Annotated in this window: 51 protein-coding genes and 1 tRNA gene (1 of these 52 running past the window's edge); 38 read left to right on the forward strand and 14 right to left on the reverse strand. The window is 55.5% G+C overall.

Features of this window, described 5'->3' with window-relative positions; all coding sequences use genetic code 11:
• Both U8U68_RS09245 and U8U68_RS09250 read right to left on the reverse strand, forming a co-directional pair.
• Positions 1–1,260, reverse strand: partial view of a serine hydrolase domain-containing protein gene (locus tag U8U68_RS09245; protein WP_322200526.1) — the 5' portion only. 273 nt of this gene lie to the left of the window's left edge; only the first 1,260 of its 1,533 coding nucleotides appear in the window; its start codon is at positions 1,258–1,260; its stop codon lies beyond the left edge, outside the window.
• A gap of 133 nt (positions 1,261–1,393) precedes the next feature.
• Positions 1,394–1,942 (reverse strand): GNAT family N-acetyltransferase, encoded by a 549-nt coding sequence (locus tag U8U68_RS09250; protein ID WP_322200527.1) that lies wholly within the window; start codon positions 1,940–1,942, stop codon positions 1,394–1,396.
• A gap of 116 nt (positions 1,943–2,058) precedes the next feature.
• Here U8U68_RS09250 and eno point away from each other — a divergent pair, with 116 nt between their 5' ends.
• On the forward strand, positions 2,059–3,285 hold the full coding sequence (gene eno, locus U8U68_RS09255; protein WP_322200528.1) for a phosphopyruvate hydratase: 1,227 nt from the start codon (positions 2,059–2,061) through the stop codon (positions 3,283–3,285).
• A 248-nt stretch (positions 3,286–3,533) separates the two neighbouring features.
• Here eno and U8U68_RS09260 read toward each other — a convergent pair whose 3' ends face one another.
• From U8U68_RS09260 to U8U68_RS09270, 3 genes are all read right to left on the reverse strand, one after another.
• Positions 3,534–4,106, reverse strand: coding sequence for a hypothetical protein (locus U8U68_RS09260; protein WP_322200529.1), 573 nt, complete (start codon positions 4,104–4,106; stop codon positions 3,534–3,536).
• Complete coding sequence (locus tag U8U68_RS09265) at positions 4,073–4,771, reverse strand: hypothetical protein (RefSeq protein WP_322200530.1); 699 nt, start codon at positions 4,769–4,771, stop codon at positions 4,073–4,075. The genes U8U68_RS09260 and U8U68_RS09265 overlap by 34 nt, the downstream gene beginning before the upstream one ends.
• A 187-nt stretch (positions 4,772–4,958) precedes the next feature.
• Positions 4,959–5,234 carry a hypothetical protein gene (locus tag U8U68_RS09270; RefSeq protein WP_322200531.1) on the reverse strand — a complete coding sequence of 92 codons (276 nt, stop codon included), beginning with the start codon at positions 5,232–5,234 and terminating at the stop codon, positions 4,959–4,961.
• A 396-nt stretch (positions 5,235–5,630) separates the two neighbouring features.
• On the opposite strand from U8U68_RS09270, the gene U8U68_RS09275 reads away from it, so the two are divergent.
• A complete protein-coding gene (locus tag U8U68_RS09275; RefSeq protein WP_322200532.1) occupies positions 5,631–6,926 on the forward strand; it encodes a LysM peptidoglycan-binding domain-containing protein in 1,296 nt (431 codons plus the stop codon).
• A gap of 38 nt (positions 6,927–6,964) precedes the next feature.
• On the opposite strand, the gene U8U68_RS09280 is transcribed toward U8U68_RS09275, so the two are convergent.
• The 3 genes from U8U68_RS09280 to U8U68_RS09290 are packed head-to-tail and all read right to left on the reverse strand — an operon-like array spanning position 6,965 to position 9,125.
• Positions 6,965–7,690 (reverse strand): DUF8091 domain-containing protein, encoded by a 726-nt coding sequence (locus tag U8U68_RS09280; RefSeq protein WP_322200533.1) that lies wholly within the window; start codon positions 7,688–7,690, stop codon positions 6,965–6,967.
• Positions 7,690–8,505: an amidohydrolase family protein gene (locus U8U68_RS09285; protein WP_322200534.1), complete on the reverse strand. Its 816-nt coding sequence runs from the start codon at positions 8,503–8,505 to the stop codon at positions 7,690–7,692. Before U8U68_RS09285 ends, U8U68_RS09280 begins: the two co-directional genes overlap by 1 nt.
• 5 nt (positions 8,506–8,510) lie before the next feature.
• Positions 8,511–9,125: an epoxyqueuosine reductase QueH gene (locus U8U68_RS09290; RefSeq protein ID WP_322200535.1), complete on the reverse strand. Its 615-nt coding sequence runs from the start codon at positions 9,123–9,125 to the stop codon at positions 8,511–8,513.
• A gap of 554 nt (positions 9,126–9,679) precedes the next feature.
• On the opposite strand from U8U68_RS09290, the gene U8U68_RS09295 reads away from it, so the two are divergent.
• Positions 9,680–10,168, forward strand: coding sequence for a divergent PAP2 family protein (locus tag U8U68_RS09295; RefSeq protein ID WP_322200536.1), 489 nt, complete (start codon positions 9,680–9,682; stop codon positions 10,166–10,168).
• On the opposite strand, the gene U8U68_RS09300 is transcribed toward U8U68_RS09295, so the two are convergent.
• A complete protein-coding gene (locus U8U68_RS09300; RefSeq protein ID WP_322200537.1) occupies positions 10,165–10,743 on the reverse strand; it encodes a uracil-DNA glycosylase in 579 nt (192 codons plus the stop codon). The genes U8U68_RS09295 and U8U68_RS09300 overlap by 4 nt on opposite strands.
• A 313-nt stretch (positions 10,744–11,056) precedes the next feature.
• Here U8U68_RS09300 and pduL point away from each other — a divergent pair, with 313 nt between their 5' ends.
• Both pduL and U8U68_RS09310 read left to right on the forward strand, forming a co-directional pair.
• Entirely contained in the window at positions 11,057–11,623 is a 567-nt protein-coding gene (pduL, locus tag U8U68_RS09305) for a phosphate propanoyltransferase (RefSeq protein WP_322200538.1), read from the forward strand.
• A gap of 3 nt (positions 11,624–11,626) precedes the next feature.
• Positions 11,627–12,406, forward strand: coding sequence for an endonuclease/exonuclease/phosphatase family protein (locus U8U68_RS09310; RefSeq protein ID WP_322200539.1), 780 nt, complete (start codon positions 11,627–11,629; stop codon positions 12,404–12,406).
• Between the two features lie 99 nt (positions 12,407–12,505).
• On the opposite strand, the gene U8U68_RS09315 is transcribed toward U8U68_RS09310, so the two are convergent.
• On the reverse strand, positions 12,506–13,384 hold the full coding sequence (locus U8U68_RS09315; protein WP_322200540.1) for a serine hydrolase domain-containing protein: 879 nt from the start codon (positions 13,382–13,384) through the stop codon (positions 12,506–12,508).
• 132 nt (positions 13,385–13,516) lie between these two features.
• Positions 13,517–15,121 (reverse strand): peptide chain release factor 3, encoded by a 1,605-nt coding sequence (locus U8U68_RS09320; protein ID WP_322200541.1) that lies wholly within the window; start codon positions 15,119–15,121, stop codon positions 13,517–13,519.
• A 491-nt stretch (positions 15,122–15,612) separates the two neighbouring features.
• On the opposite strand from U8U68_RS09320, the gene bsh reads away from it, so the two are divergent.
• The 6 genes from bsh to sigE all read left to right on the forward strand — a co-directional run bounded on the left by bsh (position 15,613) and on the right by sigE (position 21,702).
• Positions 15,613–16,587: a choloylglycine hydrolase gene (gene bsh / locus U8U68_RS09325; RefSeq protein ID WP_322200542.1), complete on the forward strand. Its 975-nt coding sequence runs from the start codon at positions 15,613–15,615 to the stop codon at positions 16,585–16,587.
• Positions 16,588–16,882: 295 nt separating this feature from the next.
• The gene (locus U8U68_RS09330) at positions 16,883–18,415 is read left to right on the forward strand and encodes an ATP-binding cassette domain-containing protein (protein WP_322200543.1); all 1,533 of its coding nucleotides are present in this window, start codon (positions 16,883–16,885) and stop codon (positions 18,413–18,415) included.
• 82 nt (positions 18,416–18,497) lie between these two features.
• A complete protein-coding gene (locus tag U8U68_RS09335) occupies positions 18,498–18,698 on the forward strand; it encodes a hypothetical protein (RefSeq protein WP_322200544.1) in 201 nt (66 codons plus the stop codon).
• Between the two features lie 39 nt (positions 18,699–18,737).
• Positions 18,738–19,835, forward strand: a complete 1,098-nt coding sequence (locus U8U68_RS09340; RefSeq protein ID WP_322200545.1) for an FIST signal transduction protein — start codon at positions 18,738–18,740, stop codon at positions 19,833–19,835.
• A 243-nt stretch (positions 19,836–20,078) separates the two neighbouring features.
• Positions 20,079–20,921 (forward strand): sigma-E processing peptidase SpoIIGA, encoded by an 843-nt coding sequence (locus U8U68_RS09345; protein WP_322200546.1) that lies wholly within the window; start codon positions 20,079–20,081, stop codon positions 20,919–20,921.
• Positions 20,922–20,973: 52 nt separating this feature from the next.
• Positions 20,974–21,702 carry an RNA polymerase sporulation sigma factor SigE gene (gene sigE, locus U8U68_RS09350; RefSeq protein WP_322200547.1) on the forward strand — a complete coding sequence of 243 codons (729 nt, stop codon included), beginning with the start codon at positions 20,974–20,976 and terminating at the stop codon, positions 21,700–21,702.
• Between the two features lie 285 nt (positions 21,703–21,987).
• Here sigE and U8U68_RS09355 read toward each other — a convergent pair whose 3' ends face one another.
• The 3 genes from U8U68_RS09355 to U8U68_RS09365 all read right to left on the reverse strand — a co-directional run bounded on the left by U8U68_RS09355 (position 21,988) and on the right by U8U68_RS09365 (position 24,483).
• Positions 21,988–22,404 (reverse strand): bis(5'-nucleosyl)-tetraphosphatase, encoded by a 417-nt coding sequence (locus U8U68_RS09355; protein WP_322200548.1) that lies wholly within the window; start codon positions 22,402–22,404, stop codon positions 21,988–21,990.
• Between the two features lie 69 nt (positions 22,405–22,473).
• Entirely contained in the window at positions 22,474–23,526 is a 1,053-nt protein-coding gene (locus U8U68_RS09360; protein WP_322200549.1) for an aldose epimerase family protein, read from the reverse strand.
• A 3-nt stretch (positions 23,527–23,529) separates the two neighbouring features.
• Positions 23,530–24,483, reverse strand: a complete 954-nt coding sequence (locus U8U68_RS09365) for an ROK family protein (RefSeq protein WP_322200550.1) — start codon at positions 24,481–24,483, stop codon at positions 23,530–23,532.
• Between the two features lie 260 nt (positions 24,484–24,743).
• Here U8U68_RS09365 and U8U68_RS09370 point away from each other — a divergent pair.
• The 27 genes from U8U68_RS09370 (at position 24,744) to U8U68_RS09500 (ending at position 52,332) form a co-directional block, all read left to right on the forward strand.
• Positions 24,744–24,830: transfer RNA gene (locus tag U8U68_RS09370), tRNA-Leu, on the forward strand.
• 359 nt (positions 24,831–25,189) lie between these two features.
• On the forward strand, positions 25,190–26,809 hold the full coding sequence (locus tag U8U68_RS09375; RefSeq protein ID WP_322200551.1) for a restriction endonuclease subunit S: 1,620 nt from the start codon (positions 25,190–25,192) through the stop codon (positions 26,807–26,809).
• Between the two features lie 38 nt (positions 26,810–26,847).
• The gene (locus tag U8U68_RS09380) at positions 26,848–27,252 is read left to right on the forward strand and encodes a type II toxin-antitoxin system PemK/MazF family toxin (RefSeq protein WP_496196376.1); all 405 of its coding nucleotides are present in this window, start codon (positions 26,848–26,850) and stop codon (positions 27,250–27,252) included.
• Position 27,253: 1 nt separating this feature from the next.
• On the forward strand, positions 27,254–29,674 hold the full coding sequence (locus tag U8U68_RS09385) for an N-6 DNA methylase (RefSeq protein WP_322200552.1): 2,421 nt from the start codon (positions 27,254–27,256) through the stop codon (positions 29,672–29,674).
• Positions 29,664–31,157, forward strand: coding sequence for a type I restriction-modification system subunit M (locus tag U8U68_RS09390; RefSeq protein ID WP_322200553.1), 1,494 nt, complete (start codon positions 29,664–29,666; stop codon positions 31,155–31,157). Before U8U68_RS09385 ends, U8U68_RS09390 begins: the two co-directional genes overlap by 11 nt.
• Positions 31,150–32,292, forward strand: coding sequence for a restriction endonuclease subunit S (locus tag U8U68_RS09395; RefSeq protein WP_322200554.1), 1,143 nt, complete (start codon positions 31,150–31,152; stop codon positions 32,290–32,292). The genes U8U68_RS09390 and U8U68_RS09395 overlap by 8 nt, the downstream gene beginning before the upstream one ends.
• Positions 32,293–32,325: 33 nt before the next feature.
• A complete protein-coding gene (locus tag U8U68_RS09400; protein ID WP_322200555.1) occupies positions 32,326–35,247 on the forward strand; it encodes a type I restriction endonuclease subunit R in 2,922 nt (973 codons plus the stop codon).
• A 23-nt stretch (positions 35,248–35,270) separates the two neighbouring features.
• A complete protein-coding gene (locus U8U68_RS09405; RefSeq protein WP_322200556.1) occupies positions 35,271–37,214 on the forward strand; it encodes a hypothetical protein in 1,944 nt (647 codons plus the stop codon).
• Between the two features lie 395 nt (positions 37,215–37,609).
• Positions 37,610–38,008, forward strand: coding sequence for a hypothetical protein (locus U8U68_RS09410; protein ID WP_322200557.1), 399 nt, complete (start codon positions 37,610–37,612; stop codon positions 38,006–38,008).
• A gap of 74 nt (positions 38,009–38,082) precedes the next feature.
• Positions 38,083–38,283 (forward strand): hypothetical protein, encoded by a 201-nt coding sequence (locus tag U8U68_RS09415; RefSeq protein ID WP_322200558.1) that lies wholly within the window; start codon positions 38,083–38,085, stop codon positions 38,281–38,283.
• Positions 38,276–38,620 (forward strand): rRNA biogenesis protein rrp5, encoded by a 345-nt coding sequence (locus tag U8U68_RS09420; protein WP_322200559.1) that lies wholly within the window; start codon positions 38,276–38,278, stop codon positions 38,618–38,620. The genes U8U68_RS09415 and U8U68_RS09420 overlap by 8 nt, the downstream gene beginning before the upstream one ends.
• The gene (locus tag U8U68_RS09425; RefSeq protein ID WP_322200560.1) at positions 38,610–39,752 is read left to right on the forward strand and encodes a DUF2800 domain-containing protein; all 1,143 of its coding nucleotides are present in this window, start codon (positions 38,610–38,612) and stop codon (positions 39,750–39,752) included. The genes U8U68_RS09420 and U8U68_RS09425 overlap by 11 nt, the downstream gene beginning before the upstream one ends.
• A gap of 3 nt (positions 39,753–39,755) precedes the next feature.
• Positions 39,756–40,304 (forward strand): DUF2815 family protein, encoded by a 549-nt coding sequence (locus U8U68_RS09430; RefSeq protein WP_322200561.1) that lies wholly within the window; start codon positions 39,756–39,758, stop codon positions 40,302–40,304.
• Between the two features lie 13 nt (positions 40,305–40,317).
• Positions 40,318–40,500 (forward strand): hypothetical protein, encoded by a 183-nt coding sequence (locus U8U68_RS09435; protein ID WP_322200562.1) that lies wholly within the window; start codon positions 40,318–40,320, stop codon positions 40,498–40,500.
• 66 nt (positions 40,501–40,566) lie between these two features.
• On the forward strand, positions 40,567–42,501 hold the full coding sequence (locus tag U8U68_RS09440) for a DNA polymerase (RefSeq protein ID WP_322200563.1): 1,935 nt from the start codon (positions 40,567–40,569) through the stop codon (positions 42,499–42,501).
• Between the two features lie 13 nt (positions 42,502–42,514).
• A complete protein-coding gene (locus U8U68_RS09445; RefSeq protein WP_322200564.1) occupies positions 42,515–42,718 on the forward strand; it encodes a hypothetical protein in 204 nt (67 codons plus the stop codon).
• The gene (locus U8U68_RS09450; protein WP_322200565.1) at positions 42,708–43,127 is read left to right on the forward strand and encodes a DUF7768 domain-containing protein; all 420 of its coding nucleotides are present in this window, start codon (positions 42,708–42,710) and stop codon (positions 43,125–43,127) included. Before U8U68_RS09445 ends, U8U68_RS09450 begins: the two co-directional genes overlap by 11 nt.
• Positions 43,124–45,412, forward strand: a complete 2,289-nt coding sequence (locus U8U68_RS09455; protein ID WP_322200566.1) for a phage/plasmid primase, P4 family — start codon at positions 43,124–43,126, stop codon at positions 45,410–45,412. The genes U8U68_RS09450 and U8U68_RS09455 overlap by 4 nt, the downstream gene beginning before the upstream one ends.
• Positions 45,413–45,553: 141 nt before the next feature.
• A complete protein-coding gene (locus U8U68_RS09460; RefSeq protein WP_322200577.1) occupies positions 45,554–45,835 on the forward strand; it encodes a VRR-NUC domain-containing protein in 282 nt (93 codons plus the stop codon).
• On the forward strand, positions 45,816–47,183 hold the full coding sequence (locus U8U68_RS09465; protein WP_322200567.1) for an SNF2-related protein: 1,368 nt from the start codon (positions 45,816–45,818) through the stop codon (positions 47,181–47,183). The genes U8U68_RS09460 and U8U68_RS09465 overlap by 20 nt, the downstream gene beginning before the upstream one ends.
• Positions 47,180–47,398 (forward strand): hypothetical protein, encoded by a 219-nt coding sequence (locus U8U68_RS09470; protein WP_322200568.1) that lies wholly within the window; start codon positions 47,180–47,182, stop codon positions 47,396–47,398. Before U8U68_RS09465 ends, U8U68_RS09470 begins: the two co-directional genes overlap by 4 nt.
• Entirely contained in the window at positions 47,395–47,811 is a 417-nt protein-coding gene (locus U8U68_RS09475) for an ArpU family phage packaging/lysis transcriptional regulator (RefSeq protein WP_322200569.1), read from the forward strand. The genes U8U68_RS09470 and U8U68_RS09475 overlap by 4 nt, the downstream gene beginning before the upstream one ends.
• Before the next feature lie 540 nt (positions 47,812–48,351).
• On the forward strand, positions 48,352–48,726 hold the full coding sequence (locus U8U68_RS09480) for an HNH endonuclease (RefSeq protein WP_322200570.1): 375 nt from the start codon (positions 48,352–48,354) through the stop codon (positions 48,724–48,726).
• Positions 48,727–48,845: 119 nt separating this feature from the next.
• Positions 48,846–49,400, forward strand: coding sequence for a P27 family phage terminase small subunit (locus tag U8U68_RS09485; protein ID WP_322200571.1), 555 nt, complete (start codon positions 48,846–48,848; stop codon positions 49,398–49,400).
• 14 nt (positions 49,401–49,414) lie between these two features.
• Entirely contained in the window at positions 49,415–50,659 is a 1,245-nt protein-coding gene (locus U8U68_RS09490; protein ID WP_322200572.1) for a site-specific DNA-methyltransferase, read from the forward strand.
• A gap of 12 nt (positions 50,660–50,671) precedes the next feature.
• Positions 50,672–51,757, forward strand: a complete 1,086-nt coding sequence (locus U8U68_RS09495; RefSeq protein ID WP_322200573.1) for a hypothetical protein — start codon at positions 50,672–50,674, stop codon at positions 51,755–51,757.
• Between the two features lie 125 nt (positions 51,758–51,882).
• A complete protein-coding gene (locus tag U8U68_RS09500; protein WP_322200574.1) occupies positions 51,883–52,332 on the forward strand; it encodes a hypothetical protein in 450 nt (149 codons plus the stop codon).
• The last annotated feature ends 64 nt before the right edge of the window (positions 52,333–52,396 follow it).

Consider the following 52,396-nt stretch of genomic DNA (forward strand, 5'->3'; position numbering starts at 1 on the left):
AAAATGGCCGTTCATGCCCAGGTTCAGGGTGGCTGTACCAGTATTTTGGGTCACAATCAGCTGGGCCTTGCCGTCCTCAAACCGGAAGCCAAGAGATTCCAGCTGGCCGCCAGCAGGGGCAAAGCTCCCTACCCCGCCCACCAGGTCCGCAAACCCCGGCAAGGGGCTGTTGGGTATGTAGACCGCACCGTTTAGCGAGCCCTCGGCCCCGGGGTTGCGCATGCCGAACAGCGGGTTCAGTTCCAGGCGCTCCAGGCGCTTTTGCAGCACATGCTGGGCATGGGGGTCCTCCGGCAGGGGGCCATCAGCCATTTTGGGCAGCAGCTGATGGTAGACCGCGTCCAGGGCAGGCTGAAGGGTCTGAGAGGCCGAATGGATCACCAGCACGGCGTCCTGCTGGGTCATCACTACGCCAAACTGGCCATAGGCCCCGTCCCCCCGGAACACCCCGGGCTGGCTGCACCGCCAGAACTGGAAGCCGTAGCCAGACTGCCAGTCCGGGTCGCCGCCCCAGCCGGCTCCGGCGTTCTCGATCTGCTTGGAGGTGGCCAGGTCAAACCACTCTGGGTTCAGCAGCTGCTTGCCCTGCCAGCTGCCCTTGTTGGCCACAAACTGCACAAACCGTGCCATGTCCTCAATGGAGATGGACATGCCCGCGCCGCCCATCTGGGTGCCGTCGGCCATGGGCTGGCAGAAGATGTCCGCCATGCCAAGAGGCTGGAACAGCCGGGGCCCAAGGAACTGGGTCAGGGACAGGCCGGTCTTTTTGGTGATTATGGCGCTAAGCAGGTTGGTGCCAGCGGTGTTATACATAAAATGGGTGCCTGGCTCGTACACAAAGGGATGATGCATAAAGTCATGAATCCAGTCCACGCTGCCGCCTCCGGCCCACTCAATCTCATCCTGGTGGCCACAGCCCATCATCAGCACGTGGCGCAGCTGGCATTTTTGCAGATTCTCGCTGGGGTTCTCGGGGACATGCTCGGGAAACAGGTCCACCAGCCGGTCGTCCAGGCTGAGGATGCCCTCCTGCACCGCGAATCCTATGGCGGTGGAGGTCAGGCTTTTACTAAAGGAGAACATAATGTGGGGCACCCCGGGCTGATATGGGGCCCAGGTTCCCTTGGCGCAGAGCTTGCCGTGGCGCAGCAGCATAAAGGCGTGCATCTCGATACCGACGCTATAGAGCTCGTCCAGCATTGCGCCGATGGCGGCGGAGGGGATCCCTACGCTTTCGGGGGTGACGGTTTGAAAATCCACGGTGATTACCTCGCTTATATAAAAAATTTAGGGATAGCAAAAAAGCGGAAGCCTTGCGCGGCCAAAAAGCGTGGGTCTTTAGAGGCGGGAAAACGCCGGCGCAACGCCACAGAGAGCGGGAGGCTAGGGGGCGCTAGGCTTCTTGACCCTCATTCTTACTAGCGCTCTTTGGCGGGCAGAGCGTGGCGTAAACATAAGTGTCCTTCCAAACAGGGCGTCCGTCCGCATCCCGCCAAAAGAAAACGTTCTGCCGCAGATGGCCTTCCCGCTGAAACCCCAGGGCCGCTAACAGCCGCCAGGAGTTCTCGTTTTGAGGGTCGCATTCAGCAAAAATCCGGTGGGCTCCGTCCGCAAAGGCCTGGCGCAGTACGGCCCGGCAGCTTTCAGACGCCAACCCCTTGCCCCAGTATCTCCGGTTAAACACAAAGCCTAGCTCTAAAGACTGGAACTCCCGCTGGCCCAGGTATACGTTACCAATGACCCTGCCGGTCTCCTTTAACTCTACCGCCATCATCTCATCCCAGCAGATGCGCCTGTCCAGCTCGGCTCTGGCCTCCTCCAGGCTCATCGCCTGGTAGGGCTCGAACCGTACTACCTCTGGGTCTGAAAGGTACTGGAAAAGGTCCTCCAGGTCCTTTCCCTGAAAAGGACGTAAGCGCAGGCGCTTTGTTTCTATCGTCATTGTTTTTTGTCCATCTCCTTCTATTTTTCCTGTTCTTAGTTTAACACGGTTTAATTCAACTTGCAATGTGCCATACTGGTAAAAGTGGAAATTTTTTTCGAAAGGCGGTTACTCTCATGGTAAAAATTCAAAAGGTGTTTGGCTGCGAAATTCTGGACTCCCGGGGAAATCCCACGGTCAGCGCCACGGTGCAGCTCACCGACGGCACAGTGGGCACGGCGGCGGCCCCTTCCGGCGCCTCTACCGGCAAGTTCGAGGCTGTGGAACTGCGGGACGGCGACGACCGCCGCTACGGCGGCAAGGGCGTACTAAAGGCAGTACGCAACGTGAACGAGATCATCTCTCCCGCGCTGGAGAAAATCCACTGCCTCACCGTGCGGGAGGTGGACCATGTGCTGAAAAAGCTGGACGGTACCCCCAACAAGGCCCACCTGGGGGCCAATGCCACCCTGGCGGTGTCGCTGGCCTGCGCCCGGGCCATTGCCGCCCACTACCGGATGCCCCTCTACCGCTTTCTGGGTGGCGCGGCGGCCTATAAGCTGCCGGTTCCCATGATGAACATTCTCAACGGCGGGGCCCATGCCAGCAACAATATTGACATTCAGGAGTTTATGATTGTGCCCTCTGGCGCGGAGACCTTTAAGGAGGGGCTGCGCTGGTGCAGCGAAATTTACCACGCCCTGGGGGCCCAGCTGAAAGCCAAAGGCCTTTCCACCGGCGTGGGAGACGAGGGCGGCTTTGCCCCGGACCTCTCCAGCGACGAAGAGGCCATAGAGGAAATCTTAGCGGCCATTGAAAAGGCGGGCTACAGCGGCCGGGTGCAGCTGGCCCTGGACGCCGCAGGCAGCGAATGGGCGGTAGAAGGGGGCTATCACCTACCCAAGCGGAATAAGAACCTGGACCCCGACGACTTAATCGAGTACTGGGAGGGACTCATTGGCCGGTACCCCATCATCTCCATTGAGGATCCCCTAGGGGAAGAGGACTTTAAAAATTGGGCCGAGCTAACCGCCCGTATTGGCCACCGGGTACAACTGGTGGGGGACGACTTGTTCGTTACCAACATGGAGCGATTACAGCAGGGCATTGACCAAGGAGCAGGAAACGCTATTTTGATTAAGCCCAACCAAATTGGCACCTTGACCGAGACATTCCAGGCCATTGACCTGGCCCGGCGCAGTGGGTATAATACCATTATCTCCCACCGGTCAGGGGAGACGGAGGATACCTTTATCGCGGACCTGGCCGTGGCGGTAAACGCGGGGCAGATCAAGACCGGGGCCCCCTGCCGCACCGAGCGGGTGGCCAAGTATAACCGGCTGCTGCGCATTGAGGAAGCGTAAGCGGACGGCGATGCCGCCTGGTCCAAAAGAGAAAGAACACCTCTTTGGAACTAGGTTAAGGCAATACCGCACAATTCTAAGTACCGTATTGCGCGGTGTTGCCTTAACTATACAAGAAAGGCCGGAACCCAGCCAGGGCTCCGGCCTTTCTCTTATTTATGCCGCTTTCGTACCATGGCCAAAATTCCCGCTGCCAGTACCGTGGTTCCCACATAGATCCCAATCCCCACCAAAACCCACATCTGCCTCTATCCCCCCACAGTGGTCCAATCTCCGTCCTCCGTCTGGGTCTGGGCAACAATAAACAGCTGCTGTTCGCCCATCAGCTGTAGCAGCTCTACTGCCTCTGGGTCCAGCTTCTTGTTAACCCGCACGGCCGTATACGCGGCCGGCGTCTGCTGTCCAGGCAGAAGCAGCCCGCCGGTCTCTTGGTTCTGGTAGTATAGATATTCGCCCTGGGCTTGCCAGTATTCCCCGGCCGGGGTGTTTTCGCATCCTGCCGGACGGAACCCGGCGTTGGTCAGGTCGCCTGCCTCCAGCACCGCCTGTCCGTCCAGCTGGGGCGGACACAGCTTTACCCGCAGCCGGCAGGGAACGTTCCCCTGGTTGCGAAAGGCCACCCCCCCAGGGGCAGACTCTCCCGGTTCCAGCACAGGGCCGGGGCCGCCGCCGCCCAGGGAGATAACCTCCACCTTGGTCTCCGGCTGGTGGGGGGCCAGCCGGTAACACAGGCCCCACAGCACGGCTACCAGTACCAGCAGCGAGGCCGCGGCCATCTGCCGCCGCCTCATGGGGCCGCACCCAGCTGGTAGCTCTCCCAAACCGCGCCGCCAGGGTCCTGCTCAATGGTAAAAGCGGCCTCAGCCGTGCCCCGGCGGGTACTCACCGTGTCATTTTCCCTGCACACGCCCACCAGGCATTCTCTCTCCCGGGGGTACAGGCCCGGGTCCTCCGCGGTAACCTGATAGGCGCCAAAGGGCAGACCGGTAAACTCCACTTCCAGAGTGATATTACCGGCGGGCTGCTGGATGGGCTGGGCGCAGCGGTACAGGGTGAGGCCCCGGCCCTCCAGCTTGAAAAGGGCGGAAGCCTGGGGGCTGGTTTCCCCGCTGGCGGCCACAATACGGATCGTCCCAGGCTCCACCCGTACCCGGTAGATAAAGTTCATCAGGACATCGGGGCCGTCCTCCTGGTGGAATACCGCTGTAAGGCTATAGTCTGTCTCTCGGGTGGGGCGCTCTTTGCCCAGCTTGTCCAAAGAAGCGGGTCCCTGGGGGCTCACCCACCAGCACTCCATCTGATCCTCTTCCTCTAAATGTCCTGCCAGAATGTCCTCCAGCCGTTTCCCGCCCAGATGCAAAGGCACGGCCTCCCCCAAGAACACGGTAGTTTCCAGCAGGGTGGGTTCCGGGGTGGCCCTGGCTGGAAGGGTCGGCCAGGCCACCCCCACCGCCAGAGGGAGCAGGGCGGTTATCAGCAAAAACAAGGTCCGAAGGGGCCTTTTTCCGCCGCTATGTACCCTCGGGGCGCTTCTGGATTTTTCTTTCACTTTCCATGATTTTTTACACTTCATGCCTCTAAAAACTCCTTTCAGTGCGCTGGTTTTCTTCAGTGTATAATAGAATGGCTAAAAAACCTGTCGCACTGCGTAGAGAGGCGCTTAGAAGCTTTATTTATGTCAGGTCGGCCCCGGGCGCGGCGTTTTTCCAGGCGTTTTCCAGCCAAGCGCGCACCTGACCAATCCCCTGGTCGCTAAGGGGGGCTGAAAACTCCTGTTTTTCTGCGGCCAGCTCAAAACACTTATCCTCCTGCCAGTGCCAGGCCAGCAAAAGCTGGTTTTCCTGGTCCGGAGCCACCCGGTAGCGCAGCAAACGGCCGGCGCCGTCAGACTGGCTGCCGGTGTAGCTGTTTCCTTCGGTAAAATACGTGATATTTTGCAGTTCAAACATAAGACAGACCTCTTTTCCTTTTTGAGTATATGAGAGAATGCGGTACAGGCTGGGGCGCATATATTGGGGATAGCGGGATCTAAAGGAGAGGGAATATTCGGTGGTGACGGCGGCGTTTCGGCCCCTTCCGGGGCCAAGGACAAAATGCTCTCTCTAAAGGCAAGCGCGCTCCTTTTGTCCTTAGGAGGCGTGAAAAAGATCTCCAAGGCCAGCCCACAAAGGAAGAATCCCTTGCCAAAAGCCCGCGCTGCCCAAAACCAAGGCCCAGGCAGCGTCATGCCGCCTTTCCCTGTGGGCCCGCAGTCTTATCCTTCCAGCAAAGGTCAGAAGGGACCCGCTCCTGCCGCCGGAGACTGTGTCCCGCCCACAAAACTTTCAAGAAAGAGGCGATCCCCTTTGGTACTATACACCGTTCAGCCCGGCGACACCCTTTATACCATTACACGCCGCTTTGGCGTTTCCCTTCAGCGAGTGATTATGGACAACGGTCTGGCGGACCCAAACCGCCTGGCAGTGGGCCAGTGTCTTTTACTATTGTCTCCGGCCCTGACCTACACGGTTCAACCCGGGGACAGTTTGTCTTCCATTGCCGCCCACTTTGGCGTCACCCCCATGACCCTGCTTCAGAACAACCCCCGGCTGGCCCTTTCGCCCCGCCCCACTGTCGGTCAGGAATTGGTCATCCACTTTACCGCCGGAAAGCGCCGGCAGGTGGCAGTAAACGGGTACGCGTATGATTCCATTAACCAGCAAGTGCTCAGGCGGGCGCTGCCCTTTCTCACCTACCTGACCATTTTTGACTATGGCTTCACCCTGGAAGGAGGACTGGCGGCCCCTAACGACCTGCCGCTGATCGCCCTAGCCAAGGAGTACCAGGCTCTGCCGGTGATGCTCCTCTCGTCCCTCACGGAAGAGGGCAGCTTCAGCGCCCAAAAGGCCAGCCAGCTGTTCCGGGACCAGGCCCTGCAAAGCCGGGTGCTGAACAATGTGCTTAGCACAATGATTGAGAAGGGGTATGTGGGCCTAGACATTGACATGGAGTTTATCCAGGCCCAGGACGCGGAGACTTATCTGGCGTTTTTAGAGCGCGCCGCTCAGCTGCTGCATCAGCACGGGTACTTCCTACATGTGGATCTGCCCCCCAAGGCCTCGGCTTTACAGGGCGGACCTCTGTACGAGGCCTACGACTACCAGGCCATTGGCCAGGTGGCGGACTCCGTACTGCTGATGACCTATGAGTGGGGCTATACCTATGGCCCGCCCATGGCTATAGCGCCTATTGACCAAGTGCGGCCTGTGGTAGAGTACGGGACAAAAACCATGGACCGGAGAAAGATCCTTATGGGTCTGCCCAACTACGCCTATGACTGGATTCTTCCCTTTGAGCGGGGCGCCACCCGGGCCACGGCCATTGGCAACGAGTACGCGGTAGAAATTGCCCAGCGGCAGGGGGCGGAGATCCAGTATGACGAAACAGCCCAGTCCCCTTGGTTTATGTACACTCGGGACGGGCTGAAACATGTGGTATGGTTTGAGGATGTACGAAGCATAGAAAAGAAGTACGGCCTGATGGACGAATTTGCCCTGCGGGGCGGGAGCTACTGGAACTTGATGCGGCCTTTTCAGCAAAACTGGTCCTTTTTGGCAGCCCGATACGCCATTGAGAAGAAAAAAGCACCGGCAGGCTCTTAAAAGAGGCGCGGCATAAAACCTGTGCCAGCAGACTCTATCTATTTAGCCGTCCGGTATACATAGGCCCGGCCCTTCACACCAGTTTGCTCTACCGCGCCCAGCTCCCGGGCCGCACTAAGGGCCAGTGAACCCGCCATGCTGGAAAATCTTCCCCACCGGCAGAAATCCTTGGCGGTAAACTCTTCCGGCAGTCCGGGCGGCAGCAGCCGGGTGCTCTCCCCAGGCTCCAGGGCCCACACCTCGTCCAGCAGGCGCACGGGCATACGCTCATACCGGGTATAGCCCCTGCGGCCCCGGCCGTCCTTTAGGCGGTACTCCTCCACCTCCAGCACCGGCACACAAAAGCCCAACCCCGGCCGCCCCAGCAGGGGCCGGATGCGGTACAGCTCCGGCAGAATCTCCCAGGGTCCCCCAGGCTTTGGGCTTTTTCTTTTCTGGGACATGGTCCCCTCCTGGCTCACGCTAATCAGCCACTTGACCCCTGCAACTGGGTACACCAGGGTCACTGGGTATGCTTTCAAAAAAAAGTCCAGCTTTTCCCGCAGCCGGCCAAATCCCCCGGTCTGTATCTCCATAATGCCCTGAGGATTGACAATATCCGCCACAAAGCGGCCCACCCCCACCTCCCGGCACAGGGGATCTGGCTCCAGGTATAACTTTAGCGCGGCGTGCAGGGTTTTTTCCTTTAAGGTGCCAATGCCCCCGGCCCCAGGCCGGGCCTCCATCACCTGGGCACAGGCCCATAAAAACCGTTCCTGATCCATCAGCCTAGTTTAAACAGCCGGGCAAAGTTTCCGTATAGCACGGCCCGGTTTTCCTCTTCGGTAAGACCCAGGGCAAAAAACCGCTTCAGCTCGTCCTCCACAGGCCACATGGGAAAGTCTGTGCCAAACAGGGTGTGCTCCACCCCAAAGCACGCCAGGCTCTCCAGGGCCTCTTCCCGGCTAAGAAACCCCAGAGAGCTGGAGGTGTCCACATACACATGGGCCCCTTTCAGGCAGCGGCGGGCCTCCTCCCACTCTGTATACCCCCCCAGATGAGCGGCAATGCAAGTGAGCTCCGGCAGCCTGTCCAGCACCCTGGCAAGCCGGATGGGGGAAGAAAAATCCTTACGCCCGTCCCCAGTGTGGAATAAAATAGGCAGCCCCCGGCCCTGGACCGCTCGATAAAAAGGCAGCATGGCCGGGTCATCAATCTGAAATTCCTGAAAGTCCGGGTGCAGCTTTATGCCCCGCAGCCCCAGGGCCTGGACGGCGTCCAGGCCCTCTTCGATCTTCTTAATATCCTGGTGCCAGGCCCCCAGCCCCACAAACTGGGGATATTGGAGGCAGGCCCCGGCAATATAGCGGTTAATGGAATCCACCTGCTCGGCTTTTGTAGCCACAGAACACACTAAAAATTGGTCTATGCCAGCCTTGCCGCCGGTTTCGGCCAACACGGCGGGCAGGCCTACATAGCACATAGACAGGTCGTAGAAGCTCCCCACCGAAGCGGTGGCCTTTTCCGCAATTTTTTCCGGGTAAATATGGGCGTGGGCATCGGCGGCAGGGTAAGCCACGCCGTTCCATGTTACTGGCAATAGGGTCAGTCCTTTCTTTTAGAGTACACGCAGCCACAGTAATTCTGTCTATAAAGGCCGTATTCCCGGGAAAGCTCCACCGAGCGCTTGTAGCCCTCCCGCTTTTTAAAGTCCGCAGGCAGGTGCTTCACCCCATACTGGGCGGCCAGCTCCTCGCCAATGCGGTTCAGCTCCCGGGCATTTTTCAGGGGGCTGATGGACAGGGTGGTGGTAAAGTAGTCCGCCCCCAGATCCTGGGCGGTCCGGGCAGCCTCTTCCAGGCGCAGGCGATAGCAGATAAGGCATCGGGCGCCCCCCTCGGGCTCCTCCTCCAGGCCCTCCACCGCCTGGAAAAAGTCCTCTCCCCGGTACTGGCAGGGCGCCAGGGAGACCGGGTTTTCCAGGGGCATTTGGGCCATCAGCCGCCGCAGCTCCTCCAGGCGTTTTTGATACTCTGCCCAAGGGGAGATGTTGGGGTTATAATAGAGCAGGATAATGGAAAAATATTGGCTAAGGTACTCCAGCACCGCACTGGAACAAGGCGCACAGCAGGCATGCAGCAAAAGCCGGGGCGGCGGGCCCGAGAGGCCATCAATTAATTTTTCCAGTTCTTTTCCATAATTTCTTGGGCACGACGGCACAGGAAACGCTCCTTCCCTTTATTATGGCCATGGAGTTCTGCTCCACACCTTGTCTAGGGCTTGTTTGAAAATAGAGGAAATGACGAATTTTGGGCCAGAAGGGGACAATTTCAAGGAGAAGAACCGCTGTAGTTAGCTGCGCTAACTACGTCACTCTGGCGATTGACGAGGATTTTCGACGTAGAAAGTGGCCTCTTATGGCAAAAAAGACGACGTTTTCGATTTTTCAAACAAGCCCTAAAATCTTTTGGAAAAAAGTTTCTTAGGCATTTTCAAAAATCATAGATCAAAATTCCCTTAGGGCAATACGTTGGCCCTTGTCACAAAGCAACAGGCTTTCGTAGAATCCAGAAGCCCCTGCGCTGCCACTGCACAGCAGCGTGGCCCCCACACACAAAGCCCCGGACCGCGGACCCGTATCACCAAGGCGGCATCCAGCCGGCTTGACAAAAGCAAAACATATCCCGTCACAATTTTGTAACAATATTGATTGACAGGAACCGCCAAAACCCTTACAATAGTACTATGAAATAATCCTTTAAAGGGGACTCTCCATGGACCTTGCGTTTTTGATCTCAAACCCGCTGATCAATGTCAGTGTGATTTCCTGGGCCTCGGCGCAACTTTTGAAAACTTTGGTGGACGCGGTCAAGCACAAACAGTTTGACCGCCACCGGCTGGCCGGGGCTGGAGGTATGCCCAGCTCCCACTCGGCGGTAACCTGTTCGGTACTGCTGACCTCTTACTATCTCTATGGGTTCAATTCCCCGGTGTTCGCCCTGGCCTTTGTGCTGGCCCTGATTGTCATGTATGACGCCACTGGCGTGCGCTGGGCGGCGGGGCTGCACGCCAAGGCCATCAACCACATTGTGGAGTATCTGGAGAAAAGCGAGAACCCAGAGGACAAGCGGGCCCTGCACGAGCTGATTCCCCGGCTCAACGAGTCCCTGGGGCACCGGGTACGAGAGGCCATTTGCGGCGCGGGGCTGGGCTTTCTTATCGCAGTAATCGGGCATTTAAGCCGCACGGGGGGCATATCCTAAGCTTTTGCCACGTCGCAGCCCAGCTGGTCGATTTTTTCCCGCAGGGCAAGAAAATCCTCAAAGACCTCGGGCTTTTGCCGGGGGCTGCGCAAAAGGGCCGCCGGGTGCAGGGTTGCCATCATCAAGGTGCCGTTTTTCTCCACGAACTGTCCATGCTCCCGGGTAATTTTAATGTCTGGCTTCATCATGCGCATGGCGGCCACCCGGCCCAAACACACCACAATTTTGGGCCGCAGCAGGGCAAACTGGTTGCGCAGCCAGCCAATACAGGCCTCCTGCTCCTCGGGCAGGGGGTCTCGATTTTGGGGCGGGCGGCATTTGACAATATTGGCAATGTAGATATTGGTTTTCCGGTCCAGGTCTACCGCAGCCAAAAGCTTGTCCAGCAGCTGGCCGCCCCGGCCCACAAAGGGTTCGCCTTGCAGGTCCTCATTTTCCCCTGGCCCCTCTCCCACAAACAGCACCTTTGCCCTGGGGTTGCCCACGCCAAATACCACGTGGTGGCGGGTCTGGCACAGGCCGCATTTCTGACAGTTTTGGCAGGCTGCTTCCAGGGCTTCCCAGTTGTCAAACATAGGCCGCACACTCCTTTGGGATTGTTTTGGGTTGATTATACCACGGGGGCGGCGCAAAGTCAAACCTTGCCCTTTTCCAAAAGACGCCAGGGTTTTTAGGACCAGAGTCCCCACGCCGCCACAGGGGGCCCTGGCCCTTGTCTACGCTGCCGAGCTGGCAGACGAGACGACAAACCTTTTCCTGTTCCGCCCCGGAACGCTTGCGCGTAAAGCAACGCCCTTGGACACTCCCCCCAAAACCCGGCCCTTGATTTTTCCCGCGCCCAGTATTATAATATTGAGAGACAGCAAACCAATTTTTGGAGGCATTTTTATGAAAGTTATGGTAGAAACTTCCGCGCACCATGTCCATGTTTCCGACCAGGACCTGGCCGCCCTGTTCGGCCCTGGCGCAGCACTGACCAACAAGAAGGATCTTTCCCAGCCCGGGCAGTTTGCCTGTGCCGAAAAGGTGGAGGTTGTAGGTCCCAAGGGGTCCATGTCCATGTCCATTCTGGGCCCCACCCGGCCCGAAACCCAGGTGGAGATCTCTCTGACCGACGCCCGCAAGCTGGGCGTTACCGCGCCCATTCGGGAGTCTGGGGATCTGGAGGGTACCCCTGGCTGCACCCTGAAGGGCCCCGCCGGCCAGGTAACCCTTGAAAAGGGCGTTATTGCCGCCAAGCGCCACATCCATTTTAATCCCGAAGAGGCCAAAGAGGCTGGTGTGGAGGACAAGCAGATCGTTTCTGTAAAGGTAGACTACAACGGCCGCGCCCTGGTGTTTGGCGACGTAGTCTGCCGGGTAAGCCCCAAGTATGCCCTGGCCATGCACGTGGATACCGACGAGTCCAACGCCGCAGCCCTGCCCGGCACGGTTGACGGGGAGATAATCAAATAAATTATGAACAAGCTCAACGTTTTCACCTATAACCTGCGTATTGACGTGCAGGGAGACGGGAAGAATTCTTTCCAGAACCGCCGGGACTTTATTCTGGCCCGATTCCCCAGCTATGGGGCGGCGCTGGTGGGGTTTCAGGAGACGGCCCCCCATATGCGCCAATGGCTGATAGAGAACTTGGCCGGCTATCAGGTTTGCGGCCTGGGCCGGGAGGCCGACCTACAGGGCGAGAGCAACCCCATTGCCTACCGGGCAGACCTGTTCGAGCTGGTGGCACTGGATATGTTTTGGCTATCCGATACCCCCTGGAAGCCAGGCAGCCGCTTTGCCACAGACCAGAGCGACTGCCCCCGCATCTGTACAGCAGCCGCTCTGCGGCATAGGGAAAGCGGTCATCTGCTGCGCTGCTATAACACTCACCTGGACCATCTGGGGCCCATTGCCCAGGCCCAGGGGATCAGCCTGGTGCTGGCCCGCATGGCAGAGGACTATGCCCGCTGGCCCATGCCTGTAATTTTAATGGGTGACTTCAACGCTTTCCCCCACAGCCCCGTGTACAAAAGCGCCCAGGGCTTTGCTGGCTGCGGCGCACCCCTAGTGGACGTGACCGCCGGCCTGGGAGGCACCTTCCACGACTTTGGCCGGCTGGCCCAGCCGCAAAAAATCGACTATATTTTTACCAACCTGCCCTGCAACCCGGCTCAGTCCCTTTTGGCCCAGGATGAGGCGGAGGGGGTGTACCTTTCCGACCACTACCCGGTAGGGGCTGTGGTGGAGCTGTAGAGACACGATTCTCTCAACATAAAAAACCCGGCGCACAATGGAGGCTTTTCCATGTGCGCCGGGTTTTTGTTATAAGATGGCTTGATGTTAGGCGCCGCCCTACAGCTGGGGGTAAATCTCCTCAAATACTGCGTCCAGCAGCTGGTTCGCCTGGCGGCACTCGGCAGTAATGGTCACCACCGCGTCCTGATCCTCCATCACAATGGAGAACTGCCCGTACTTGCCGTCCGCCCGGTAAGAGCCCTGCGCCCCCCGCCAGAACAAATACCCATAGCCCTGGCCGCCGTTTTCCACCTGCTTTTGGGTGGCCTCTTCCAGGTAGGCCTGGGGCACCAGCTGCCGCCCCTGCCAGCGGCCCTTTTGCAGGCAGAGCAGCCCAAAGCGGTGCAGCTCGTCCGGAGTCAGGAACATGCCCCCGGCCCCAAAGGTGTACCCCATGGGGTCGGTCTCCCAGGTTGTGGTGGTAATGCCAATGGGCCAAAGCAGCCGGGGCCCCAGGTAGCGCAGCAGGTCGCAGCCCGCCCGGCGCTGCACCAGCACCCCCGCCAGGTAGGGGCCCACGTTATTATAGAGGAACCGGGTGCCCGGCTCATCCGTAAAGGGCTGGGCCAGGCTCAGCTTCACCCAGTTCTTTTCCTGATGCAAGGGCCGGTCCCCGCCCATTAAAAAGCTCTCCGGCTGGCCCAAGCACATGGTCAGCAGGTCCCGCACCGTGGCCTTGGCCAGGTTGGGAGAAACCTCCTTTGGCAGCTCCTCTGGAAAAGCCTCGGTCAGTTTCTCGTCCAGAGAGAGCAGCCCCTCTTTTTGGGCAATGCCCACCGCCGCGCTGGTGAAGCTTTTGCTGGCCGAGTACACGTTCCTGCGGCACAGGTCGTCCCAGGCGTAGCGGCCCACCTCTTCCCCGTGGCGGGAGACCACCACCGCCAGGGCCCGCAGGGGTCCAGCCTTTTGAATGAAGCCGTGCATGTCTAGTTTCATGGTTGCGCCGTCCTTTCTTTGATGGTTGTATTTCTTGATTTCTATTTGCGTCCTTGCTATTACAAAATATTGCGCGGCCCAGGCGGAAACAGACCGTGTTCAGGCAGCGTACAGGGCCGCGAATACAGATTCTTATCCCTGGCTGAACTCCGACAGCATCAGCCCTGGGTTTTTGTCCAGGGCCCAGTTAATGCTCCACTGGTTACTGAACAACAGCAAATACCGCCCCCGCAGATCCTGCACCTTCTTGGTGTCTGTGGTCAGGTTCAGCTTTTTCACAGCAGCCTCGTCCAGGTTCTCGTTGTCAATCCACCGGATAAACGAGTAGGGCAGGGTCTGCATGTGTACCTCTACGTTGTACTCGTTCTCCATCCGGTACTGGAACACATCGAACTGTAGGCTGCCTACCACGCCCACGATGACCTCTTCCATGCCCGCGCCCAGCTCCTGAAAGATTTGTATGGCTCCTTCCTGGGCAATCTGGTTGGCGCCCTTTACAAACTGCTTGCGCTTCATGGTGTCCTTTTGCCGCACCAGGCTGAACAGCTCTGGCGCAAAGGTGGGAATGCCCTGAAAGCGCAGTTTCTTCCCTGGGGCGCAGAGGGTGTCGCCAATGGAGAACACCCCGGGGTCGAACACGCCGATGATGTCCCCGGCGTAGGCCTCTTCGATGATCTCCCGGCTCTGGGCCATCATCTGCTGGGGCTGAGAAAGCTTCATCCGCCGCCCGCCCTGGACGTGCTCCACCTCCATGCCCTTCTCGAATTTCCCGCTGCATATGCGGATAAAGGCGATGCGGTCCCGGTGGGCCTTGTTCATATTGGCCTGGATCTTAAAGACAAAGGCCGAAAAGCTGTCCGCGTAAGGGTCTATGGGGTCCCCGGCGGTTTTTCTGGGCAGGGGCGGGGTGGTCAGGCGCAGAAAATTTTCCAGAAAGGGCTCTACCCCGAAGTTGGTGAGGGCCGATCCGAAAAATACTGGCGAAAGCTGGCCGTGGCGGACTTTCTCCAGGTCGAACTCATACCCGGCCCCGTCCAGCAGCTCTACGTCGTCCCGCAGGGTATCGTATAGATACGGGCCCACGGCCTCCTTCAGCTCTGGGTCCTCCAAGGTGTAGTCCCGCTCCTTTACCTCCCGGCGGCCCGCGCCGCTCTCTTCCGGCTCGAACTTCAGCACCCGGTTTTTCTCCCGGTCATACACGCCCTTAAAGCCCACGCCTGAGCCAATGGGCCAGTTCATGGGGTAGGTGCCAATGCCCAGCTCCTTTTCTATTTCGTCCAGCAGGTCGTAGGGGCTTTGAGAGTCCCGGTCCATCTTGTTGATGAAGGTGAAAATGGGGATGTCCCGCATGACGCAAACCTTAAAAAGCTTGCGGGTCTGGGCCTCCACGCCCTTGCTGGCGTCGATGACCATGACGGCCGAGTCCGCCGCCATCAGGGTGCGGTAGGTGTCTTCCGAAAAGTCCTGGTGGCCGGGGGTGTCCAAAATATTGATGCAGTAGCCGCCGTACTGGAACTGCATCACAGAGGAGGTGACGGAGATGCCCCGCTGCTTTTCAATTTCCATCCAGTCCGAGACCGCATGGCGGGAGTTCCTCTTGCCTTTAACCATACCGGCCAGGGTGATGGCGCCGCCGTAGAGCAGGAACTTTTCGGTGAGGGTGGTTTTGCCCGCGTCAGGGTGGGAGATAATGGCAAAGGTCCGGCGGCGGGTGATTTCAGATTGATAATCAGGCAAAGTAAGCCATCCTTTCGTATAAATTTAGGGCAGCGCCGACTAAAGATGCTGCGCGAGTTGCGCAGCAGACTTTCTGTTGCCCGTTTTGAGCAGCCAATCTCGCGACTGGCAGGGAAAACTGGTGCAAGCTGGCGAAAAAAGATCCGGCAAATTGTCCGCGGTCTTTGTGCGGCGCCGCCTTTCGGTCAAGCCGCCCGTAGGGGGCTCCTTTAAGGGCATTCCTGTTCTACATGGGTCACACTCCTTGGAGATAGTGGGTCTATTATACACCAGGAAGGGAAAACTTGCAAGTGGGGCGGACGCCCCCCGGCCCAGAAAGGAACGCCTTGCGCGTTGAACGCGCGGCGACTGAAAACGGCCCACAAAGCCGGCGGCACGCCTTTATGACACAGATAGAATATCCTTCCGTCCTAGCGGCATAATAATAACCAGTGTATCAAAAAGCCCCTACCCTCTAAGACGCATCTCTTTGAATGAAAGGATGAAGCATTATGTGTACATGCGTGGCAATGAAAACCCAGGACGTATATTTTGGCCGCACTATGGACATTGACTACCGGTTTGGAGAGCGTGTGGTGGTTACCCCCCGGAACTATTCCTTTGCCCTGAAAAACGGCGAGAGCTTTGAGACCTGGTACGCTATGGTGGGCATGGCCTCTGTGATGGATGGCTATCCCCTGTATGCCGAGGCCACCAACGAAAAGGGGCTGTCCATTGCCGGGCTCAATTTTCCTGGCAACGCCTATTACGGCGAACCTGTGCCCGGCCGGCTGAACCTGACCCCCTATGAACTTATCCCCTGGGCCATGGGGAACTTCGCCACCATTGCAGAGCTGCGCCGGGAGCTAAAAAACGTTTGGCTGACCAACCAGCCTTTTGCCAAAAATCTGCCCCTGGCCCAGCTGCACTGGATGATTAGCGACGGAGAACAAAGCCTGGTGGTAGAGCAGACCCGCCAGGGTCTGAGCGTGTACGAAAACCCCATGGGCGTGCTCACCAACAACCCGGAGTTTCCTTTTCACCAAATGAACCTAAACAGTTATATGAACATCAGCTGCCAGCCGGCTCAAAACCGTTTTTCACGGCTGGTGGATTTAAAATCCTACGGACAGGGCATGGGGGCCATGGGGCTGCCAGGGGACGACTCTCCTACCTCCCGATTCATCCGAGCCAGTTTTTATAAGCTGAATTCCCAGTGCGACGGTACGGACGCAGGGTCCCTTTCTCAAATCTTCCATATTCTGGAGGGAGTTTCTATTGTGCGGGGCTCGGTGGTGGTCAGCGGCAGTACCTGCAGCGTGACCACCTATACTTGCTGTGCCAACGCCACCCGGGGGGTTTACTACTATAAAACCTATGCCAATAGCCAGCTGACCGCCGTGCGCTTGACAGACGCTAACAAAAGCGCGGAAGCCCTTTCGATATATGAAATCGACGAGACCCCCCAGGTGCGGTATGTAAACTGAAAAAAGCTCTTGACAACTACACGCAATGCCGCTATAATTTCTATAAATTGAATGATGAGGTGAAAAGATGTTGAAGTAAGCTCAAAGAAAACCACAAAAATTCCACTGCTTTTAGGATTCATCCCTGAAGGCTGAGTTTTTGCCGGGTTTTTTTGGGCTGAGGGCCGCCTGCTGGGTGCGGGCTTGGCCTGTGCGCATCTTTTTCTTTTGCCTTTTGGGCCCTAGGTCTGTTAAAATTCGACAGCCCTTTTTTGTGCGCATACGTCCATCCCCGGCCAGATAGGAGGTATGCGCATTGTTACAAGTAAAAGGCCTAACCATTACCATGAGGAAGGACTCGCGGGTTCTGCTGCGGGACCTGGACTTTGCCCTGAACCCTGGAGATAAGATAGCCATCATTGGTGAGGAAGGGGATGGGAAGTCCACATTACTAAAACTTTTATTCCATGAAACTTTAGTGGAGTCCTACGCCGACTGGGAGGGCTCTATTGCCAAAAAAGGAATGATTTTGGGCTATCTGGCCCAAGAGGTGTCCCCCCAGGAAGGGGCGCTGTCTGTTTACGAATACTGCTGTGCACAGCCAGGCTTTTTAGAGGCTAATCCTGCCGGGCTGGCCGCGGCCGGGGCCCCGGTGGGGGTTTCTCTGGAGGATTTTTACGCCCAGCGGCTGGTTTCCAGCCTTTCCGGCGGGGAAAAGGTTAAGCTGCGTATGGCCCTGCTTGGGCTGCGCCAGCCAGACGCCTACCTGCTGGATGAGCCCAGCAACGACCTAGACGTAGAGACCCTGGAGTGGCTGGAGGACTTTATTATACGCTGCCCCCAGCCGATGCTGTTCATCTCTCACGACGAGGTGCTGCTGGAAAAAACCGCCAACGCCGTGCTACACCTGGAGCAGCTGCGCCGCAAAACTCTGCCCCGCTGGACTCTGGCCCGGATGGGCTACCGCCAGTATGTGGAGGAACGCCTCCAGCGCTTCGGCCGCCAAGAGCAGGCCGCCAAAAAGGAGCGGGAAGAGGACCGCAAGCGCCAGGAAAAGCTGCGGAAAATTGAGCAGAAAGTGCAGCATCAGCTGGACGCCATCAGCCGCGCTAACCCCGCCGGGGGACGGCTGCTGAAAAAGAAGATGAAGTCTGTGAAGAGTATGGAGCACCGCTTTAACCGGGAGCGGGAGGACATGACGGAATTTCCCGACACCGAGGAGGCCATCACCGTGGACTTTTCCCAAACAGCTGCCCTGCCCTGGGGCAAGCCCGTGCTGGACCTGTCTTTGTCTGCCCTAGCGGCTCCGGACGGGGCCCTGCTGGCAAAAAATGTGGAGCTGCACCTGCGGGGACCAGAGCATATTTGCATCACTGGAAAAAACGGCGCGGGCAAGACGACCCTGCTGCGGCGCATTGCCCAAGAGCTGCTGCCCCGTGCTGACCTGAAAGCCGCCTATATGCCCCAGGACTATAGCGAGGCTGTGGACCAAAGCCTAACCCCTGTGGAGTTTTTGGCCCCCGGGGGCCAGAAGGTCCAGATCACCCAGGCAAAGACCTACCTGGGCAGCATGAAATACACCCCGGAGGAGTGCGCCCATAGCATTTCCGGGCTTTCCGGGGGCCAAAAGGCCAAGCTTTTCCTGCTGAAGATGATTTTGGACGGGAGCAACGTGTTGCTTCTGGATGAACCCACCCGCAATTTCAGCCCCTTGTCTGGACCGGTGATCCGGGCCATGCTGCGAGATTTTAGGGGCTGCGTGATCAGCGTATCCCACGACCGGAAATTTATTTCCGAGGCTGGGGGCCAGCTGTACCGGCTGGGACCCCAAGGCCTGGAAAATGGTTGACAATCTGGCATATATATGGTAAAATTTGGTATGTTTTCAGGTTGTGTGTTCCTCATAAATCTCAAGAGAGAAGGTGAATTTATTGGCAGGTCAGGTCTACAACATGATTAAGCAGGTCATTACTCAAAAAGGCAAGGGCAACCTTGTTATAGAAAACTCTGTACGGACAAAGATGTATCTGAAAGGAATTGCTGTAGATAAATACACGGCAGTCTCTCCTGATGATCCGGCTACTATACAGAAGGTCCGCGAGGTTGCCAAAGAGTTTGGCATTATAGTTTGAAACCCATAAAAAATTGTAATATTAAGGGCGGGATAAATATTGGCAGTCAAGACTGTTTTAATTAAAGGAACAAATAGCCAGGATATGGCGCGGCAGGCCCGCGAGGCCCTGGCCGGTTTTCAGCCAAAGCTATTGCTGTTTTTTGCATCCAGCGTGTATGAGCATCCCGAGGCTGCTCTGAAGGAGGCTTTTCCCAACAGCGAAGTGATCGGCTCCACCTCTCACAGCGAGTACTGTAACGCAACCTTCACCAGCGGCGCGGTCAGCATTCTGGCTGCGGACCAGGAGAGTGTGGAGGATGTTTGCGTTCGGGTAGTAGAAAACATCAGCACCGAGCCGGACCTAAAAGCGGTTCTGGAGGACATGCACAATTATTATGGCGGCGTGGACCAGGTTATTAACAATTACGAGAGCTATGTGGGTCTTGTTATCTTTGAGTCCAGCGCAAAGTCCGAGGAGGTCTTCATGGACCGCCTGGGCACAGTGACCGACCTTCTTTTTGTAGGCGGCTCTTCTTCCGCGGCGGACAGCGGCCAGTCACTGGTCTATGCCAATGGTCAAAGTTATAGCGGCGCGGCAGTGCTGGCAATTCTTAAAACCGTAAACGGCTACGATGTGTTCAAGACCCAGAGCGCCCACATTCTATCAGAACGCAAGCTGCTGGTTACAAAGTCGGATATGCGCAACCGTATTCTTTACGAATTTGACGGCCGCCCCTGCGGCGAGGTGTACGCCGAGGTCTTGGGCGTTCCCCAGGATGAGATTCAGAATTACTTTGTAAGCAATCCCCTGGGCGTTGTGGCGGACGGTGAAATTTTCGTCCGCACCTTCAACCAGATTCAGGACGGCGGGATCACCCTGCACTGCGGCTTGCCGGAGGGGACGGAGATTAACGTTCTGAAAATTGGCAACATCGTGGACGATACCAAGAAGGCGCTGGACCAGGCGATTACCTATCAGCCCGCTGGTTTGATTAACTTCAACTGCCTGTACCGTACTCTGGAAATCCAGAATGAGAATCAGGTTGAGCCCTATTGTGCGCTCTTTGGGCAGTATCCCAGCATAGGATTTTCTACCAACGGCGAGGCTTTTTTTGGACATATCAATGAAACATCTACGGTTCTGGTCATAAAATAAGCAATAGCCCCTATACGGTAGGTTTTGGGCAGCGCATTTGTAGAATGCGCTGCCTTTTTGTATGGAGAAGCCGCGTGCAGAGGCGGTTCCCTCCGTGGAATTTCAAGGACATTTGCCATGCCGCTTAAAAGGGGCCCTTGCACCATAAAAGCCCTTGTTGGAAACATCTACAAGAACGCTTCCAGGAACCGACAAATTCATCCTCTGGACTGGTCTATAATAGAGTGGACAGGAGGGAGCGCCATGACTGTTTATGCCGATGTACTGGTGATTGTCAACCTTTACGTGGACCTTTTCCTCTTGCACTGTGTCCAGCGGTTTCTGCACCTGAATACCCGCTGGGAGCGGCTGGTACTGGGCGCCCTGGCAGGGGCCCTGACCGCCCTGACGGGGCTGCTTCCTCTGCCCCCCTGGGCCGGTCTGCTGGCAGCCGGGCTGGGCGCCTTGGCCGCTGCTGCGGGGGCCTTTGCCCCAGTGGGACGGCGGCTGTTTCTCCAGTGCTGGCTGTGCATGTGGCTGTTTTCTTTTTTGCTGGCGGGGTTTCTGCTGTTTCTTTTGCAGTTCGCGCCCCCTGGCTACCTGGCCCTGGTGGGCGGCGCGGTGTACATAGATCTCTCTTTGCCCATGCTGTTTTTCTCCACTTGCGCCGCCTACCTGGTGTTTTGGCTGTTCCGGCGGCTGTTCTCCGGCCAAGGGGCCAGCGCCGAACCCCTGCGGCTGACCATTGCCCACCAGGGCCGCCAGGCAGAGCTTTTTGCCAAGGCCGACACCGGAAACGCCCTGCGGGAGCCCTTTTCAGGTTTGCCTGTCATTGTCTGCCAAGCCAAGACTTTAAGCGGGCTGGCTCCAGCGGCAGCTGACGAGTTTCTGCGTTCCGGGGGCGCGGCAGAAGCTGGGGCGGGCCTGCGGCTGGTGCCCTTTCAGACCCTGGGGGGCGACGGGCTGTTGCCTGCCTTTAAACCAGATCGGGTCGTAGCCGCAAAAACCGGCCAAGAACTGGAATGCTACCTGGCTCTTTCCGCAAAGCCCCTTTCCGCGGGGCAATTTTCCGCTATTTATAACCCGGAGCTGTTCCCAAAGGAGTAGCCCAACGCGCGCTCTTCCCCTCACCTACACCTAGAAAGGAACGTGATCTGTTATGCTAAGCCAATTCCTCCTCTCTCTTCTTCCCCTTTGCCAGGGCTTTCTGCGGCGGTTCTTCTCTGCCTGGTGGGCCCAGCCCTGCCACTACATCAACGGCCCCGATACCCTGCCCCCGCCCCTGACCAAAGAGGAGGAAGCCCAGGTGATGGAAAATATCCGCAATGACGTGCCCGGGGCCCGAGAGCCGCTCATCACCCACAACCTGCGGCTGGTGGTCTACATTGCCAAAAAATTTGAGAGCCCGGGGGCCAGCGTGGAGGACCTAATCTCCATTGGCACCATCGGGCTCATCAAAGCGGTAAACACCTTTCGGATAGAGAAAAATATCAAACTGGCCACCTACGCTTCCCGCTGCATTGAAAACGAGATCCTCATGCACCTGCGGAAAAGCTCTCAGCTGCGCAACGAGATCTCCATTGACGATCCCCTAAACGTAGATTGGGACGGCAACGAGCTGCTTCTCTCGGATCTTTTAGGCAGTGACCCAGACGCAGTGAACCAGGACATTGAGCAGGAGGCGGAACGCGACATGCTGCTAAGCGCGGTGGACCGCCTTTCCCCCCGGGAAAAAACCATTATGCAGCTGCGCTTCGGGCTGGCTTCCACCAAGGAACACACCCAAAAAGAGGTGGCCGACCAGCTGGGCATTTCCCAGTCTTACATATCCCGGCTGGAAAAGCGGATTATCACCCGGCTGCGCAAGGATCTGGAGAAGGCCAGTTAATATTGAGCGTGAATGGCAAATGCTTTTCAGCGGTTTCAGGGCTCTGTTCAAGACTTGACCGCCCTTTGCCTCCAAAATCCGCACCCGTCGAAAAGGGCGCTGCTCCCCACGAGAGACAGGGCAGCGCCGGCTGACGCAGGGAAGCTCCCCCGCTTACTTGGCAAAATTAAGCAATAGGAGATCCCACCGAACCAGCAGATGAGGCTGCGGGCCCACAAAACTTTTCCTGTTCCCTTGCCAGAACCTTAACTTTTCGTTTTCCCCTCCTCAAGGGGCGGAAAGCCCCTACATCACCTGCTCATAATAGGTAATAAAGCTTTGCAGCACCTGTTTGTCATTTTCAAAGGTCACCCGCTCCAGGGCCTGGGCCAGGGTGCACCACGCAATGGCAAGCACCTCCTCCTCTTGGCGGCGCAGTTCCCCGCCCGTGGGCTTAGCGGCAAAGTAGACCACATCCTTCATCACCTGGGGCTTGGGCGAATAGGTGACCACCTGGCGGAATTCTGTGTCCAGCTTCACCTTCAGCCCGGTCTCCTCCCATATCTCCCGGCGGGCAGTGTCCGCCTCGGTCTCTCCCTTTTCCACGTGGCCCTTTGGAAAGGCCCAGTGCTCCCCATTTTGGTGGCGGATGAGTAGTACCTGGGGCCTGCCCGCTGGATCTTCCTGCCATACCACGGCCCCACAAGATTTTTCCAGCTTCATAAAAAAACCTCCTTCTAATAAAAGGGAGGCCCGCGCCGGTAACCCAGCGCCCGGGCCTCCCCTATTTTATTATTCTTGACTGACAGAGAATTTGTACTCGGTCTCGGTCACAAAGGGCGTATCTTTTTGCAGAATACCCCCTGGGAAGTTCTGGTGGTTCACTGTGTCTGGGTAGAACTGGGTCTCCAGGCAGAAAGCCGTGTGGGGGCCCATCTGCTGGCCATCCTTGCCCAGCACCCCTATAGGCGGCCTGTTAAAGGTATACAACTGCACCCCCGGCAGGTCGGTAAAGACCTCCATTACCCTGCCGCTCTTTGGCTCTCGGGCCTCGGCGATCTTCCGAAAACCGCTGCCCTGAGGACAGAAATTGTGGTCAAAGCCTCCGCACAGCTGAATCAAGTGGTCCTCCGCGAACATATCCTGCCCCAAAGGTTTCGGACTGCGGAAGTCCAGCGGGCCGCCATCCACCTGAATAAAACCGCCAGTGGGTATCAGCGCGTCGGTGACCTCTGTTACCTTTTGGGCGTTGATGGTCAGCACAGTGTCCAGCACGTCTCTTTGGGGGTCGCCTGACAGATTGAAAAAGCTGTGGTTGGTGGGGTTAAAGGGCGTGGCCTGGTCGCTGACAGCGCTGTAGCGGATGTGCAGCGCCCCTTCTGCTGTCAGCTTATAGGCGATCTCTGCTTTCAGGTTTCCAGGGAATCCCTCTTCGCCATCCGGGCTTTCCAGGGAGAAGGTGATCTCAGGCCAAGGCCCGTCCTCAAAATCCGCCTGCCATAGGGCCTGATGAAAGCCTCCCGGGCCCCCGTGCAGGGAGTTTTCCCCGTCGTTTTGGGCCAGGCGGTACTCTTTGCCCTCCAGGGCGAAACGCGCCCCGCCAATGCGGTTTCCCCAGCGGCCAATGGCAGTCCCATGAAAGTCGGCCCCAAAATACTCTTCCAGGGTCCGGTGGCCCAGCACCACATCTCCCATTTTCCCCTCCCGGTCTGGCGCCAGCAGGCTGAGAATGCGGCAGCCATAGTCTGTCACTTTCATGGTCATGTTCCCAGCCGCCAGGGTGTAGGCATGGGCTTCCCGGCCGTCTGGCAAAACGCCAAACCGCTCTACCTTTACGCCGCTCATAGCTTAGGCCTCCTTACCAAGCATAGCCGCGCCGATAATGCCCGCGTCGTTGCCCAGCATCGCCTTGCAGATCTTGGTCTTTTTGCCAGTAGAGCCGTACTGCTCTTTCTCCACAAAAGCCCTCACTGGGCCCAGCAGGGTCTCGCCCTCGTTGCAGATGCCTCCGCCCACGCAGAATACGTCGGGCTGGAAAATATTAATCATGTTCACAATGCCCACGCTTAGATACTTAATATACTCGTCCACCACCTCTTGGGCAATGGGGTCGCCTTGGCGCATGGCGTCAAAGGAAGTGCGTCCGTTGACCTTGTTGATGTCCCCGCCCACAATGGTCCACATGGGAGAGTCCTTGGGGGCCTTTTCCATATGTTCTTTTGTCATCTTGATCAGGCCTGTGGCAGAGCCGTAGGCCTCCCAGCAGCCCAAGCGCCCGCAGGTGCAGGGGCGCCCATCCGCCACAATAACCGTGTGGCCCAACTCGGCCCCAGCAAAGTTAAATCCAGAATAAATTTTTCCATTAATAATTACGCCGCCGCCCAGGCCCGTGCCCAGGGTAATGGCCACCGCGTAGGCCGCGCCCTTTAAGGCGCCGGCCATATATTCGCCAAAAGCCGCCGCGTTGGCATCGTTCTCCATAAAGATCCGCTTGCCGTCCAGGCGCTCCGAAAGCATTTTCTGCATAGGAGTGTCCTTAAAAGGCAGGTTGTTGGCATACTCAATAATGCCTGTCTCCTTGTTGATAGTTCCAGGAGAGCCCAGGCCCACCCAGGGCACATCCGCCAGGGTCAAACCCGCGTTTTTCAGGGCCTCCCGAGCTGTGGCGGCCATAGCGTCAGCCACCTGTTCCGCGTTTTCCGTTTGGGTCGAGGAAGTGGCTCTGGCAATAATTTTGCAGTCCTCGTCAACGATTCCAACGGCGATGTTGGTGCCTCCTAAATCGATTCCAAGATAACACATAGTTGCTCCTGCCTTTCTTGATAAGTAAGTATAGAATGCCGGTGGGGTGAGGGATATAGTTCAAAGAGGTAACCCCCCTTCTTTGAATGAACCAGCGGCACCGTGCCCGCTTACTATAGACCTCAATCAGTTACAGTATACTATACTTTTCTTGTGAAAGCAAATAGTTTCAGAAATATTTTTCAATATTTTTTGTGTTTGATTTTCCAAACTGGGGTTGATTTTCCAGCAAGAACATGCTAAAATAAAATACATTATGGGCCGCCGTGGTGGAATCGGCAGACACAAGGGACTTAAAATCCCTCGGTAGCGATACCGTACCGGTTCAAGTCCGGTCGGCGGCACCACGAAAGTCCTCAGTCGATGATACAATCGACTGAGGACTTTTTAATTTTGCCAATGGAAAAGCCTTGGAATCAAGGGAAAAGCGGGACGCAGGGGGTGCGGATATCCTCCGGCGTCCCGCCTTTTTCGTTTTGTGTGGGGATGGGACGCCATCAACGGAGATTTGCATTTTGCACCCTCCCCCTGTCCCACGGGAGGGAAAATTAAAAGGTTGAGGGAATCGTTGAAAGGTCAGTACATGGATCGTCCAAAAATAAGGTATTAAAATACTTTATTGAGGTATTGACAAACGCTGTCGAGTGTGATACACTACCTACAACAGCAATAATGAACATTTTAGTTTACCGGGAGGGAATATACCATGGACCGCAAGAATAAGGCCGAGAGCTATTGGAATTTCTTCAACTTTTTAAGAGGCCAAATGTCAGCAAGCGATATGCGTGTGGCCGCTCTGCTCACCGGTATTGCCATGGAAAAATGTGAAATCAGACCGGATTTAGAAAACGAACAAGATGTCGTTCAAATCATGCGCAACGCCTCAGAGGACCTGGGTTTTGGAAGAATCTTCTACAGGAGTGAACAAAATGCTTTTATAGGCTATACCCTCCTAAAGCAAGCTGCACCGCTTGACTGGGAGGAAATGCTAGGCGAGATCGATGAGAAGGCTGCAAATTTGGTGCATCTCCCCAAGCCATTGATTGAGCATTTTGAGGTATTCTTCGAGTTTACCACCAAGTATGTTCTAATCGCTGAAGGGGAAAAGTTCACACCTAATTTGAAATCCATGGTCGATGCTTATCCCGAATGCGACTACACTATAACCACGATGAATCCTGCCTATACCGCAATCCTTGAGCGGGTTTTCCAGGGTTACAGGAATGTCCGAGTCGTAACCACAAGTATTTATGAATATGAATTCCTCCAGGAGCGATTTGATCTAATTCTCTCTGTTCCAACATTTGGTAGCAGACTTCTGGTCGACCGGGAGCAGCATTTCATGTGCCGTGAGCATGAAATGGTTGCTCTGGAAAATCTTCTTCTTCACTTGGGGCCTAGCGGCAGGTTGGCAATTCTACTCCCCGCCCGCATCACTTTTGCTGGCGGTAACGTCAAGGGTCTCCGCAATTTTATTCAGGACACCTATAAAGTTGAAAGCATTTCGGCAATGCCAGAAGGTTTCCTTGAATGGTCGGCAATCAAGACTTACCTTCTCACCATTACAACAGGAACAACTGACGATATCGCCGTTCGTCGTTTTGGCATTCAAGATACCATAACAGGTTCTGCTGGTCGTAGAGTGAGAAATATCCGTCTTGAGGATGAAACTTTCTCGATGCTGTCCGAGCTGGAGGAACAAGGCGACTGGAACGTGGACAAGCTATTTGCGGCCCAGGATGAGGACTGGATACGATATATGGGGGTGAAACGCGCTATTCTTGGAGAAGTTGCCACCGTGTTCCGTGGGAAGAATGTGCCTCGTAAGGACCCTACTGGTAGATTCGGAGTTGTAAACATCTCGAACCTTCGGGAGTTCAGCATTGACTATGACGGATTGGACCATCTGGATGAGGAAGAGCGCAAATTAAGAACCTACATTTTAGAAGATGGTGACATTTTGGTGCCAGCCAGAGGTACGGCGGTACGAACTGCTATTTTCAAAAAACAAGATTATCCCTGTATTGCCTCCTCCAATCTTGTAGTAATTCGCCCTAGAAGCGATCTCCTGAACAGTGTTTACTTGAAGATGTTCTTGGACAGTCCTCTTGGTGGCAAACTTCTGGAATCCGCCCAGCAAGGTACCAGCGTCATCAATCTGAGCTACAAGGATATGCAATCCCTTGAAATCCCGTTGCCGGACATCGAAAAGCAGGAGGCTCTCGCAAACGAATATCAGACCGAGTTGACGATGTATCTTGAGTCTATAAGCGAAGCAGAACGCCGCTGGCGTTCTGCGCTGGACAGGCTTCAAGAACAGATATAAAAAGAAAAACCATAACAACTATTTTAGGAGGAATGACATTGGAAAACGTCCAGCAGTTCATGAAAGGCGATATTTTTTATCTGGATCTTGGCAAACCTGATGGCTGCATTCAGGGTGGCTGTAGGCCCGTAGTAGTTGTGCAAAACAACACAGGAAATCGGTATAGTCCGACTTTACAGATTGCCCCCATCACAAAAAGTAAAACAAAGGCCAAATTACCTACTCACGTTGAACTGCATAAAGGTATGGGCGGGCTGAAGGAAGATTCCGTTGTCTTAGTCGAGCAAACAACAATTTGTAACAAGAAAGAACTTTTGCCACAGAACAGATTGGGACATCTCAATGACAGTGTTCTGGATAAGCTCGATGACGCTATAGCAATTCAGTTCGGATTAAACAACCGTGTATCGACACAGCGGCATATATATAAAGGAGGGGCGTGATATGCTTGGCGCAATAATTGGGGACATTGTAGGTTCCCGTTTCGAGTGGAATAACCACAAGTCAAAGGACTTTGAGTTCCTCACCTACAAATGCTTTCCCACCGATGACAGTATTATGACTCTGGCTTTGGCGAAAGCCGTCCTCATAAGTAAACCTGACCACAGCAACCTGGCCGAAAATGCTGTGAAGCAAATGCAACTTATTGGGCGGCAGTACCCGAACTGTGGTTATGGTGGTGGATTCCTCAGGTGGATGCTCTCCGACCATCCGCATCCATACAACAGCTATGGCAACGGCGCGGCTATGCGAGTAAGTGCGGCAGGCTTTGCCGCCTCATCCCTGGACGAGGCAAAGAAAATGGCGGAGCACATCACTGCCGTTACACACAATCATCCAGAAGGACTCAAAGGTGCAGAAGCCACTGTGGTTGCCATCTTTATGGCCCGCCAAGGAAAAAGTATTCTGGAGATCCGCGACTACATGGATAAGCACTACTACCCAATGAACTTCACGCTGGATGGCATCCGGGATAGCTATCAGTTTAATGAGACCTGCCAGGAAACGGTTCCTCAGGCACTGATGGCCTTCTTCGAGTCCACCAGTTTTGAAGATGCCATCCGTAACGCCATTTCTATCGGTGGAGACAGCGACACTCTCGCTGCAATCACTGGCGGAATCGCCGAGGCATACTATGGCATTCCAGCCGGTATTCGCAAACACGCCCTGACCTTTCTGGACGAGAACCTTTTGAAGATTTTGGTGGATTTTGAAAATAAGTATCCTCCTATGATGGAGAAGATAATTGGAGACACCAATATTCCGCTTAAGCGTAAAGATGGGCAAAAAGTCAGGGGAGGAAACCGGGCAGCGATGATGGAGTCCGCAGTTGATGCCGCAGACGGTGATGCCCAGTCTGCGGAAACAAGTCCAGCGGAAATCACTAGCAGGCAACTCTTTAACCACCTGTACCAGTGTTGCAGTATCTTGCGCGGCCCTATCAATCAGGACGAATACAAGAGCTATGTGATTCCAATCCTATTTTTCAAGCGCATCTCTGATGTATACGACGAGGAGTACGCCGAGGCCCTTGCCTACTCCGGCGGAGATGAGGAATACGCTACTGCTGAAGACATGCACTTCTTCATTATTCCAGAGGGTTGTCACTGGAATGACGTGCGTCAGGTCACGCAAAATGTCGGCAAGGCTATTGTTGCAGCCATGACCGGTATTGAAAAAGCTAATCCTGAGACCTTATCAGATGTGTTCAGCAGTTTTGATGACGCAACCTGGACGGACAAGGGCAAATTGACCGATGAACGCCTGAAAAATCTGATTGAGCACATGTCCCTGATTTCCGTTGGAAATAAAAATTACTCCGCCGACGTAATGGGCGACAGCTACGAGTTCCTCATCCGGCAGTTCGCTGATGACTCCAAGAAAAACGCTGGCGAGTTTTACACCCCCCGTCCTATTGTCCGACTGATGGTTCGTCTATTAGACCCAAAGCCCGGAGACTCTGTGTATGATCCTGCGTGTGGAACCGGGGGTATGCTGATCGAGGCCATACGTCATATGCGTGGGGACCGGCTTGCGTATGGCAGGATTTTCGGCCAGGAGAACAACCTCTCCACTTCCGCTATTGCTCGGATGAACCTCTATCTGCACGGAGCCAAGGATGTTCAGATTATGCACGGCGATACACTGCGGGACCCAAAATTTCTGGAGAAACGGAAACTCAAAACCTTCACCTGTGTTCTGGCAAATCCTCCATTCGGTAAAGATAAGTGGGGTGCGGCGCAGTTCGAATCGGACCCCTTTGGGAGAAACTTCTGGGGCAACCCCAGCGATTCCAGCGCAGATTTCGCCTGGTTGCAGCACATGGTTAAATCCATGGACCCGGAAAACGGTCGATGCGCTGTGGTGCTCCCACAGGGAGTGCTCTTCCATTCAGGTAAGGAGGGCCAGATGCGTGAGAAGCTAATCCGCTCCGACAAACTGGAGGCGGTGATCACCTTGGCCAGCGGCGTTTTCTACAGCACCGGCGTTTCTGCCTGTATTCTCTTTCTGAACAACAAAAAGCAGCATAAACACAAAGGCCGGATTTGTTTGATTGATGGCGGAGAGGTGTTTACTGCAATGCGGGCGCAGAATATCTTGTCTGCTGAAAATGTCAATACTCTGTACAGCTATTATCAGGACTATCAAGACGTTATTGAGCGCGTTAAAATCATCTCTATTTCCGATGCAGAGCGGGGCGGCTTTGAGCTCATGCCCAAGAAGTACATCGAGCACAAAAAGCAGGAGGTCACCCCGCCGCACATTGTGCGGAGAAATTACATGATTGCGCTGGAAGCGGTAAGGGCGGCGGAAAGCAAGGTCAACAGACTGCTGATTGAGGGAGGTTATGTCCATGAGCAATAAGATTACTCAAAGCGAACTGGAAACCTACCTGTGGGGATCAGCGGTTCTCCTGCGAGATCATGTTGACGCCGGCTCCTATAAGCAATATATCTTTCCCCTCCTCTTTTTCAAGCGTCTGAACGATGTCTATAACGAGGAAACCGAAAAGGCAATCAAAGAGAATGGGCCGGAAGCGGCAGATTGGGAGGAAACGCACTCCTTTGTACTGCCAGAGGGAGCTCGCTGGAACGATGTGCGAAATGTTCCTCAGAATGTGGGTAAGGCTATTACCGCAGCATTCCGGACTATTGAGAATGCCAATGTTGATAAGCTAAAGGGTATTTTCGGCGACGGTACCTGGACAAACAAAAAGCGTCTGCCGGATCGTCTGTTGAAAGACCTGCTGGAGCATTTCAGCAGCAGAACGCTATCTCTTGAAAATTGCCCGGAGGACGAGCTCGGTCAGGGGTATGAGTTTCTGATCCGAAAGTTTGCTGATGACAGCGGTCATGGAGCTCAGGAATTTTATACGAATCGGACCGTGGTCCATCTGATGACTGAGATGCTCAAACCGGAACCGGGCGAATCCATCTATGATCCAACCTGCGGAACAGCCGGTATGCTGATTTCCGCGATAGCTTACTTAAAACAACACGGAAAAGAGTGGCGGAATGTATCCCTCTATGGACAGGAGTGGAATACCCTGACGACCGCCATTGCACGAATGAACCTGTTTCTTCACGGCATTGAGGATTTCCAGATCGCCAACGGTGATACTTTGCTCAACCCCGCCTTTGTGGAACGCCGCAAATTGAAAAAGTTCGATATGGTCGTGGCGAATCCACCCTACTCCATCAGTGACTGGAGCCGGAGCGCCTTTGAATCTGACCGGTATGGCCGCAATATTCTCGGTGTGCCTCCGCAGGGCCGAGCCGATTACGCATTTATTCAGCACATTCTCGTCAGCATGAATCAGGGTACTGGACGCTGCGCGATCCTCCTCCCTCACGGAGTGCTTTTCCGCAACGAGGAGAAGGAAATGCGCGAGAAGCTGGTGCGGTCGGATATGCTGGAGTGTGTGATCGGGCTTGGACCAAACCTGTTCTATAACTCACCCATGGAAGCTTGCATCATGATTTGCCGAACAGAGAAACCTGACGATCACAAGGGGCATATTCTTTTCATTAATGCAGTGAACGAGGTGACCCGCAAGAATGCGCACAGCTTTTTGGAGCCTCAGCACATCGAAAAGATTGCGGGTGCCTACGATGCTTTTAAATCGGATCATGATATAGCAAAAAAGGTTTCCATCCGAGACGTCGAGAAAAACGGATTCAATCTCAGCCTTCCGCTTTATGTGCGGCCGGAATCCAGCGACGGAAGCGAAGATTGTCGGACCATACAAGAGTGCTACGATGGTTGGAGGTCTTGCTCACGGTCTACAATATCCGCCTATCAAGAATTGACGGCGTTATTAGGGAAGGAGGCCAAGACTGATGAGTAGAGTGACCCTTGGCGATGTTGCCATCGAGCGCCGAGAAACACTGAAAGGGGCGAAGGCTGACTATCCTATTGTCGGCCTGGAGCATCTGATTCCAAGTCAAATCACGCTGACGGCTTGGGGCAATAGCTCAGACAACACCTTTTCAAAAGTGTTTCACAAAGGACAAGTCCTCTTCGGTCGCCGCCGAGCCTATTTGAAGAAAGCCGCTGTCGCACCTTTTGACGGCCTCTGCTCCAGTGACATTACGGTGATTGAGGCGAAGGCAAATCTGATTCTCCCGGAACTTCTGCCGTTTGTCATTCAAAACGACGCTTTTTTCGATTATGCCGTTGGCAAATCCGCTGGATCTCTGTCCCCCCGTGTAAAATGGGAGCACCTGAAGAAATATGAGTTTGAACTACCGGGTATGGACGAACAGCGAAAGCTGGCCGAACTTCTTTGGAGTATGGTGGAAGCGAAAGAGGCTTATCAGGAACTGCTCCGACAGACTGATGATTTGGTGAAAGCTCGATTTATCGAGATGTTTGGAGATGCGATCGAAAATGAAATGGGCTGGCCGCAAATGCCCCTCTGTAAGGTATTGGCCGAAGGTTGTACAGTAACCTATGGAATTGTTAAAACGGGAGATGATATTCCTAATGGAGTTCCTGTTTTTCGACCAGTAGACATTTCTCAAGGTCATGTTCCCGTTCGATCTGAGTTAAAGCGAACTAGTCAAAAAATATCTGACTGCTATCGAAGAACATTACTTCAAGGTGATGAACTTTTAATTACTGTCAGAGGTTCTATAGGAGAGACGTTCCAAATCAGTGATGAATTTGCTGGATGTAATGTTGCGAGAAACATTGTCCCTCTTCGCGCAAATCCACAACTTCTCAGTCAGGGCTTTTTAAAGGCAGTTCTTGATTCTGCCGCTTTCCAAAGAAGATTATCGGAGTTGACAAAAGGGGTTGCACTCAAGGGCATCAACATGAATGAATTTAAAATGTGCCCTGTGATTCTACCGCCGCTACCTCGCCAAGAGCAGTTCTTGACATTTCAGAGTCAAAGCGATAAATCGAAATTTGAATTAGGGCAGGCTGTGAAAACTCTGGGGGCCATCTACAACAAGATCATATCAGAAAACCTCAATTAAACGTTGAACGCCAAGCCAAGGGAGGAACGATTTATGCCCAATTTTAACGAAGGAAATACCACGGAGCGGATGATCCTTGATGTTCTCCAGAAAAACGGCTGGAGATATGTCGCGCCGGAGGATCTGCCACGCAATCCCTCCGATGTCATTGTAGAGCCCCTGTTCCGGGCTGTGCTGGCCCGGTTGAACCCGGAGATCACCGAGGACGAATCCCGCGCGGACACCGTCCTATACGATTTGCACCGCATCATCACGGCCACCAACGCGCAGAATCTCATCACGCAGAACGAGCTGTTCAAGCAGAAGGTGTTTGAGCAGAATACCTATCCCTTCGGCGAGGACGGCAGACAAGTCTCCATCGACTTTTTCGGCACTGAGATTAATGGAAAATCGGATCTGAATGACTATGTGGTCACAAACCACTGGTGCTTTCCCAAAACAAAAGCGGACGGCGGAAAAGAATTGGACATCGTCCTGCTGGTCAATGGCATCCCCGTGGCGGTTGGTGAGATGAAAACCCCGGTTCGGGCCGCTATCACTTGGCTGGACGGAGCAAAGGACATCAGCGATTACGAAGAGAGCATTCCACAGATGTTTACGGCGAATATCTTCAACTTTGCCACAGAGGGCAAGTGCTATCGTTACGGCGCAATCGGAATGCCCATTGCCAAATGGGGACCTTGGCACACCACCGATGACAAGTCCGACGGCAGCTTGGCGGCGGTGCATACCAGCGTGACGGACATGCTCACTCCCTATAAGGTGATGGACCTGTTCCAGTTTTTTACGCTGTTCGCTACTGACAGCAAGTATCGCAAGTACAAGGTTATCGCCCGTTACCAGCAGTACGAGGGCGCGAACATGATCGTGGACCGTGTCCGGGCGGGCTACCCCAAGCAGGGCCTGATTTGGCACTTCCAAGGCTCTGGTAAGTCTTACCTGATGGAGTTTGCCGCCGTCAAGCTGCGTATGCTCCCTGATTTGAAAAATCCAACTGTTATCATCGTAGATGACCGTTTGGATCTGGAGTCTCAGATCACGGCACAGTTCCACGCCTCCGATGTGGGGAACCTTGAATCCGCTGCCAGCCGTGATCAGCTCATGACCATGCTTCGCCAGGATATTCGGAAGATTATCATCACTACTATCTTCCGCTTCCAGGAGGTCACCGGAGAACTCAGCCAGCGTGACAACATCATCGTGATGGTGGATGAATGCCACCGGACACAGGAGGGTGACTTGGGCATCAAAATGCGCTTGGCCTTGCCCAATGCCTTCTTCTTTGGCCTGACTGGCACTCCCATCAACCGCATTGACAAGAACACCTTTGCCACCTTTGGAGCCACTGAAGATCGGAGCGGTTACATGAGCAAGTACAGCTTCTCCGATTCTATCCGTGACCGCGCCACACTGCCTCTGAACTTTGAACCGGTGCCTATCGACCTCCGCGTGGATCGGGAGACCATGGACCGAGAGTTTGATGTGCTGACTGCAGGCTTGTCCGACGTGGAGCGGGCCGAACTCTCCAAGCGGGTCAATATGCAGGCGATCATGTATGATCGGAAACGCATCCATAAGGTCTGTGCACATATTGCAAAGCACTTCACCGAAAAAATCCGTCCCAATGGCTATAAGGCTCAGGTGGTTGTGTATGACCGCCCGTGCTGCCTGATGTATAAGGAGGAGCTGGACAAGCTCTTGGGCGCACAGTGTTCTACTATTGTGATGGACACAAATGATGATAAAGCAGACAAATACAAACCCTATCGCCGGACCAAAGATGAAGAAGCGAAGGTGCTGGACCGCTTCCGCGATCCCAGTGACCCGCTAGAGATTGTCATCGTAACAGCCAAGCTGCTTACCGGCTTTGATGCGCCTATCCTCCAGGTTATGTATCTGGATAAGCCCATGAAGGATCATACGCTCCTCCAGGCTATCTGCCGCACCAACCGCACCTACGATGAAGGCAAGACCTTCGGGCTGATTGTGGACTATATTGGGATCTTCGATAATGTCGCCAAGGCACTGAACTTTGACGAAACCAGCATGAAGAAGATTGTTACAAATATCGAAGAAGTCAAGAAGCGTTTTCCTGCGCTCCTGCGGAAATGTCTTAGTTTCTTTATGGGTGTTGACCGAACCGTTGAAGGTTGGGAGGGGTTGATGGCAGCGCAGGAGTGCTTGCCTACCAGCAAGGAAAAGGACGAGTTCGCAGCAGATTACCAGGTGCTCAACCGCGCCTGGAATGGGCTGTCTCCTGATCCGTTTCTGACGACATTCCAGCCGGACTATGTGTGGTTGACAAAAGTATATGAGTCAGTCCGCCCGACTAACGGCAGTGGTGGTTTAATTTGGGCCGCGCTCGGCAATAAGACAATGGAAATCGTGCACTCAAACCTGGAGGTTGGCGCAGTTCATGATGATGTGGATATTCTCTCACTGAGTGCCGACTTGATTGATGATTTCATTGAAAGCCACAGGGACATCAACCCTACCACGAAACGTGTGGAAATCGACTTAGTTGCACGCATCCAGAAGCACGCAGATGACCCCAAATTTAAAATGCTTGGGGAAAAACTGGAAGAGTTGCGTAACCGTCATGAGCAGGGCTTAATCAACAGCATCGAGTTTTTGAAGATGCTGCTACAACTCGCCAAGGAAGCTGCCCAGGCAGAGAAAGAAGTTGTGCCGGAGGACGAGGTAGATAAGGGTAAAGCCGCTCTGACAGAGCTTTTCAACGGTGTGCGCAATGAGTGCACCCCAGTTATTGTTGAGCGCATTGTTGCGGACATCGATGATATTGTGAAAATTGTCCGATTTGACGGCTGGCAGAACACCACTGGAGGTCGGCAAGAGGTAAAAAAGGCTTTGCGCAGCGTCGTGTGGGTGAAATACAAAATCAAGGACAAAGAAGTGTTTGATAAGGCGTATGCCTATGTCGAGCAGTATTATTAAGCTATGGAATGGGGTGCTGGTGAATGGGTTATCCCGACTTCAAAACATACATCCAGGACAAACATAGCAGTCTCCTTCAAGACGAAATTGCAATATATGTAAAGAATTGCCACGACGGAATTGGTTTCCATTCATACAGCGTACTTTCGGTTTGTGAGGAGACTGTCGACAATGTAGAAGTTCATTCTGTTAAATGTCACGAAGGACTTGGCGATTTAATCACAATGGATGTTAATGTCGCTGCAGACATTATAACCAAAGGTCTAGGGGAGAAACCATATGAGGCTGATAGGAAACGCCGTTTATTCATTGTTCATCTAACCGGCGAGTTGCGCAATGGCCTCCATGATGTTCGATCCACCGGCACCGAAGAATATCATAATTATGCATTCAAGCCGGAGGGAGCATTAGATGCCTATCTACTTCCTTACATTTCTACAGATCAGCTTGAAAAAATTGCAGACGATTTCTTTGAGATATACTGCTTTGACGCGGTGTATGTGGACTATATGCTTCCTGTTGACCACATTATGAGGGAGCTGAAAATGTGCATCTACGAATCTCCTTTACCTGATAACGTCTTTGGACGGGTCTATTTCAGAGAAGCCAAAGGAACACGATTCGTCAAGTTTCATCCTTATATGCCGGAAGCAGAAATTGATACTGAAATTCACCCTGGTACAATCGTCATTAATCGGAAACATTTTTTCCTCGGGAGCATAGGAAGTCCACTTAATACGATAGCACATGAACTTATTCATTGGGAGTTGCACCAGAGATTTTTTGAACTTTTGGCGCTTTTGAGCGATAGTTCCGATGCGCTGTCTTGCAATGCAGACCCTCCCATGTCTGACAGCCATCTCAATGGTCTGCAAAAAGCAATTTGGTGGGCGGAGTGGCAAGCAAATTCATTGGCCCCCAGAATACTTATGCCCCGTTGCCTTTTTATGTCAGTTTTGATGCAGGTCTATGCGGAGAAGTATGAAACAACTGTCTATCACTGTTTTGCCGAGATTATGGAAAGGACCATCGAATGTGTAGCTGAACTATTTGGAGTTTCAAAACTGTCCGCAAAAATAAGAGCGATGCAACTTGGAGTTACAGAAGCAGAAGGTGTATGCCTGTTCATCAATGGCGACTATCATCCGCCGTTCACTTTCCGTAGAAACGCTTTAGCTCCAAAGCAGACCTTTATTCTTGATCGTACCAACTATGAGCAGTTGATGAGTGAAAACACTGAGTTTTTTGAATTGATCAACAGTGGACAATTTGTTTACACGGGCTGTGTTGTTTGTATCAACGATCCATTATATATTGAAAAAAATCGATTCTCTCAGCGATCGGACTATGAACTAACTATCTACGCAAGGGAAAATGTCAATGAGTGCTGTCTTGCCTTTGATCGGACCTTTTGCCAAGATGACTCTCTCGATAAGGACTTCTATGGTCTCTGCTACCTGTCTAAAGAGCTAAATGCCGCATCACATACAAAAACAACTCCTACGCATGACTTACAAAATCAGGACCGTAAGACTCGAGCTGCTGAAGCGAAAAAGCTCCGAGATGAAGGGAATAGCATAATGGCTATGTTGCGTAGCTTACCGACAGGATTTCCAGAAACACTTGATAGTCATATCAAAATGGCAAAGAAACATGATGGTCGGAAAATGACAAACCTTGAGCTTTCCAAAATAACCGGACTTTCTGAGGATTACATTGCCTCTCTGCGAAAAGATCCCGGATTGAATGTTACCCTAGAAACTGTATGCTCCCTATGCATAGCGCTTCATTTACTTCCTTGTTTTAGTAAGGACTTGATTCGAAAATCAAGAAATCAGTTTCCTCAGACTGGAGATGGTTACTTAATGTTGGCACTGATTGAAGATCATTATACAGATTCCTTGGATGCCATAAATGAAGTCCTCCAGGATGCGAAATTAAAGCCTTGGGGGAAAACTGTAAAGTAAAATTTTGCGAAGCCGAACTGTGACTCCAGGAAAACAACAAGATAAAGCCACTTGCCCCACCATTGAAGATGATTATTCTTCAGTAGTGGGGCCTTTTTTTGTGCACAAAAAACGAAGTGTGAGTCCAGATAATCTACATTTCCATTATGTAAAATGCGAGGTGTGAAGCAAGTGGAACCGTTGTTAGCCCTTTTGCTTCCGCCGTTGTATACTGCATCATCTGATCACTGGTGGCTCATCAGGCTACAGCGGACAATTAGAATATAGTTTAAGGCTTCCTTAATGAGCGTGGAAGCCGCAACCGGAACGGATGTATCTGTTCGGGGCTGCGGCGTTATTTTCACGCTTCTTTCAGTGCAGTTCCTCCGTTTCGGGTCATCGAAACGGAGGATTTTATGATTATTCGCTACAAATTTTCCACCGGCGAGGTCACGGAGGTCGAGGTGTCAGATGAGATCGGTGCCGTGATTACCGCCAGCCGCAAGGCCGAACACGCGCTGGAGGAGCGCAACCGCTACCACTGCTATTCTCTTGATGCCATCGACTACGAGGGACTTGAGTATGGCGAATGCGATGAATATCCCATCGAGGACGATTCCGCAGAACAGACGGAACGCATCAAAGCCGCTTTCGGTCAACTCACTGAGACCCAGCAGCGCCGCCTTTGTTTATATGCGGACGGCAAGACTCTGCGGGAGATTGCTGCATTGGAGAAAACCAAATTCCAGTCGGTGGCCGAATCCATCGAAGCCGCCAAGAAAAAGTTTTTGAAAAATTACCGTCCAGCACCCTGACAAACCCCTCTTCTTTTCTGGGTACACCGGAAGGCAGCACAAAACAAATCGCCTTTCGGAAAGGACAACCAAGAATGAAACACAGCCTTAACATCAGTGTTTCCAAGAAACCGCCGGAGGGCGGCATCGTGCAATGCCGGAATGTATCTCTGCGGGAAAAGCTGCTCACTCGGCTGCTGGGGCGGCAGGAGAAGGTGATGATCCTAGTTCCCGGCAACAGCGTGGAATCGGTGTGCATCACCGAGGTGCCGGAGGGAGGTGCGGCCTGTGAGTAGGATCAAGCTGTTCCTCGATGTGGTCGAGGATATGCGCTCCCTGGCGGACAGCCTCCAGGCTGTGGCTACCGCCCTGGGCCAGAACGCCCCGGAAGATGCCGACGCTCCCAATCTGGCTCCGGCAGCGCCCCCTGCCCCGGCTCCTGCCGACCTGCCGCCCAAGGCCATCACGCTGGAGGAGGTCCGGGCGGTGCTGGCGGAGCGCAGCCACGATGGGTACACCGACCAGGTGCGGGGCCTGCTCCAGAAGTACGGGGCCGAGAAACTCAGCGGCGTGGACCCCAAACACTACGCCGCTCTGATGAAGGATGCGGAGGTGCTGGGCCATGCCACCTAACAGCCACGCCATCCTCTCCGCCTCCAGCTCTCACCGCTGGATGAACTGTACACCCTCCGCCCGTCTGGAGCGGGAGTTCGCCGACCGGGAGACGGAGGCCGCTGCCGAAGGCACCGCCGCCCACGCCCTCTGCGAACACAAGCTCCGCCGCGCTCTGAAGATGCGCTCCCGCAAGCCGGTCTCCAAGTACGACTGCGATGAGATGGACGCATACACGGACGGCTATGTGGAGTTCGTGCTGGAGCAGCTCACCCAGGCCAAGCTGGAGTGCGCCGACCCGCTGGTCCTCATCGAGCAGCGGCTGGACTTCTCCTGCTGGGTCCCGGAGGGCTTCGGAACCGGGGACTGCCTCATCGTGGCGGACAAGCTGCTACACATCATCGACTTTAAGTATGGTCAGGGTGTGCTGGTAGAGGCCGAGGAGAACCCCCAGATGATGCTGTATGCCTTGGGCGCTCTCCGGCTGTTCGACTCCCTCTATGACATCACCGAGGTGAGCATGAGCATCTACCAGCCCCGCCGGGAGAATGTGTCCACCTGGACGATCTCGGTGGACGAGCTGAACGCCTGGGCGGAGAACACCCTCAAGCCAAAGGCGGAGCTGGCCCACAAGGGCGAGGGCGAGTATCTCCCCGGCTCCTGGTGCCAGTTCTGCAAGGCGGCGGTGAAGTGCCGCGCCCGCGCCGAGGAGAAGCTCCAGCTTGCCCAGTTCGAGTTCGCCCCGCCGCCGCTCCTCTCGGATGGGGAGATCGAAGACATCCTCGCCAAGCTGGATGACCTCACCAAGTGGGCCAGCGAGATTCAAGCCTATGCCCAGGATGCCGCCATCAACCACGGAAAGGTGTGGCAGGGCTTCAAGCTGGTGGCCACCCGTACCAATCGCCGCTACACAGACGAGGAGGCGGTGGTTCAGGCTGCCAAGGATGCCGGGTACACCGATATCTTCCGAAAGAGCCTCATCCCCATCACCGAGATGGAGAAGTTGATGTCCAAGAAGGAGTTCAACCGCATCCTCGGCGCTCTGGTGGAGAAGCCCCTGGGCCGTCCCACCCTCGTTCCTGTTACCGACAAACGCCCCGCCCTGACCAAGACCGGCGCGGGCGATGATTTCACTGAATTTAAGGAGGACTAATCCATGCCCACTCAGAAATCCAACACCAAAGTGGTCACCGGCATCGTCCGGCTGTCCTACGCCAATGTCTGGGAGCCTGCCTCCATCAACGGCAGCAACCCCAAGTACAGTGTGTCTCTCATCATCCCCAAGAGCGACACCAAGACCATCGCCGCCATCAACGCCGCCGTGGATGCCGCCATCAAGGACGGTGTGGCGAAGTTCGGCGGGAAGGTGCCGCCCAAGGGCGCTCTGAAGCTGCCCCTCCGGGACGGCGATGCCGAGCGGGATGACGAGGCGTACAAGGGAGCCTACTTCGTCAACGCCAACAGCACCACCGCGCCCCAGATCGTGGACCGGGCTGTCCAGCCCATCCTGGACCGGGCCGAGGTCTACTCCGGCTGCTACGCCCGCGTATCCATCAACTTCTACGCCTTCAACACCAATGGCAACAAGGGTATCGCCTGCGGCCTGGGCAACATCCAGAAGGTCCGGGACGGGGAGCCGCTCAGTGGCCGCACCTCCGCCGCTGACGATTTCGCCACCGATCTGGACGATGACTTCCTGTCCTGAGAAAGCGAGGTAGATGACAATGACTTCACTCTACGAATTTGCCAAGCAGGTGGACGTGCTGGTGGTTTTCTTTCTCATCTACGGCTTTACCGTGAGCATGATCTCCTCTGCCATCGTTAGTTTCATCCGCTGGTGCGGGAAGAAGTGGACGGCACACAAGGAAAAGAGGAAAGCTGCCTCTAAAACCAATGACTAAAGCGGCCATGCGCTATGGGTGGCGGAGCTTCGGCTCCGCTGCCCCTTGGCGTAGGAAGGGGGTAGCATGAAAACTTTATCCATTGACATTGAGACCTACTCCGACGCTCTGCTGAAAAAGTGCGGTGTGTACCGCTACTGTGAGGATTGCAGTTTTGAAATCCTGCTGTTCGGCTACTCGGTGGACGGCGGTTCCGTCCAAGTGGTGGACTTCACCGCTGGGGAGCAGCTCCCCGCCGAAGTGCTGTCAGTCCTCACTGACCCCACCGTGACCAAGTGGGCCTTCAACGCCCAATTCGAGCGTGTATGCCTGTCCCGCTGGCTGGGTATGCCCGTGGGTGAATATCTGGACCCGACCTCCTGGCGTTGCACGATGGTGTGGGCCGCGACCCTGGGCCTCCCCCTCTCGCTGGAGGGTGTGGGTGCTGTCCTCGGCTTGGAGAAGCAGAAACTGAAGGAGGGCAAAGGCCTCGTCCGCTACTTCTGCACACCCGCCAAGGGCCGGGACGGCAATCCATACCGCCACCACCCGGAGGATGCCCCAGAGAAGTGGGCGCGGTTCAAAGCCTACAACCTCCGGGATGTGGAAACGGAGATGTCTATCCAGCAGAAGCTGTCCCGGTTCCCGGTGCCGGAGAATATCTGGGACGAGTACCATCTCGACCAGGAGATCAACGACCGAGGTATCGGTGTGGATATGGAGCTGGTGCGGCAGGCCATCGGCATGGATGCCCGTACAAACGAGAAACTGACCGCCCAAATGCGGCGGCTGACCTCTCTTTCAAATCCCAACTCCGTCCAGCAGATGAAGCAGTGGTTGATAGACCACGGGCTGGAGATGGACAGCCTCGGCAAAAAGGAGGTCGCCGCCCTGCTGAAAACCGCTCCCGTCCCGCTCTCGGAGGTGCTGCTCCTGCGGCAGCAGTTAGCCAAATCCAGCGTGAAGAAATACACGGCGATGGAAACAGCGGTCTGCCCAGATGGGCGGGCCAGAGGGATGTTCCAGTTCTACGGGGCCAACCGCACCGGGCGCTGGGCGGGGCGCATCATCCAGCTTCAAAATTTGCCCCAAAACCATCTCCCCGATTTGGCAGAGGCCCGCTCGGTGGTGCGCTCCGGGGACCTTGCCGCCGTGGAAATGCTCTACGAGGATGTGCCGGACACCCTGTCCCAGCTTATCCGCACAGCCTTTGTGCCGCAGGACGGCAGAAAGCTCATCGTGTCCGACTTCTCAGCAATCGAGGCGCGTGTCATCGCCTGGTTCGCTGGGGAGCAATGGCGGCAGGAGGTGTTCGCCCAGGGCGGCGACATCTACTGTGCATCCGCCTCCCAGATGTTCCACGTCCCTGTGGAGAAGCATGGCCGGAACGCCCATCTGCGACAGAAGGGCAAGATTGCGGAGCTGGCCTTGGGCTATGGCGGCAGCGTGGGGGCGCTGAAAGCGATGGGCGCACTTGAAATGGGTGTGTCGGAAGATGAGCTGAAACCGCTGGTAGATGCTTGGCGGGCCTCCAATCTCCATATCGTTCAATTCTGGTGGGACGTGGATCGGGAAGTCAAGCGGTGCGTAAAGGAACGGTGTGCTACGGAAACACATGGCCTCCGCTTTGCCTACCAGAGCGGATTCCTGTTCATCACCCTTCCCTCCGGCAGACGGCTGGCCTATGTGAAGCCAAAGATCGGCGAGAACCGCTTTGGCGGCGAGTCCGTCACCTATGAGGGCGTGGGTGGTACGAAGAAGTGGGAACGGCTGGAAAGTTATGGGCCAAAATTCGTGGAAAACTGCGTCCAAGCCACTGCTAGAGACATCCTCATGTACGCCATGCAGACGCTGCGGTGCTGCTCCGTAGTGGCCCATGTCCATGACGAGCTTATCATCGAGTGCGACCGCAGGGTCGCTCTCTCCGCTGTGTGTGAGCAGATGGGCCGGACGCCACCTTGGGCCAAGGGCCTACTGCTCCGGGCGGACGGCTACGAGTGCGATTTTTACAAAAAGGATTAAGGAGGACTTTGGAATGTTTTATGTGAAGGAAAAACTCAGTGATTCTGCTGAGATCAACATTGAAATCCACGATGAAAATGTGTTCTGCCGCTGTCCCAAGTGCGGCTGTGAGATGCCGGTCGATCTGGCGGAAATCCTGTCCGATGGTGTGGACGACCTGTTCGGTACAGCGGTCTGCTGTGCCGAGTGCAGCAAGGAGGCCCGGAATGGCCAGTAAGCGCAATTCCGAGGGCTACTTCGACCCCACCGCATACGCGGCCCTTACCAAGATCGAACGGGAGGCCAAGACCCACGCTTTTCGGCCTATGGTATACATCTGCTCCCCGCTTTCCGGGAACATCGCCGCCAACCAGAAGAATGCCCGCCGCTACTGCCGGTTTGCCGTGGACAGCGGCTGTATCCCTCTGGCTCCGCATCTCTACTTCCCGCAGTTCATGGATGACGGCGATGGGGCCGAGCGGAACCTCGCTCTGTTTATGGACATCGTGCTGCTGTCCAAATGCGACCAACTGTGGGCATTCGGAGAGCGGGTGTCCAAGGGCATGAGTATGGAGATTGAGAAGGCCAAGCGAAAGGGCCAGCCTATCCGCTGGTTCGATTCCAACTGTAAGGAGGTATTCCAATGAGCCAGCCGTTCACCCTTTACCGCTCGGACAGTCTGGGCCGCGCGTCCAACTGTATGTACCCCCATGCCGTGGAGGTAACGGATTCCGCCTCTCTCGCCGCCGCCGTCAGCTTTGACTATGTGGCGGTGGAATACAAAAACGGCTACCGCAACAATGCCAACTTCATCAAGACCAACTGCCTGATGCTGGACTGCGACAACGACCATTCCGAGGACCCCGCCGCCTGGATCACACCCCAAGCGCTGACCGACTCCCTTCTGGATGTCGCCTTCGCCGTTCACTACAGCCGGAGCAACGGCAAGGTGAAGAACGGCAAAGCGGCGCGGCCCAAGTTCCATGTGTTCTTCCCCATCCCGGAGCAGACCGACCCCGCAGCCTACAGCGACATGAAGAAACAGCTCCAGGCCGAGTTTCCCTTCTTTGACTCCAACGCCCTGGATGCGGCCCGTTTCTTCTTCGGTACCCCAAACCCGGAGGTGGAGTTCTTTGACGGCAGCCTCACCATCGCCGACTTCCTGGGCGGCACTGCTTTTGAGGACTTGGAGATGCCGGTGGGCGCTATCATCCCAGAGGGCCACCGCAACTCCCATCTCTCCCACTTTGCCGGACGTGTTCTCAAGCGGCTGGGCGATACCCAGGAGGCCCATGATGCTTTTCTCGCGGAAGCCGCCAAGTGCGACCCGCCGCTGGAGGACGCGGAGCTGACTTCCATCTGGCGCAGTGCCCTTCGGTTCAACCGCCGCGTCCAGCAGCAGGAGGGCTACATCCCCCCGGAGAAATACAATGTGGATTTCCACTATTGCCCGGACGATTTCACCGATGTGGGGCAGGCCAAAGTCCTCACCCGTGTGTCTGGCGGGGAACTGCGCTACTCTCCCGCCACCGACTATATCTGCTACAACGGCACCTATTGGGAGGAGTCCAAGCATGGGGCGCAGGCCGTGGCCCAGAAGCTGACTGCCAATCAACTGGAGGAGGCCACCGCCGCCGCCGAGGATGCCTGGGCTGTTCTGACCAAAAACGGTGCCGCCGAGATGCTCGCCGCCATGAGCAAGAAAAAGGCGGAGTCCATGCTCACCAAAGAGCAGGCTGTTTCCTATGCCAAGTACAAAAAGGCGGCGGAGTACAAAGCCTTCGCTCTGGACCGACGCGGCTCCCGGAACATCACCAACACACTGAAGGAGGCCCGCCCCATGCTGGCCATCACGCCGAAGGAGCTGGATGCCGACTGCTACCTCCTGTGTACCCCGGATGCCACCTATGATCTGCGTCAAGGGATGGCGGGACGGATGGAGCATCGCCCTGGCGACTTCATGACCAAGGTGACCTCGGTGTCCCCCGGCGATAAGGGGGCCGGCCTGTGGCAGAAACAGCTTGACCTCCTGTTCGGCGGTGACCGGGAGCTGATGGACTATGTGCAGCTTGTGGCGGGGACTGCCTGCATCGGGAAGGTGTTCATCGAGCAGATGATCATCGCCTACGGCTGCGGGGCCAACGGCAAATCCACCTTCTGGAATACGCTGGCCCGTGTGCTGGGGACCTACAGCGGCAATGTGTCCTCGGACGCTTTGACCGTGGGCAACCGCCGCAACATCAAGCCGGAGATGGCGGAGCTGAAGGGCAAGCGGCTGGTGATTGCCGCCGAGCTGGAGGAAGGCACCCGGCTGAACACCGCTACGGTAAAACAGATGTGTTCCACCGACGAGGTCTATGCCGAGAAGAAGTACAAGGACCCTTTCAGCTTTGTCCCCAGCCATACCCTGGTGCTGTACACCAACCATCTGCCCAAGGTGGGGGCCATTGACGCCGGTACCTGGCGGAGACTCATTGTGGTGCCGTTCAACGCCCGGATCACCAGGAGCGGCGACATCAAGAACTATGCCGAATACCTCTACGAGAACGCAGGACCCGCCATCCTCGCTTGGATGATCGAGGGAGCCAAGCGCGTCATCGACATGGGGTTCCATATCGCCCTGCCCCCGGTGGTGGAGGCTGCTATCGCCAAGTATCGGGAGGAGAACGACTGGCTCACCCACTTTGTGACCGACAACTGTGAGGTTGGTGTCGGCTACACTGCGCGTTCTGGAGCGGTGTACCAAGCATATCGCTCCTACTGCGCCGATACCGGGGAGTTTTTCCGCAGTACTGCGGAGTTCTACGCCGCGCTGGAAATGGCGGGGTATGGGCGCAAGCGCACCCGCGATGCCAACCTTATCACTGGCCTGCGGATGCGCACCCGTGAGTTCTCCTCCGCACAGGAGCAGTTTGACGATTTCCTGCAATAGCACAAACCGGGCGGGTGTGGAGGTCGTGGCAGTCAATTCTCTAAAATACTTATAGGCTTATTTTTTCAGCCTATAGAAAAGTAAAGTAAAAGACTTCCATGACCTCCACACCACAAGAAATACACTTCTGGAGGAACTATGATAGCAGAAAAAACGATCGAGCGCAAGCTCGTGCAGGCAGTTCATCTGATGGGCGGGCTGGCTTTGAAGTTCGTAAGTCCAGGGTTCGACGGGGTACCCGACCGAGTTGTATTGCTCCCTGGTGGAAAGGTGGCTTTTGTGGAATTGAAAGCCCCTGGAAAGAAGATGCGTCCGCTGCAGGTAAGGCGAAAAAATCAAATCGAAGCTCTGGGCTTTTTGGTGTACTGCATCGACAGGCCGGAGCAGATCGGAGGCGTCCTTAATGAAATACAGTCCTCATGAATACCAGACCTATGCGACCAATTTCCTCCTGATGCACCCCGCCTCCGCCATCTTCCTCGATTGCGGTCTTGGCAAGAGTGTCATCACCCTCACCGCCCTGTTCGACCTGTGTCTGGACAGCTTTCTGGTGCGGAAGGTGCTGGTCATTGCCCCGCTCCGGGTGGCGAGGGACACCTGGCCCTCTGAGCTACGGAAGTGGGACCACCTCCGGGGCTTGTCCTGGTCGCTGGCGGTGGGGAGCGAAATCGAGCGGAAGGCGGCGCTGCACCAGCGGGCTTTCGTGTACATCATCAACCGGGAGAACGTCCAATGGCTCATCGAGGACAGCGGACTTCCCTTCGACTACGACATGGTGGTGGTGGACGAGCTGTCCTCCTTCAAGTCCTACCAGGCAAAACGGTTCCGCTCCCTGCTGAAAGTCCGCCCTGGCGTCAAACGGATCGTGGGTCTGACCGGCACACCCTCCAGCAACGGCCTGATGGACCTATGGGCGGAGTTCCGCCTCTTGGACATGGGTCAGCGGCTGGGTCGGTACATCACCCACTACCGCGCCCGGTACTTCCAGCCGGACAAGCGGAATGGTCAGGTGGTGTTCTCCTACAAGCCCCTTCACGGCGCGGAGGAGGCCATCTACGAGAAGATTTCCGATATCACCATCTCCATGCGGGCCACCGACCACCTCCAGATGCCTGAGTGTGTGTTCAACGAGGTGCGGGTGGTTCTCTCCGAGCGGGAGCGGCAGACCTACGACACCATGCGCTCTGAGCTGGTGGTTTCCCTCGGCGGCGAGGAAGTGGACGCCGGGAACGCGGCAGCTCTGGGAAATAAGCTCTCCCAGATGGCAAATGGGGCTGTCTACGGTGAGGACAAGCGTGTGTTCCCCATCCACGACCGCAAACTGGACGCGCTGGAGGACCTTATCGAAGCCACCAACGGAAAGCCAGTGCTGGTGGCCTACTGGTTCCAGCATGACCGCGAGCGAATCGAAAAGCGGCTTCACAAACTCCACATCCCGTTTTCTCCGTTGGACACATCGGAGAGCATCGAACGGTGGAATCGCGGGGAGCTGCCCGTGGCCCTCATCCACCCCGCCTCTGCCGGACATGGGCTGAACCTCCAAGCCGGAGGTTCCACTCTGGTCTGGTTCGGGCTGACCTGGTCGCTGGAACTGTATCAGCAGGCCAACGCCCGCCTGTGGCGGCAGGGCCAGACGGACACAGTGGTTATCCACCACATCATCGCCGCCGACACCATTGACGAGCGAATCATGTCCGCTCTGAGCAAGAAAGAAAAAACACAGTCCGCATTGATTGATGCGGTGAAAGCAAATCTGGAGGCGCCCATATGAATCCTTGCGAAAGACTGGCAAATGCCATTGTTTTGAGGGCGGTCGAGGATTATCGGGACGCACTGAAACGGCTGGCTGGCTTTCCCCATGACCGTGACAGCAATAGAACCAAAGCGGAGGTAGAGCGTTTTTTCCGCTCCGGCTGGTTTTCGGCTTTGACCTCTCTCGACTCGGAAATGCTGATTGAAAAACTTACAATGGAGGTGTCTGCATGACAGCAAAGCAGTTTTTGAAACAAGCTCGCTACCTGGACGAGCGCATCAACACCAAAATCGCCCAGGTGTCCTCCCTGCACGATCTGGCTACCAAAGCGACCGCCACACTGAGCGATATGCCCGGAAGCCCCACCAGGAACACCCACCGCATGGAGGATATCATTATCAAAATCCTTATGCTGGAAAATGAGATCAACAGCGACATCGACCATCTGGTGGATTTGAAAGAGAACATCCTCGCGGTCATCAAGGCTGTGGACGATGAGGAGTGCCGCCTCCTTCTGGAGAAACGGTATCTCAACTTCGAGTCCTGGGAGGATATTGCCGCAGAGATGTGTACCGGCATCGACAACATCTACCGGCTGCACAGCAAGGCTCTGAAAAAAACGGCCATCCCGGAATCTTTACAGTAAAATACAGAGAAATACAGTTAGCGTTTCTGCTATCATTAGACTTGGAACAGAATAAAGGACAGCCATCGTAGGAGCAATCCTGCGGTGGCTGCCGTTGTATCTTGACTGTTTCAAAAAGGAGGGTCACCCTTGCGAGTGACCCTCCTTGGCGGTTATCTATTGTACAGATAGTTTGTCCATTCAATTACATCTTCGAAAGACATATTAAAACGGACTCCAGTTTCAGAAACAGGAAATGATGAGCAAGCAATCATGTACCTACACTGAGTATGTTTGCACCAGTAGCCCGCTCTTGATTTGTACAGCGTATAACCAGCCTTGCTTAATGCGTGCTTGAGTTTCAACTCAATGGCAGTTTTAGTCATGGACTTCACCCCGAAATAAAAATATTTCCGAGCCAAGCCATGCCTTGCGGTACCATGCCTTGAATTACCATGCCGTGCAAAGCCGTGCCACACTACGCCATGCCATACCACGCATTAGTTAGCATTATACCATATTCTACCCCAGAATTCAAGGAAAGAAATTGAGGTGAACACCATGCCAAAGACGCCCAAGCGTCCCTGCGGTTTCCCCGGCTGTCCCAACCTGACCGATGGACGGTTCTGCGAGGAACACGCCAAACAGGAGAACCGCCGCTACGAACGCTACCAGCGGGACCCCGCCACCAAGCGGCGCTACGGCAGAGCGTGGCAGCGCATCCGTGACCGATACGCCGCCGCCCACCCCTTCTGCGAGGAGTGCTACAAACGCGGCGTCCTCACCCCTACCGAGGAGATCCACCACATCGTTCCGCTGTCCCACGGCGGCACCCATGCGGAGGACAATCTCATGGCGCTATGCAAACCATGCCACTCCCGCATCACGGTGGAGATGGGCGACCGCTGGCCGCAGAACAAGGAGTACACCTACTGACCCCAGGGGCGGGTCAAATCTCTACAGCCCTGCCCCGTGGGGAACGGCGCGGGGTCATTTGCGCAAAATCGCGGTTTCAAAGGGGGTATATACCCCACGCCAGAACGGAGGTGGTTTTCATGGCGAAGGACGGCACCAACCGGGGCGGCGCTCGTGTGGGCGCTGGGGCCAAGAAAAAGCCCCTGGCGGACAAGATCGCCGAGGGCAATCCCGGCAGGCGGCGGCTGACCGTCACCGACTTCGACAGCGCCGCCGATCTGGAGGGCCAGCCTATGCCCAAGCCCTCCGCCATGCTCTCCGCTACCCAAAAGGACGGCAAGCCGCTCATCGCCGCCGAAATCTACGAGGCCACCTGGAACTGGTTGGCCCAGCGCAGGTGTGCCTCGTTGGTGTCCCCGCAGCTCCTGGAGCGGTACGCCATGAGCGTGGCCCGGTGGATTCAGTGCGAGGAGGCCATCACCGAGTACGGTTTCCTCGCCAAGCACCCTACCACCGGCAACGCCATCCAAAGCCCCTATGTGGCCATGAGCCAGAATTTCATGTCCCAGACCAACCGGCTGTGGATGGAGATTTACCAGATCGTCAAAGAGAACTGCGCCGGGGAGTACGGCGGAGCTACGCCCCAGGACGATGTCATGGAGCGGCTGCTCCAGGCCCGGAAGGGCAAGATTTGAGAAAGGAGTCCAGCATGGTGATTGAGAGGAAACACACGGCGGATTTGATTCCCGCCGACTATAACCCCCGGAAGGACCTCAAGCCAGGGGACGCTGAATATGAAAAGCTGAAACGCTCAATCGAGCAGTTCGGCTATGTGGAGCCGGTGATCTGGAACAAGACCACTGGCTTTGTCGTGGGCGGACATCAGCGGCTGAAGGTGCTGCTGGATATGGGCATCACCGAGGTAGAGTGCGTGGTGGTGGAGATGGACGCCGAGAAGGAAAAGGCGCTGAACATCGCCCTCAACAAAATCTCCGGCGAGTGGGATAAGGACAAGCTGGCCCTGCTCATCGCCGACCTCCAGGGAGCCGATTTCGATGTGTCCCTCACCGGCTTTGAGCCTGCGGAGATCGATTCGCTGTTCAAGGATGCCCAGCAGAGCAAGGTCAAGGATGATGATTTCGATGTGGAGGCCGAGTTGAAGGCCCCGGTCATCACCAAGGCCGGGGATGTGTGGACGCTGGGTCGGCACCGGCTGGTCTGCGGCGACAGCACCAAGCCAGAGACTTTCGCTCTGCTGATGGGCGACCGCAAGGCCAATCTGGTCATCACCGACCCGCCTTACAATGTAAACTACGAGGGCAGCGCCGGGAAGATCAAAAACGACAACATGGCGAACGATGCCTTCTACCAGTTCCTCCTGGCAGCGTTCCAAAACACCGAGGCGGCGATGGCGGATGACGCCAGCATCTATGTGTTCCACGCCGACACCGAGGGTCTGAACTTCCGCCGCGCCTTTGTGGAGGCCGGGTTCCGGCTGCCCGGGACGTGTATTTGGAAGAAGCAGTCCCTGGTGCTGGGCCGCTCTCCCTACCAGTGGCAGCACGAGCCGATCCTGTTCGGCTGGAAGAAGAAGGGCAAGCACCAGTGGTACACCGGGCGGAAGGAATCCACCATCTGGGAGTTCGACAAGCCCAAGAAGAACGGCGACCACCCCACCATGAAGCCGATCCCGCTGCTGGCCTACCCCATCATGAACTCCAGCATGAGCAACACCCTGGTGCTGGACCCCTTCGGCGGCTCCGGCTCCACGCTGATCGCCTGTGAGCAGACCGACCGCTCCTGCTGCACCATCGAGTTGGACGAGAAGTTCTGCGATGTGATCGTCAAGCGGTACATCGAGCAGGTCGGCTCCGCCGATGGCGTTTCTGTTCAGCGGGACGGACTGGCCTGCACCTATGACGAGCTGACGGGCGAGGATGCCTCACAGTTTTGATGGAGGGGCAGAGTGACACATATCGCAGTTATTGACGCGGACCTCATCGGTCGAAAGCGGTACCGCTTTCCAAACCTGGCCTGCATGAAGCTATCTGGCTATTGGATAGACCAAGGGGCTGATGTGGTTCTTAAAACTGACTTCTCCGACCTCACCGAGTTCGACCAGGTGTTTCTTTCAAAAGTTTTCACCGATACGCCAGTGCCGGATGATGTACTGTCCCTGCCGAATGTCCAGCATGGCGGGACAGGCTTCTTCTATGACAAAGCCACACCCTTGCCGGATGAGGTCGAACACCATATGCCCGACTACCATCTGTACGACCTTTGGGTGGAGCGGCAGCTCTTGGCAGGGGGAGAAGCGCGAGATTTCATCTACTACACCGATTGTTCTATCGGATTCCTAACTCGCGGCTGCTTCCGCAAATGCAGTTTCTGCGTGAACCAGAATTACGACCGTGTGTTTGCCCACAGCCCTCTCTCTGAGTTCTTCGATCCAGAAAGGCCAAAAATCTGTCTCTTGGATGACAACTTTTTTGGCTACCCCAACTGGAAGAATCTCCTGGCAGAGCTTCAGCAGACACAGCGGCCCTTCCAATTCAAGCAGGGCCTGGACGAGCAGCTACTGACGGATGAAAAATGTGCAGCACTGTTTTCAAGCCGGTATGACGGCGACTATATTTTCGCTTTCGATGATGCTGCTGATGCTACGCTTATCGAGCAGAAACTGCGTCTGGCCCGGAAGTACACCAATGCTGTTCTGAAGTTCTACTGCTTCTGTGGCTATGACCGGGACGGAGTCTGGGACTCCGATTTCTGGAAAAGGGATATCTTCGAGTTGCTGCTTCGGATTGAAATTCTGATGCGCTACAGGTGCCTGCCGTATGTAATGCGGTATACTCGATATTCCGAAAGCCCATATCGGGGAATGTATATCACCTTGGCCCGGTGGTGCAATCAGCCCAGCTTTTTCAAAAAGAAAAGTCTCTGGGAGTTTGCCGAGAGCAACGGGCGAAACAGCGCCTGCTTCCGCTATGTTGATGAGTTCGCCACACAGTTTCCAGAGGTGCTACCTTTTTATGCGCTGAAATTTGAGTAGGAGGCATTGTGTGGTCTACACAATTATCCGGTCAGTAATTTGTCGCAGTCAGGGTGAGAAACAACTTGCTATATCCGCCGGATAGAGCGAATATGTGACTACCAAAAAACAAGGGGGTTTCCACCATGACCATCAACTACAACGTGACCGGCACCGAGCGCAAACGCCTCGCCGACTACATTTCCGGCTTCATGGGTACGGACAAAAAGTACCTGGGCGCACCTACCTTCGCCTATCAGATCGGCTACATCACCGTCAGCAAGGACGGCGCGGTCAGCTTCGATGACCGGGGCTACAACAGCGATATCGACGCGCTGATGGCGGAACTGGAGGGCCAGGGGTTCCACACCGAGGACGCTATCACCAAAGCTGACGGCGGTGACGCCGCCGAGCCGGAGGCCACCAGCGGCGGGGATGCCGCCCAGCCGGACGGGGCCAGCACCGGGCCGGAGGCCGCTTCCACCGAGGATGAGGCCACCGATCCCAGCGGCTACGGCCTGACGGTCAGCATCCCCGCCGATATTACTCCTCCGCCGAAAGATAGGAAAGAAGCGGATGGAGGAAAAAACGAATAACCCGAGAGGGATTATGCTGGAGCCGACGCATAAATGAATGAATGTTATGAGAGATATCCTGCGC

Source organism: Acutalibacter intestini (assembly GCF_034334985.1).
GTDB lineage: Bacteria > Bacillota > Clostridia > Oscillospirales > Acutalibacteraceae > Acutalibacter > Acutalibacter intestini.

Bases quoted from the DNA above. Each gene is read 5' to 3' on its own strand.
- U8U68_RS09250 (WP_322200527.1), bottom strand. From the start codon at position 1,942: ATGACGATAGAAACAAAGCGCCTGCGCTTACGTCCTTTTCAGGGAAAG.
- eno (WP_322200528.1), top strand. From the start codon at position 2,059: ATGGTAAAAATTCAAAAGGTGTTTGGCTGCGAAATTCTGGACTCCCGG.
- U8U68_RS09270 (WP_322200531.1), bottom strand. From the start codon at position 5,234: ATGTTTGAACTGCAAAATATCACGTATTTTACCGAAGGAAACAGCTAC.
- U8U68_RS09280 (WP_322200533.1), bottom strand. From the start codon at position 7,690: ATGGATCAGGAACGGTTTTTATGGGCCTGTGCCCAGGTGATGGAGGCC.
- U8U68_RS09295 (WP_322200536.1), top strand. From the start codon at position 9,680: ATGGACCTTGCGTTTTTGATCTCAAACCCGCTGATCAATGTCAGTGTG.
- U8U68_RS09300 (WP_322200537.1), bottom strand. From the start codon at position 10,743: ATGTTTGACAACTGGGAAGCCCTGGAAGCAGCCTGCCAAAACTGTCAG.
- pduL (WP_322200538.1), top strand. From the start codon at position 11,057: ATGAAAGTTATGGTAGAAACTTCCGCGCACCATGTCCATGTTTCCGAC.
- U8U68_RS09310 (WP_322200539.1), top strand. From the start codon at position 11,627: ATGAACAAGCTCAACGTTTTCACCTATAACCTGCGTATTGACGTGCAG.
- U8U68_RS09315 (WP_322200540.1), bottom strand. From the start codon at position 13,384: ATGAAACTAGACATGCACGGCTTCATTCAAAAGGCTGGACCCCTGCGG.
- bsh (WP_322200542.1), top strand. From the start codon at position 15,613: ATGTGTACATGCGTGGCAATGAAAACCCAGGACGTATATTTTGGCCGC.
- U8U68_RS09345 (WP_322200546.1), top strand. From the start codon at position 20,079: ATGACTGTTTATGCCGATGTACTGGTGATTGTCAACCTTTACGTGGAC.
- sigE (WP_322200547.1), top strand. From the start codon at position 20,974: ATGCTAAGCCAATTCCTCCTCTCTCTTCTTCCCCTTTGCCAGGGCTTT.
- U8U68_RS09355 (WP_322200548.1), bottom strand. From the start codon at position 22,404: ATGAAGCTGGAAAAATCTTGTGGGGCCGTGGTATGGCAGGAAGATCCA.
- U8U68_RS09360 (WP_322200549.1), bottom strand. From the start codon at position 23,526: ATGAGCGGCGTAAAGGTAGAGCGGTTTGGCGTTTTGCCAGACGGCCGG.
- U8U68_RS09365 (WP_322200550.1), bottom strand. From the start codon at position 24,483: ATGTGTTATCTTGGAATCGATTTAGGAGGCACCAACATCGCCGTTGGA.
- U8U68_RS09375 (WP_322200551.1), top strand. From the start codon at position 25,190: ATGGACCGCAAGAATAAGGCCGAGAGCTATTGGAATTTCTTCAACTTT.
- U8U68_RS09385 (WP_322200552.1), top strand. From the start codon at position 27,254: ATGCTTGGCGCAATAATTGGGGACATTGTAGGTTCCCGTTTCGAGTGG.
- U8U68_RS09390 (WP_322200553.1), top strand. From the start codon at position 29,664: ATGAGCAATAAGATTACTCAAAGCGAACTGGAAACCTACCTGTGGGGA.
- U8U68_RS09395 (WP_322200554.1), top strand. From the start codon at position 31,150: ATGAGTAGAGTGACCCTTGGCGATGTTGCCATCGAGCGCCGAGAAACA.
- U8U68_RS09400 (WP_322200555.1), top strand. From the start codon at position 32,326: ATGCCCAATTTTAACGAAGGAAATACCACGGAGCGGATGATCCTTGAT.
- U8U68_RS09405 (WP_322200556.1), top strand. From the start codon at position 35,271: ATGGGTTATCCCGACTTCAAAACATACATCCAGGACAAACATAGCAGT.
- U8U68_RS09410 (WP_322200557.1), top strand. From the start codon at position 37,610: ATGATTATTCGCTACAAATTTTCCACCGGCGAGGTCACGGAGGTCGAG.
- U8U68_RS09415 (WP_322200558.1), top strand. From the start codon at position 38,083: ATGAAACACAGCCTTAACATCAGTGTTTCCAAGAAACCGCCGGAGGGC.
- U8U68_RS09425 (WP_322200560.1), top strand. From the start codon at position 38,610: ATGCCACCTAACAGCCACGCCATCCTCTCCGCCTCCAGCTCTCACCGC.
- U8U68_RS09430 (WP_322200561.1), top strand. From the start codon at position 39,756: ATGCCCACTCAGAAATCCAACACCAAAGTGGTCACCGGCATCGTCCGG.
- U8U68_RS09435 (WP_322200562.1), top strand. From the start codon at position 40,318: ATGACAATGACTTCACTCTACGAATTTGCCAAGCAGGTGGACGTGCTG.
- U8U68_RS09440 (WP_322200563.1), top strand. From the start codon at position 40,567: ATGAAAACTTTATCCATTGACATTGAGACCTACTCCGACGCTCTGCTG.
- U8U68_RS09445 (WP_322200564.1), top strand. From the start codon at position 42,515: ATGTTTTATGTGAAGGAAAAACTCAGTGATTCTGCTGAGATCAACATT.
- U8U68_RS09450 (WP_322200565.1), top strand. From the start codon at position 42,708: ATGGCCAGTAAGCGCAATTCCGAGGGCTACTTCGACCCCACCGCATAC.
- U8U68_RS09455 (WP_322200566.1), top strand. From the start codon at position 43,124: ATGAGCCAGCCGTTCACCCTTTACCGCTCGGACAGTCTGGGCCGCGCG.
- U8U68_RS09465 (WP_322200567.1), top strand. From the start codon at position 45,816: ATGAAATACAGTCCTCATGAATACCAGACCTATGCGACCAATTTCCTC.
- U8U68_RS09470 (WP_322200568.1), top strand. From the start codon at position 47,180: ATGAATCCTTGCGAAAGACTGGCAAATGCCATTGTTTTGAGGGCGGTC.
- U8U68_RS09475 (WP_322200569.1), top strand. From the start codon at position 47,395: ATGACAGCAAAGCAGTTTTTGAAACAAGCTCGCTACCTGGACGAGCGC.
- U8U68_RS09480 (WP_322200570.1), top strand. From the start codon at position 48,352: ATGCCAAAGACGCCCAAGCGTCCCTGCGGTTTCCCCGGCTGTCCCAAC.
- U8U68_RS09485 (WP_322200571.1), top strand. From the start codon at position 48,846: ATGGCGAAGGACGGCACCAACCGGGGCGGCGCTCGTGTGGGCGCTGGG.
- U8U68_RS09490 (WP_322200572.1), top strand. From the start codon at position 49,415: ATGGTGATTGAGAGGAAACACACGGCGGATTTGATTCCCGCCGACTAT.
- U8U68_RS09500 (WP_322200574.1), top strand. From the start codon at position 51,883: ATGACCATCAACTACAACGTGACCGGCACCGAGCGCAAACGCCTCGCC.